This window comes from Amycolatopsis sp. NPDC059235 (assembly GCF_042754125.1).
GTDB classification, from domain to species: domain Bacteria; phylum Actinomycetota; class Actinomycetes; order Mycobacteriales; family Pseudonocardiaceae; genus Amycolatopsis; species Amycolatopsis albidoflava.
The window spans coordinates 1-53,754 of record NZ_JBHZAG010000025.1 but is presented as its reverse complement, the minus strand read 5'-3'; the positions used below and the strand labels follow the sequence as shown (position 1 = coordinate 53,754).

60 protein-coding genes and 1 tRNA gene (1 of these 61 only partly in view) are annotated in these 53,754 nt (G+C 67.7%); 35 read left to right on the top strand and 26 right to left on the bottom strand.

Features of this window, described 5'->3' with window-relative positions; translation table 11 throughout:
* A protein-coding gene (locus tag ACFXI3_RS18675) for a helix-turn-helix domain-containing protein (RefSeq protein WP_378400730.1) crosses the window boundary here: on the top strand, positions 1 to 115 show its final stretch. Its footprint begins 425 nt before the window's first position; only the last 115 of its 540 coding nucleotides appear in the window; its start codon lies beyond the left edge, outside the window; its stop codon occupies positions 113 to 115.
* 189 nt (positions 116 to 304) lie between these two features.
* Entirely contained in the window at positions 305 to 1,192 is an 888-nt protein-coding gene (locus ACFXI3_RS18670) for a carbohydrate-binding protein (protein ID WP_378400728.1), read from the top strand.
* On the opposite strand, the gene ACFXI3_RS18665 is transcribed toward ACFXI3_RS18670, so the two are convergent.
* Positions 1,189 to 2,145 carry a LysR family transcriptional regulator gene (locus tag ACFXI3_RS18665; RefSeq protein WP_378400726.1) on the bottom strand — a complete coding sequence of 319 codons (957 nt, stop codon included), beginning with the start codon at positions 2,143 to 2,145 and terminating at the stop codon, positions 1,189 to 1,191. The two genes, ACFXI3_RS18670 and ACFXI3_RS18665, sit on opposite strands and share 4 nt — an antisense overlap.
* A 177-nt stretch (positions 2,146 to 2,322) precedes the next feature.
* Here ACFXI3_RS18665 and ACFXI3_RS18660 point away from each other — a divergent pair, with 177 nt between their 5' ends.
* From ACFXI3_RS18660 to ACFXI3_RS18650, 3 genes are all read left to right on the top strand, one after another.
* Positions 2,323 to 2,874, top strand: coding sequence for a hypothetical protein (locus ACFXI3_RS18660; protein WP_378400724.1), 552 nt, complete (start codon positions 2,323 to 2,325; stop codon positions 2,872 to 2,874).
* A gap of 59 nt (positions 2,875 to 2,933) precedes the next feature.
* On the top strand, positions 2,934 to 3,329 hold the full coding sequence (locus ACFXI3_RS18655) for a hypothetical protein (RefSeq protein ID WP_378400722.1): 396 nt from the start codon (positions 2,934 to 2,936) through the stop codon (positions 3,327 to 3,329).
* 105 nt (positions 3,330 to 3,434) lie between these two features.
* Positions 3,435 to 5,195 (top strand): chitinase, encoded by a 1,761-nt coding sequence (locus tag ACFXI3_RS18650; RefSeq protein WP_378400720.1) that lies wholly within the window; start codon positions 3,435 to 3,437, stop codon positions 5,193 to 5,195.
* Positions 5,196 to 5,414: 219 nt separating this feature from the next.
* Here ACFXI3_RS18650 and ACFXI3_RS18645 read toward each other — a convergent pair whose 3' ends face one another.
* From ACFXI3_RS18645 to ACFXI3_RS18620, 6 genes are all read right to left on the bottom strand, one after another.
* On the bottom strand, positions 5,415 to 5,699 hold the full coding sequence (locus ACFXI3_RS18645; RefSeq protein WP_378400719.1) for a hypothetical protein: 285 nt from the start codon (positions 5,697 to 5,699) through the stop codon (positions 5,415 to 5,417).
* A gap of 695 nt (positions 5,700 to 6,394) precedes the next feature.
* Positions 6,395 to 6,467: transfer RNA gene (locus tag ACFXI3_RS18640), tRNA-Ala, on the bottom strand.
* A 72-nt stretch (positions 6,468 to 6,539) separates the two neighbouring features.
* Positions 6,540 to 7,355, bottom strand: a complete 816-nt coding sequence (gene glpR / locus ACFXI3_RS18635) for a gephyrin-like molybdotransferase receptor GlpR (RefSeq protein ID WP_344280782.1) — start codon at positions 7,353 to 7,355, stop codon at positions 6,540 to 6,542.
* A 161-nt stretch (positions 7,356 to 7,516) separates the two neighbouring features.
* Positions 7,517 to 8,176, bottom strand: coding sequence for a GNAT family protein (locus tag ACFXI3_RS18630; RefSeq protein ID WP_344280785.1), 660 nt, complete (start codon positions 8,174 to 8,176; stop codon positions 7,517 to 7,519).
* A gap of 3 nt (positions 8,177 to 8,179) precedes the next feature.
* Positions 8,180 to 9,442, bottom strand: a complete 1,263-nt coding sequence (gene glp / locus ACFXI3_RS18625; protein ID WP_378400808.1) for a gephyrin-like molybdotransferase Glp — start codon at positions 9,440 to 9,442, stop codon at positions 8,180 to 8,182.
* 95 nt (positions 9,443 to 9,537) lie between these two features.
* Positions 9,538 to 10,443: a UTP--glucose-1-phosphate uridylyltransferase gene (locus tag ACFXI3_RS18620; protein WP_378400716.1), complete on the bottom strand. Its 906-nt coding sequence runs from the start codon at positions 10,441 to 10,443 to the stop codon at positions 9,538 to 9,540.
* 24 nt (positions 10,444 to 10,467) lie between these two features.
* Here ACFXI3_RS18620 and ACFXI3_RS18615 point away from each other — a divergent pair, with 24 nt between their 5' ends.
* From ACFXI3_RS18615 to mscL, 4 genes are all read left to right on the top strand, one after another.
* Entirely contained in the window at positions 10,468 to 11,067 is a 600-nt protein-coding gene (locus ACFXI3_RS18615; RefSeq protein WP_378400714.1) for a 5-formyltetrahydrofolate cyclo-ligase, read from the top strand.
* Positions 11,068 to 11,663: 596 nt separating this feature from the next.
* Positions 11,664 to 11,993 carry an FmdB family zinc ribbon protein gene (locus ACFXI3_RS18610; RefSeq protein ID WP_344280796.1) on the top strand — a complete coding sequence of 110 codons (330 nt, stop codon included), beginning with the start codon at positions 11,664 to 11,666 and terminating at the stop codon, positions 11,991 to 11,993.
* Between the two features lie 129 nt (positions 11,994 to 12,122).
* Complete coding sequence (locus tag ACFXI3_RS18605) at positions 12,123 to 12,782, top strand: SAF domain-containing protein (RefSeq protein ID WP_378400712.1); 660 nt, start codon at positions 12,123 to 12,125, stop codon at positions 12,780 to 12,782.
* A 74-nt stretch (positions 12,783 to 12,856) separates the two neighbouring features.
* Positions 12,857 to 13,276 carry a large-conductance mechanosensitive channel protein MscL gene (gene mscL / locus ACFXI3_RS18600; RefSeq protein WP_344280802.1) on the top strand — a complete coding sequence of 140 codons (420 nt, stop codon included), beginning with the start codon at positions 12,857 to 12,859 and terminating at the stop codon, positions 13,274 to 13,276.
* Between the two features lie 5 nt (positions 13,277 to 13,281).
* On the opposite strand, the gene ACFXI3_RS18595 is transcribed toward mscL, so the two are convergent.
* The gene (locus ACFXI3_RS18595) at positions 13,282 to 13,455 is read right to left on the bottom strand and encodes a hypothetical protein (protein ID WP_167493483.1); all 174 of its coding nucleotides are present in this window, start codon (positions 13,453 to 13,455) and stop codon (positions 13,282 to 13,284) included.
* Between the two features lie 62 nt (positions 13,456 to 13,517).
* The gene (locus ACFXI3_RS18590) at positions 13,518 to 14,018 is read right to left on the bottom strand and encodes a molybdenum cofactor biosynthesis protein B (RefSeq protein WP_009083558.1); all 501 of its coding nucleotides are present in this window, start codon (positions 14,016 to 14,018) and stop codon (positions 13,518 to 13,520) included.
* A gap of 123 nt (positions 14,019 to 14,141) precedes the next feature.
* Here ACFXI3_RS18590 and ACFXI3_RS18585 point away from each other — a divergent pair, with 123 nt between their 5' ends.
* Positions 14,142 to 15,203, top strand: a complete 1,062-nt coding sequence (locus ACFXI3_RS18585) for an NAD-dependent epimerase/dehydratase family protein (protein ID WP_378400710.1) — start codon at positions 14,142 to 14,144, stop codon at positions 15,201 to 15,203.
* Between the two features lie 53 nt (positions 15,204 to 15,256).
* A complete protein-coding gene (locus ACFXI3_RS18580) occupies positions 15,257 to 16,105 on the top strand; it encodes an MBL fold metallo-hydrolase (protein ID WP_378400708.1) in 849 nt (282 codons plus the stop codon).
* A gap of 18 nt (positions 16,106 to 16,123) precedes the next feature.
* On the opposite strand, the gene ACFXI3_RS18575 is transcribed toward ACFXI3_RS18580, so the two are convergent.
* Genes ACFXI3_RS18575 through ACFXI3_RS18565 form a run of 3 tightly spaced genes read right to left on the bottom strand, consistent with a single transcriptional unit; the run spans position 16,124 to position 19,283 of the window.
* Complete coding sequence (locus tag ACFXI3_RS18575) at positions 16,124 to 17,173, bottom strand: HAMP domain-containing sensor histidine kinase (RefSeq protein WP_344280821.1); 1,050 nt, start codon at positions 17,171 to 17,173, stop codon at positions 16,124 to 16,126.
* Positions 17,170 to 17,871 (bottom strand): response regulator transcription factor, encoded by a 702-nt coding sequence (locus tag ACFXI3_RS18570; protein WP_378400706.1) that lies wholly within the window; start codon positions 17,869 to 17,871, stop codon positions 17,170 to 17,172. Before ACFXI3_RS18570 ends, ACFXI3_RS18575 begins: the two co-directional genes overlap by 4 nt.
* 8 nt (positions 17,872 to 17,879) lie before the next feature.
* Complete coding sequence (locus ACFXI3_RS18565) at positions 17,880 to 19,283, bottom strand: hypothetical protein (RefSeq protein ID WP_378400704.1); 1,404 nt, start codon at positions 19,281 to 19,283, stop codon at positions 17,880 to 17,882.
* A 159-nt stretch (positions 19,284 to 19,442) separates the two neighbouring features.
* Here ACFXI3_RS18565 and ACFXI3_RS18560 point away from each other — a divergent pair, with 159 nt between their 5' ends.
* From ACFXI3_RS18560 to ACFXI3_RS18540, 5 genes are read left to right on the top strand one after another with little or no spacing between them, the layout of a single operon-like run.
* Positions 19,443 to 20,087 carry a glycosyltransferase family 2 protein gene (locus ACFXI3_RS18560; protein ID WP_378400806.1) on the top strand — a complete coding sequence of 215 codons (645 nt, stop codon included), beginning with the start codon at positions 19,443 to 19,445 and terminating at the stop codon, positions 20,085 to 20,087.
* The gene (locus tag ACFXI3_RS18555; RefSeq protein WP_378400702.1) at positions 20,084 to 20,755 is read left to right on the top strand and encodes a DUF2064 domain-containing protein; all 672 of its coding nucleotides are present in this window, start codon (positions 20,084 to 20,086) and stop codon (positions 20,753 to 20,755) included. The genes ACFXI3_RS18560 and ACFXI3_RS18555 overlap by 4 nt, the downstream gene beginning before the upstream one ends.
* A complete protein-coding gene (locus ACFXI3_RS18550; protein ID WP_378400700.1) occupies positions 20,752 to 21,381 on the top strand; it encodes a methyltransferase domain-containing protein in 630 nt (209 codons plus the stop codon). The genes ACFXI3_RS18555 and ACFXI3_RS18550 overlap by 4 nt, the downstream gene beginning before the upstream one ends.
* Positions 21,378 to 22,595, top strand: a complete 1,218-nt coding sequence (locus ACFXI3_RS18545) for a molybdopterin-dependent oxidoreductase (protein ID WP_378400698.1) — start codon at positions 21,378 to 21,380, stop codon at positions 22,593 to 22,595. Before ACFXI3_RS18550 ends, ACFXI3_RS18545 begins: the two co-directional genes overlap by 4 nt.
* Complete coding sequence (locus ACFXI3_RS18540) at positions 22,592 to 23,044, top strand: hypothetical protein (RefSeq protein WP_378400696.1); 453 nt, start codon at positions 22,592 to 22,594, stop codon at positions 23,042 to 23,044. Before ACFXI3_RS18545 ends, ACFXI3_RS18540 begins: the two co-directional genes overlap by 4 nt.
* Before the next feature lie 293 nt (positions 23,045 to 23,337).
* Here the strand turns inward: ACFXI3_RS18540 and ACFXI3_RS18535 are convergent, their stop codons facing one another.
* The 5 genes from ACFXI3_RS18535 to ACFXI3_RS18515 form a co-directional block, all read right to left on the bottom strand.
* Positions 23,338 to 24,978 (bottom strand): trypsin-like peptidase domain-containing protein, encoded by a 1,641-nt coding sequence (locus tag ACFXI3_RS18535; protein ID WP_378400695.1) that lies wholly within the window; start codon positions 24,976 to 24,978, stop codon positions 23,338 to 23,340.
* Positions 24,979 to 25,057: 79 nt separating this feature from the next.
* Positions 25,058 to 26,128: a galactose-1-phosphate uridylyltransferase gene (gene galT, locus ACFXI3_RS18530; protein WP_378400693.1), complete on the bottom strand. Its 1,071-nt coding sequence runs from the start codon at positions 26,126 to 26,128 to the stop codon at positions 25,058 to 25,060.
* Positions 26,125 to 26,925, bottom strand: coding sequence for a DeoR/GlpR family DNA-binding transcription regulator (locus ACFXI3_RS18525; RefSeq protein ID WP_354743004.1), 801 nt, complete (start codon positions 26,923 to 26,925; stop codon positions 26,125 to 26,127). Before ACFXI3_RS18525 ends, galT begins: the two co-directional genes overlap by 4 nt.
* A gap of 118 nt (positions 26,926 to 27,043) precedes the next feature.
* Positions 27,044 to 28,486, bottom strand: a complete 1,443-nt coding sequence (locus ACFXI3_RS18520) for an ATP-binding protein (protein ID WP_378400691.1) — start codon at positions 28,484 to 28,486, stop codon at positions 27,044 to 27,046.
* Positions 28,483 to 29,175: a response regulator transcription factor gene (locus tag ACFXI3_RS18515; protein ID WP_344280848.1), complete on the bottom strand. Its 693-nt coding sequence runs from the start codon at positions 29,173 to 29,175 to the stop codon at positions 28,483 to 28,485. The genes ACFXI3_RS18520 and ACFXI3_RS18515 overlap by 4 nt, the downstream gene beginning before the upstream one ends.
* Positions 29,176 to 29,315: 140 nt before the next feature.
* Between ACFXI3_RS18515 and ACFXI3_RS18510 the strand changes: the two genes are divergently transcribed.
* The gene (locus tag ACFXI3_RS18510; RefSeq protein ID WP_378400689.1) at positions 29,316 to 29,696 is read left to right on the top strand and encodes a hypothetical protein; all 381 of its coding nucleotides are present in this window, start codon (positions 29,316 to 29,318) and stop codon (positions 29,694 to 29,696) included.
* 2 nt (positions 29,697 to 29,698) lie between these two features.
* On the opposite strand, the gene ACFXI3_RS18505 is transcribed toward ACFXI3_RS18510, so the two are convergent.
* Positions 29,699 to 30,319, bottom strand: coding sequence for a trimeric intracellular cation channel family protein (locus ACFXI3_RS18505; RefSeq protein WP_344280854.1), 621 nt, complete (start codon positions 30,317 to 30,319; stop codon positions 29,699 to 29,701).
* A gap of 9 nt (positions 30,320 to 30,328) precedes the next feature.
* On the bottom strand, positions 30,329 to 30,982 hold the full coding sequence (locus tag ACFXI3_RS18500; protein WP_009083595.1) for a response regulator transcription factor: 654 nt from the start codon (positions 30,980 to 30,982) through the stop codon (positions 30,329 to 30,331).
* An 809-nt stretch (positions 30,983 to 31,791) separates the two neighbouring features.
* On the opposite strand from ACFXI3_RS18500, the gene ACFXI3_RS18495 reads away from it, so the two are divergent.
* Together ACFXI3_RS18495 and ACFXI3_RS18490 are read left to right on the top strand one after the other, a co-directional pair.
* Entirely contained in the window at positions 31,792 to 32,592 is an 801-nt protein-coding gene (locus tag ACFXI3_RS18495; protein WP_378400686.1) for a trypsin-like serine peptidase, read from the top strand.
* 72 nt (positions 32,593 to 32,664) lie between these two features.
* Positions 32,665 to 33,009 carry a hypothetical protein gene (locus tag ACFXI3_RS18490; RefSeq protein WP_378400685.1) on the top strand — a complete coding sequence of 115 codons (345 nt, stop codon included), beginning with the start codon at positions 32,665 to 32,667 and terminating at the stop codon, positions 33,007 to 33,009.
* 111 nt (positions 33,010 to 33,120) lie between these two features.
* Here ACFXI3_RS18490 and ACFXI3_RS18485 read toward each other — a convergent pair whose 3' ends face one another.
* On the bottom strand, positions 33,121 to 33,807 hold the full coding sequence (locus tag ACFXI3_RS18485) for a GntR family transcriptional regulator (RefSeq protein WP_378400683.1): 687 nt from the start codon (positions 33,805 to 33,807) through the stop codon (positions 33,121 to 33,123).
* Positions 33,808 to 33,917: 110 nt separating this feature from the next.
* On the opposite strand from ACFXI3_RS18485, the gene ACFXI3_RS18480 reads away from it, so the two are divergent.
* From ACFXI3_RS18480 to ACFXI3_RS18450, 7 genes are read left to right on the top strand one after another with little or no spacing between them, the layout of a single operon-like run.
* Positions 33,918 to 34,751 carry a fumarylacetoacetate hydrolase family protein gene (locus ACFXI3_RS18480; protein ID WP_378400681.1) on the top strand — a complete coding sequence of 278 codons (834 nt, stop codon included), beginning with the start codon at positions 33,918 to 33,920 and terminating at the stop codon, positions 34,749 to 34,751.
* A gap of 13 nt (positions 34,752 to 34,764) precedes the next feature.
* Positions 34,765 to 35,691 carry a VOC family protein gene (locus ACFXI3_RS18475; RefSeq protein ID WP_378400679.1) on the top strand — a complete coding sequence of 309 codons (927 nt, stop codon included), beginning with the start codon at positions 34,765 to 34,767 and terminating at the stop codon, positions 35,689 to 35,691.
* 27 nt (positions 35,692 to 35,718) lie between these two features.
* The gene (locus ACFXI3_RS18470) at positions 35,719 to 36,693 is read left to right on the top strand and encodes an amidohydrolase family protein (protein ID WP_378400677.1); all 975 of its coding nucleotides are present in this window, start codon (positions 35,719 to 35,721) and stop codon (positions 36,691 to 36,693) included.
* 5 nt (positions 36,694 to 36,698) lie between these two features.
* The gene (locus ACFXI3_RS18465; RefSeq protein ID WP_378400675.1) at positions 36,699 to 37,904 is read left to right on the top strand and encodes an MFS transporter; all 1,206 of its coding nucleotides are present in this window, start codon (positions 36,699 to 36,701) and stop codon (positions 37,902 to 37,904) included.
* 14 nt (positions 37,905 to 37,918) lie between these two features.
* A complete protein-coding gene (locus tag ACFXI3_RS18460; RefSeq protein WP_378400674.1) occupies positions 37,919 to 39,370 on the top strand; it encodes a bifunctional 3-(3-hydroxy-phenyl)propionate/3-hydroxycinnamic acid hydroxylase in 1,452 nt (483 codons plus the stop codon).
* Positions 39,367 to 40,173 carry an SMP-30/gluconolactonase/LRE family protein gene (locus ACFXI3_RS18455; RefSeq protein WP_378400672.1) on the top strand — a complete coding sequence of 269 codons (807 nt, stop codon included), beginning with the start codon at positions 39,367 to 39,369 and terminating at the stop codon, positions 40,171 to 40,173. The genes ACFXI3_RS18460 and ACFXI3_RS18455 overlap by 4 nt, the downstream gene beginning before the upstream one ends.
* Complete coding sequence (locus tag ACFXI3_RS18450; RefSeq protein WP_378400670.1) at positions 40,170 to 42,089, top strand: acetoacetate--CoA ligase; 1,920 nt, start codon at positions 40,170 to 40,172, stop codon at positions 42,087 to 42,089. Before ACFXI3_RS18455 ends, ACFXI3_RS18450 begins: the two co-directional genes overlap by 4 nt.
* Here the strand turns inward: ACFXI3_RS18450 and ACFXI3_RS18445 are convergent.
* Positions 42,073 to 43,509, bottom strand: coding sequence for a carboxylesterase/lipase family protein (locus tag ACFXI3_RS18445; protein WP_378400668.1), 1,437 nt, complete (start codon positions 43,507 to 43,509; stop codon positions 42,073 to 42,075). The two genes, ACFXI3_RS18450 and ACFXI3_RS18445, sit on opposite strands and share 17 nt — an antisense overlap.
* A gap of 69 nt (positions 43,510 to 43,578) precedes the next feature.
* Between ACFXI3_RS18445 and ACFXI3_RS18440 the strand changes: the two genes are divergently transcribed.
* Complete coding sequence (locus tag ACFXI3_RS18440) at positions 43,579 to 44,163, top strand: TetR/AcrR family transcriptional regulator (protein ID WP_378400666.1); 585 nt, start codon at positions 43,579 to 43,581, stop codon at positions 44,161 to 44,163.
* Here ACFXI3_RS18440 and ACFXI3_RS18435 read toward each other — a convergent pair.
* Complete coding sequence (locus ACFXI3_RS18435) at positions 44,160 to 44,549, bottom strand: hypothetical protein (RefSeq protein ID WP_378400664.1); 390 nt, start codon at positions 44,547 to 44,549, stop codon at positions 44,160 to 44,162. The genes ACFXI3_RS18440 and ACFXI3_RS18435 overlap by 4 nt on opposite strands.
* Before the next feature lie 12 nt (positions 44,550 to 44,561).
* Here ACFXI3_RS18435 and ACFXI3_RS18430 point away from each other — a divergent pair, with 12 nt between their 5' ends.
* Positions 44,562 to 45,404 carry a hypothetical protein gene (locus tag ACFXI3_RS18430; protein WP_378400662.1) on the top strand — a complete coding sequence of 281 codons (843 nt, stop codon included), beginning with the start codon at positions 44,562 to 44,564 and terminating at the stop codon, positions 45,402 to 45,404.
* Complete coding sequence (locus tag ACFXI3_RS18425) at positions 45,382 to 45,528, top strand: hypothetical protein (RefSeq protein ID WP_378400660.1); 147 nt, start codon at positions 45,382 to 45,384, stop codon at positions 45,526 to 45,528. The genes ACFXI3_RS18430 and ACFXI3_RS18425 overlap by 23 nt, the downstream gene beginning before the upstream one ends.
* 920 nt (positions 45,529 to 46,448) lie before the next feature.
* Here ACFXI3_RS18425 and ACFXI3_RS18420 read toward each other — a convergent pair.
* Entirely contained in the window at positions 46,449 to 47,714 is a 1,266-nt protein-coding gene (locus tag ACFXI3_RS18420; protein WP_378400658.1) for a pentapeptide repeat-containing protein, read from the bottom strand.
* 23 nt (positions 47,715 to 47,737) lie between these two features.
* Here ACFXI3_RS18420 and ACFXI3_RS18415 point away from each other — a divergent pair, with 23 nt between their 5' ends.
* Positions 47,738 to 48,631 (top strand): multiprotein-bridging factor 1 family protein, encoded by an 894-nt coding sequence (locus ACFXI3_RS18415; RefSeq protein WP_378400657.1) that lies wholly within the window; start codon positions 47,738 to 47,740, stop codon positions 48,629 to 48,631.
* A complete protein-coding gene (locus tag ACFXI3_RS18410; RefSeq protein WP_378400655.1) occupies positions 48,616 to 49,053 on the top strand; it encodes a hypothetical protein in 438 nt (145 codons plus the stop codon). The genes ACFXI3_RS18415 and ACFXI3_RS18410 overlap by 16 nt, the downstream gene beginning before the upstream one ends.
* A 277-nt stretch (positions 49,054 to 49,330) precedes the next feature.
* Here the strand turns inward: ACFXI3_RS18410 and ACFXI3_RS18405 are convergent, their stop codons facing one another.
* Positions 49,331 to 49,513 (bottom strand): hypothetical protein, encoded by a 183-nt coding sequence (locus tag ACFXI3_RS18405; protein WP_378400653.1) that lies wholly within the window; start codon positions 49,511 to 49,513, stop codon positions 49,331 to 49,333.
* Between the two features lie 378 nt (positions 49,514 to 49,891).
* Between ACFXI3_RS18405 and ACFXI3_RS18400 the strand changes: the two genes are divergently transcribed.
* Together ACFXI3_RS18400 and ACFXI3_RS18395 are read left to right on the top strand one after the other, a co-directional pair.
* The gene (locus ACFXI3_RS18400) at positions 49,892 to 50,086 is read left to right on the top strand and encodes a hypothetical protein (RefSeq protein WP_378400651.1); all 195 of its coding nucleotides are present in this window, start codon (positions 49,892 to 49,894) and stop codon (positions 50,084 to 50,086) included.
* A gap of 119 nt (positions 50,087 to 50,205) precedes the next feature.
* Entirely contained in the window at positions 50,206 to 51,102 is an 897-nt protein-coding gene (locus ACFXI3_RS18395; RefSeq protein ID WP_378400649.1) for a phosphotransferase enzyme family protein, read from the top strand.
* Here ACFXI3_RS18395 and ACFXI3_RS18390 read toward each other — a convergent pair.
* Entirely contained in the window at positions 51,061 to 52,440 is a 1,380-nt protein-coding gene (locus ACFXI3_RS18390; protein ID WP_378400647.1) for a hypothetical protein, read from the bottom strand. The two genes, ACFXI3_RS18395 and ACFXI3_RS18390, sit on opposite strands and share 42 nt — an antisense overlap.
* A gap of 236 nt (positions 52,441 to 52,676) precedes the next feature.
* Here ACFXI3_RS18390 and ACFXI3_RS18385 point away from each other — a divergent pair, with 236 nt between their 5' ends.
* The gene (locus tag ACFXI3_RS18385; protein ID WP_378400646.1) at positions 52,677 to 52,880 is read left to right on the top strand and encodes a hypothetical protein; all 204 of its coding nucleotides are present in this window, start codon (positions 52,677 to 52,679) and stop codon (positions 52,878 to 52,880) included.
* Here the strand turns inward: ACFXI3_RS18385 and ACFXI3_RS18380 are convergent.
* A complete protein-coding gene (locus ACFXI3_RS18380; RefSeq protein WP_378400644.1) occupies positions 52,877 to 53,197 on the bottom strand; it encodes a GntR family transcriptional regulator in 321 nt (106 codons plus the stop codon). The two genes, ACFXI3_RS18385 and ACFXI3_RS18380, sit on opposite strands and share 4 nt — an antisense overlap.
* Positions 53,198 to 53,312: 115 nt before the next feature.
* Here ACFXI3_RS18380 and ACFXI3_RS18375 point away from each other — a divergent pair, with 115 nt between their 5' ends.
* Entirely contained in the window at positions 53,313 to 53,633 is a 321-nt protein-coding gene (locus tag ACFXI3_RS18375) for a hypothetical protein (protein WP_378400642.1), read from the top strand.
* Positions 53,634 to 53,754 lie beyond the last annotated feature (121 nt).

Genomic DNA, 53,754 nt, shown 5'->3' with positions numbered 1-53,754 from the left:
ATTCGACACCCGGATCCCGCATTGGTTCGGCAGCACCGGCGACGGACCGGTCGAAATCCTCAGCCTGTTCGGCAAGCAGGGCGAGCGCATCCGCGTCCGGGCCAAGCCGCGCTGACTGCTCCGCTTGGCAGCATAACCCCGGGCGCGCGGGAAAACCTATGCCCCCGCTGAGCTGCACTGATCGGAACACACCGTCGAAAGTCGGTGCCTGACAACAAAAATCCCGACTTAACATCCGTGTCCCGCGGACGGACACCCTTTTCCCTCCGCGCGTTTCCTTCGCCTACGACGAGGAGATGCATCGATGCGGAAACTCTTTGCCCTGCTCACTTCCGCCCTGACGGCCGCGGCTGTCGTCGCCGGCAGCCCGCCGGCCTCCGCGGCTCCGGACAGCGGCGTGGTGCCCGGGCTGACCGGTGCCGCCGCGAAGTCCGCCGCCGGAACCGCGGCGGACAAGTTCCTCCAGCTGCGCCGCGAAAAAGCCGGCCGCAGCGTCAAACCGCGGCTCGACGCGCAAGCGCACACCTTCTGGGGCCCCGAACCACAGCTGTCCAGCGGCGCGGACGGAATTCTCGTGACGCACAGTGTCGTCCCCGACCTCCGCCTCTCGAACAGCGCGGACGTCGTCTACGCCCCGACCGTCAAGCCCACCGGCCATTCCTGCATCGAAGTCGTCACCGCGTACGGACTCGACCAGGGCGGTCAGGTCTGGGCTTGGGACTGGTGCGGGACGATCGGACCGGCGAAGGTGGTCCCGCTGGACAGCTCGTTCCTGTCTAACTACACGTCCACAGTGGACGGACACCCGGCGTTCACCGTCCAGGAAGTCCAGACCGACGCGGGCGCCAACAGCTGGACGGCGTCGCTCTACAACGTGAAGACCGGCAAGTGGGACGACCTGTTCACGCAAAGCGGCAGTGACCAGAGCACCCTCAACGAGGGCTGGGACATCTTCGAGCTGTACTCGACCGTCGACCCGTCGACCGGCCAGGCGTACTACTGCTCGGACGCGAAGGGCAAGGTCTTCGAGTCCAGCCAGCTGCAGTTGCGCATCGGCGGCCAGTGGACGCCCGCGACGGAGTCGAACTCGCCGTTGCAGCCGACCGCCAACCCGAACCCCAGCGATTACAGCTGCTCGTCGCTGCAGTTCGAGGTGCCGTCGCCGAACAGCAACTGGCGCGTCACCGTCTAGGCCCCGGCCGGCAGGAGTGCGTGCCACCAGCGGTCGAACGCGGCACTGCACCCCTGCCGGTTGGCGTAGTCACCGGCCACCTTCCGGGATATCGCACCGACCCTCTCGGTGACCGCCGTGCCCGGCCGGTAACACAACCGCAGCTCCTGCCACAGCGGCGCGTCCTCGATCGCCCGCACCACGATCCCGCCCTGCCGATCCTCCCGAGTCGCCAACGCCGGCGCGACCGCCATCCCCTCGCGCACCAGGTCCAGCAAAGTAGCCAAGCACTGCGGCCGATGCGGCTGATCGAGCACAACCCCGCGCTGCCGGCAGACCTCCTGCAAGTACACCGACCACCGAGTCGTCCACGGCGGATCGTCCGCCCACGGATACGCGGCAAGCTCCTCCAGCGGTATCTCCCCGCGAGAGGCCAGCGGATGATCTTCAGCGAGAATCACGAAAACCGGCTCCCGCGCCTGCATCACTACACTCTCGACGCCGTCCGGAAAGATCCGATCCGGAAGCGGCGCAAGATAAACGAGCGCGAGATCAAGTTCGCCGTCCGCGAGCGCCGCCAACGTACGAGCCTCGTCCTGCTCCTCGTGCACCCGCACCGCGGGACACCACGGTTGATCCCGCAACCACCTCGCCAGCGAAAGATGCAAAAACCCGCTGTACCCGCCGATCCGCACCGCCTCGGCCGACTCCCGCCGCACGCCAGCCCGCTCGGTCAACGCGGACATCCCAGCCAGCACCGCGCGTGCGTCCGCGACGACGTCCTCCCCGAGCGCCGTCGGCACACAACCCGTCGGCGATCGCGCGAACAAACTCCCGCCGACCGACCTTTCGACCCGCCGCAGCAACCCGGACAACGCCGGCTGCGAAACGTGCAACGCCTTGGCCGCGCGAACGAGACTGTGCGCGTCGGCGATGGCCACGAGCGCGCGCAGATGGCGCAGTTCCAGCTCCATGACTCCTCCGGCCGCAACCCCTCGCCTGGTCACTGTAACGCCGAAGATCGTGAGGAATTACCGACGCGAGTCGGTACTCCGCCGCCGAATCACTCCCACGGCTGTCCCCCGAGAGAAGGAGAAACCCGAAACTCCAGGGGGAACCGCCGCTCAGCACCGGCGGCGAGGCTGAACGCCATGGACAACACCGCGTTCCGCAGCCTCCCCGGAGTCCCGCGATGGGCGAGGTGGTCGGCACACGCCGTCGCCCTGCTGAACGTCCCGTCCGGGCTCTGGCGGCTCGGCCTGGCCGCGGGAATCCCGTTCGGACTGGCCGAATCAGAGCTGACCGCCATGAAAACCCCCGGCTGGGGATCGCTCTACCTGGTCTTTCTCACCGTGCTGTCCGAAGGGCTCGGCTTGCTGGCCCTCGGCCTGATCCAGCAGTGGGGCGAAACCTGGCCACGCTGGATCCCGTTCGCGGGCGGCAAACCGGTCGACTCCGCCAAGGTCGTCATCGTCTCGTCGATCGGAGCCGTCGGCACCACGATCTACGGCGGGCTCTACGTGTATACGACCTTCAACGCCGAGATGGCCGGCACCGCCTGGGCGAACCCGCTGATCAACGCCGTCTACCTGCCGTTGCTGGCCTGGGGACCGCTGCTGGCCGCCGTGACGTGGCACTACCACCGCCGGACACGCAGGTCAGTACCCGTGCCCGATCAGGCACCCCTGGCCGGACTTGATTGACCTCCCCGCGGCCGAGCCCGGACGCTCGAGGCCCATATCCGCATAACCTAGGGGATTTCGTGACGGCGAAAACGTGGCTCGCAGCACCAGCGATCCTGCTGAGCGTGGCCGCGTGCGGTTCGACCGACGTGACCGGCTCAGCCGTCCCGCCCACCAGCACCGCCCCCAAGCCGTCCGGTCTGCCCGAGGCGCTCAAGGCCGCGGAGTCATTGCACGACGCCTGGGCCAAACCGGGCATCCCCCTGCCTCCGCAAGGAAAAGTCACCGTCGACGAGGTCAGCGCGACAGGAGACCAGGTCACGGTGCCCGACACCGCCGTCAAACTCGACGGCCGCACCCTCCACAGCCTCGAACTCATCGGCTCCACCGGAAACACGGGTTCGTTCAGCCTCACCTTCAAGGTCCAGAAGCACGAGGCGGCCTGGTACGTCCAAGGCTTCGACCTCAACGCCTGATCCCGGACGGAAAGCCGACTTTCGTCGGTCAAATAGGTCTGGACAACTTGATGAGTGGTCTAGACAATAGCTAGCCAGGGGTCGCATCGGACCGGAGGAACCGCAATGAAGCGTGCTCGTTTCCTCGTCGTGCTCCTGCTAGCCGCCGCCGGACTTGTCGTCGGCGCGCCGGCACAGGCGGCGAACCTGCTCGCCAACCCCGGTTTCGAAGCCGGTTCGACGTCCGGCTGGACCTGCCCGGCAGGCGCGGCCGTGAAGACGCCGGTGCACTCGGGAAGCTACGCCCTAGCCGTCACCCCCGGCGCGTCTGACCAGGGACAATGCGCCCAAACCGTGTCCGTGCGCCCGAGCACGACCTACTCGGTTTCCGCCTGGGTCCAAGGCGCACCGGTGTACCTGGGCGTCACCGGCGGCTCCTCCACTTGGACGAACGCTTCGACGTACAGCCAGCTCTCGCTGTCCTTCACCACCACCGCGACCCAGACGTCCGCCGAGCTGTACCTGCACGGCTGGTACGGCGCCGGCACCTACTACGCGGACGACGTAGCCCTAGACGGCCCCGGCGGCGACACCCCTGGTGCACCAGGCGTCCCGGGAACCCCCACCGTCGGCACCGTCACCGACACGTCGATCGCCCTAACCTGGGGCGCAGCCACAGGCACCGTCACCGGCTACCGCGTCTACGAAGACAACACCCTGCGCGCCACCGTGCCCGGAACGTCCACGACGCTTTCCGGCCTCACCGCCTGCACCTCGCACAGTTACTCGGTGACCGCCTACAACGACAAGGCCGAATCCGCCCACACCGCAGCCGTTTCCGCGACCACCAGCGGCTGCACCAGCACTGGCCTGCCCAAACACGCACTGATCGGCTACGTCCACGCAAGCTTCGCGAACGGCTCGGGATACATGAAGCTCGCCGACGTCCCGAACGCCTGGGACATCATCGACCTAGCCTTCGCCGAGCCAACGTCAGTGACCTCAGGCGACGTCCGCTTCAACCGCTGCTCGACCACCGAATGCCCCGGCGTAGAAAGCGACGCGGACTTCATCGCGGCGATCCGCGCGAAGCAGGCGCAAGGCAAGAAGGTCCTGATCTCGATCGGCGGCCAAAACGGCGAAGTCCAGCTGACGAGCACCGCCGCCCGCGACAACTTCGTCAACTCCGTCGCGGCGATCATCGACAAATACGGCTTGGACGGGCTGGACGTCGACTTCGAAAGCCAGTCGCTGTCCCTGAACTCGGGCGACACCGACTTCCACAACCCGACCACGCCGGTGATCGTCAACCTGATCTCGGCTCTGAAGACCCTGAAAGCCCGCTATGGAGCCAAGTTTGTCCTGACAATGGCCCCCGAAACCTTCTTCGTCCAGGTGGGCTACCAGTTCTACGGCGGTGCTGGCGGGGGCGACAGCCGTACCGGTGCCTACCTCCCCGTCATCTACGCGATGCGCGACGACCTGACTGTGCTGCACGTCCAGGACTACAACTCCGGCCCGGTCATGGGATTGGACAACCAGTACCACACCATGGGCGGCGCGGACTTCCTGATCGCGATGACTGACATGCTGAAGTCCGGGTTCAAGGTCGCGAACACCGGCCAGACCTTCCCCGGCCTCCGCGAAGACCAAATCGCAGTCGGCCTACCCGCGGCCGTCAGCGCAGGAAACGGCTACGTCTCGCCGCCCGAAGTCCAAACCGCCGTAACCTGCCTGGCCCACGGAACCAGCTGCGGCTCATACACCCTGCGCGGTGGCCCATCGCCTGCGTTGCGAGGGTTGATGACTTGGTCGGTGAACTGGGATCGGTATTACGGATGGGCGTTCCAGAACGCACACCGGCCATTCCTTGACGGACTCGGTTAAAGCCGACCGCGTCACGAACCAAACCTCCGCGCTCTCGGCGAGCACCAGCTTGCCATCTGTGGAACTGAGGGGGATGGAACCCCCTGACCTTTTCGATGCGAACTGGCGGAGCAAGCTCAGTATCGATGTTGTGCGCGGTCAGAGGGGCCGTTGTGGATCATGGCAGCTGTCCCCAGTCACTCCCGTTGCTGCACCTCGGTGTTGGACAGCTTGTTTGGGTTAGTTTGGCGGCCTGCCGTCCCAGTTGCCGCCAATGAAGTCATCCCGGTTGTCGGAACCGTTCCACTGCTGCTTGGGCAGATTTCCCCTGAAGTCGCATCCTGTACATACGTCTTCCCCCTGGATGTGCCCCTCGTACCAGGCGTGCACGGCTGCGTGAACAACCGCGCCACGAGCGTCAACCTCACCCGCATCATAGGCGGCCATGCTGTTCTCGATGATCATCGCCAGCACCGGGGAGTCGCTCGCGGGAAACGGCGGCGAAGGGAACCGATCAGCGTCCATGCGGACGATCCTACGTGACTCACAACACACCCGGAGCCGATTTCTGCTGATCGCCGATTGCGCGCGCAGTCCCCGCGATCTTTGCCGCGCCTTGACAAGTTCGGACGGTGCCAACCAGGAACCCCGGTCCCCTGCTACGCCAGACCGGGCATGCCACCAACACCACCCACGAGCATTCGGGCGCGAGGCGGGTTTACCGCCGGTCGAAGCCGTAAAAATCATCTCGGCAAGCAGCGAGAGGGCCACATCAGATCGCGCGCCACGTGGTCGCGCCCGATAGCTTCACACGCTATCCACACGACTGTCGGGAGCACGTTCGCCGACGGCCGCGAGAGCCCGCCGACCGTCGGCGGCTACGGCGCGATGACGGTCATCGGCCGGCCGCTGCGGAAGCCGCGGCCGTTAATTCTTCGCGCTGTGGCGCGCCGAGAACCTGGGTCCGGTACCGGTGGTGGTCGACCAGACCCCGCTGCACCTGTCCGATGAGGGCACCGGAGAGCAGACGAAGCGCACTCAGGAACTACTCGCCCGAATCGGGACGGGGGTCGCCGCCGAACTACAAGGTCTCGTCGAGCAGACCCGGGCCGCGCTCAAGAAGCTCAGGACAGCCTTCAGCGAGACTACTGCTGTACTTTGCTGCTGTACGACACGAAAAAGGCCCTTCCCGAATCCCGGGAAGGGCCTTTAATCAACTGTGGAGCTGAGGGGAATCGAACCCCTGACCTTCTCGATGCGAACGAGACGCGCTACCAACTGCGCTACAGCCCCTAGGAGCGTGAGCCCCTGTCGTTCAGTGCTTGGAAAGCTTAGCAGCGCCCTCCAGGCACCGAACAGCGGGGGTCACTCTCCGACTGCCCGGCGGTACGGGCCCGCGGTCGGCTCGGCGAGTTCCTCGAACGCGGGGTCCTCGTCGTCCAGGTCGACCACGACTGCCTGGCGGCGGATGCGGGACATCGGGGACGGCTTGCGCTCCACGATGTCGCGCGGCACCTCGGGGGCGACGACCTCGACGTCTTCCTCTTCCTCCTCGAAAGAGTCGTACGCCTCAGGAGAAGGGGCAGGAGCCGTCGTCGAGTAGCGGGCCATCCGGCGCTGGCGGATCTCGTTCTCGATGCGGACCTGACGGCGGAGGTACACGAGGTAGCCGACGAGGGCGATGTCCACCGCGGCGTGCGCCCACCAGGCGAGCGAGAGCGCGAATCCGGCGATCGCGGCCGTGACGACGGCGGCGATCAGCAGGATGACGACCACTCGCTGACGGAATGCGTACTTGGCCTTGGCCGCGATCTCCGCCGCTTCCGGGTCGAAGCCGCCTCGGCCGGGCCGGTAGCTGCGGCGTTCGCGGCGCGGCGCGGCGGCACGTTCCGCGCGCGCGGGCTGCGGGAGCGGCTCCGGCTCGGGTTCGGGCTCCTCGTCCAGGTCGGCGTCGAGTTCCGCCTCGAGTTCGGCGAGATCATCCTCCACCGAAGGATTCGCATTGTCGGACACGGCGTCGTCCTCCTGTCCCTCGTTGCGAGCACTGCCCCTTCGCACTACCCGGGCGGCCAGCGCGGAGGTTGGCGTCCGCGCGACTTGCTGGCGTTTGCGAGCCACCATGGGCACGAGAACGACGAGCCATGCCGCGGCGAGCGCGACGATGATCACCGAACTGGGCATCTCCCGTCACCTCCCCCGATCCTCTGCTGTAGTCACGCTAGCCACAACAGTCACACAGGAGGCGCAGACTCGCCGGGTTCGATCACGAAAATGCATCACCGCATTAGGTGAATCTCACAGGATGTGGTAACGCGTGATCGGTTTAGAACGCGTAGTCACCATCAGGCCAGGTCGGCGCGTCCTGAGGCCACCAGGCGGGATACCAGGCCATCGCCGGTCTCTTCTTTCGTCACGGCGAAACACAGGTGGTCACGCCATGCGCCGGCCACATCGAGGTACCGTTCGAACAGCCCTTCCTGCCGATATCCGGCCTTCGTCAGCACGCGGATGCTGGCGTTGTTCTCCGGCCGCACGGTCGCTTCCAGCCGGTGCAGGCCGGCGACATCGAAAGCGTGATCTGTCACGAGCGCGACGGCCGCGGTGGCGACGCCTCCCCGGACGATCTCGGACGACACCCAGTACCCGATCCAGGCCGACCGGAGTGCGGCGCGGATCACATTACCGACAGTGATCTGCCCGGCGAACTTTCCGTCCACCGTGATCGTGAAGGGCAGGCACTGGCCCCGGCGCGCCAGCCCGCGCAGCGCCGCCCACTGCGACGGCCACGACCAGAACGCGTTGCGGTCGGCCCACGGCCCGATCCCGGTCGGCTCCCACTCCTCGAGGTGCTCGCGGTCGCGCAGCCGGACGCGGCTCCACTCGCCGGCGTCGCGCAGCCGCACCGGGCGCACGGCGATCACGCCTGCCGGAATCCGCAGCGGGCCGAGTGTGGCGGGCCAGCCCGGGTGCCGGTTTTCGACCGAATCGGCGAGTGCGGCCACGGATCAGGCGCGCTGGGCGAGGAAGGTGACCTTGACCTGGTCGCCCGCGGCCACCTCGGTGAGATCCTCTTCGACGGTGATGAGGCAGTTGGCCTCGGCCAGCGACGCGAGCAGATGCGCGCCCGAGGTGCCGAGCGGCTGCACCAGGTACTCGCCGTTCGCTTCGTCGCGCAGCAGCTGGCCGCGCAGGTAACCGCGACGGCCCTTCGTCGAGGTGATCGACGACAACAGCCGCGCCCCGACCACCCGGCGGTGCGGGTTGCGAGTGCCGCGCGCGGTGCGGATCAGCGGCCGCACCAGCACCTCGAACACCACGAGCGCGCTCATCGGGTTGCCCGGGATGAGGAACGTCGGCACCGAGTCCGGGCCGAGCCTGCCGAAGCCCTGCACCGAACCTGGGTGCATCGCGACCCTGGTCAGGTCGATGTGCCCGAGGTCGGACAGCGCGGCATGCACCTCGTCGCCGGAAGCGCCGCCGGCTCCGCCCGCGACGACCACGATCTCGGACATCAGCAGCCGTCCTTCGACGACCTCGCGCAGCCGCTTCGGGTCGCCCGGCACGATGCCGACCCGGCTCACCTCGGCACCGGCGTCGCGCGCGGCCGCGGCCAGCGCGTACGAGTTGACGTCGTAGACCTGGCCGACCGACGGCGTGCGGTCGATGTCCACCAACTCGTCGCCGACCGACACGATCGACACCCGAGGACGCGGATAGACCAGCACCTTCGCGCGGCCGACCGCGGCCAGTAGCCCGACCTGCGCGGAGCCGATGGTGTCGCCCTTGCGCACCGCGACGTCGCCGATCTGCACGTCCTCGCCGGCCCGGCGCACGTAGCCTGCCGACGGCACGGACCGGTTCACGGTGACCTTGGCCTGGTGGCCGTCGGTGTAAGCGGTCGGGACCACGGCGTCCGCGAGCGTGGGCAGCGGCGCGCCAGTGTCGACCCGCACCGCCTGCCCCGGCTGCAACCGTCGCGGCTGACGCGAGCCAGCCGGGATTTCGCCGACGACCGGCAGCTGGACGGGCTCCTGCCCGGCGGCGCGCACGTCGACGCTCCGGACCGCGTAGCCATCCACCGCGGCCTGATCGAACCCGGGCAGCGCGTGCTCGGCGACCACTTCCTCCGCGCAGAGCAGGCCCTGCGCCTCGGAGATCGCGACACGAACCGGCCGCGGGCGCACGGCGGCGTCGAGGGTCAGCGCGATCTGCTCGTCGACCGAGCGGAAATCTCCGGATTCAGCGGATTCTTCCGTCGGGACAATCATTTCCGCCGTTTCCGCTGCGGCGACGGCCTGAACCGCCGGTTCGGTCGCCGCGACTTCTTCGGCCGGGGTGGCGGGGGTGGAATCGAGAGAGTCCGTCATGGGCGATCGTTTCCGATCCGTTCGGTCAGCCAGGTGCGCAGCGACGGCCCGTAATCCGGGTCCTCGAGCGCGAAATCGACAGCGGCGCGCAGGAATCCGCCCGGGTTGCCCAGGTCGTGCCGCCCGCCGCGGTGGACGACGATGTGCACCGGATGCCCCTCCTGGATCAGGAGCGCGACGGCGTCGGTGAGCTGCAGCTCGCCGCCCGCGCCGGGCTCGATCCGGCGCAGCGCGTCGAAAATCGCCCGGTCGAGCAGGTACCGCCCGGCCGCGGCATAGGTCGACGGCGCGTCCTCCGGCTTGGGCTTCTCGACCATGCCGTGGACCTGCTTGACGTCCGGGTCGTCGGTGTCGGTGACGTCGAAGACGCCGTACGGGGAGATCTGCTCCTTCGGGATGTCGAAGGCGCAAAGCACGCTCCCGCCGTGCTGGGCGCGGACGGCCGACATCCGGTCGAGGACCCCGGCGGGCAACACGAGGTCGTCGGGCAGGAGCACGGCGACGGCGGTGTCCTCGTCGGTCAGGTTCGGCTCGGCCTGCGCGACCGCGTGCCCGAGACCGAGCGCCTGTTCCTGGATCGCGACCTCGACGTCCAGCAGCTCCGGCCCGCGGCGGACCTTCGCCAGCAGCTCGGTCTTGCCCTTGTCCTCGAGCGTCTTCTCCAGGTCCGGCTTCGCCTCGAAATACCGGACGACGGCTTCCTTGCCCGGCGAGGTGACGATCACCAGCCGCTTCGCGCCCGCACTCGCCGCCTCGGCCGCGACGATCTCGATCCCCGGCGTGTCGACCACCGGCAGCAGCTCTTTGGGCACCGCTTTCGTGGTCGGCAGGAATCGCGTGCCGAGGCCTGCGGCAGGCACGATGGCGGTTCTGAAGGTCTGGGTGGTTGAGGCGCCCGTCATGGGCGCAAAGCCTAACCTGGTCTCATGCACGAGCCGGGCAATGAGACCCCGAGCAAGGCGGAGTGGCGGACACGAATCCTTCGAGCCCGCGCCGAACTGCCCCCCGAAGCCCACGCTCGCGAGGCAGCCGCCCTGGCGACCGCCGCATCGTCAATCCACGCGGAAACGGTGTGCGCGTACCTCCCTTTCGGCACCGAGCCCGGCCAAATCTCCCTGGTGAACGCACTGGCCGCGACCGGCGCGCGCGTCCTGCTGCCCGTCATCCCGGACACTCCCGGCCCGCTCGACTGGGCCGAGTACACCGGCCCGGATGCCCTCATCCCCGGACGCCTCCGCGGCGTCCTGGAGCCGTCCGGCCCACGTCTGGGCATCAGCGCGGCAGCCTCGGCGCAGGTGCTGCTGATCCCAGCCCTGGCCGTCGACCGCCGCGGCGCCCGCCTCGGCCGCGGAGCCGGCTACTACGACCGCACCCTGACCGCCTCGGCTGACACCGCCCGCGTGGCTGTGGTGCGCGCAGAGGAGGTCATCGACCGTCTCCCGGCCGAACCCCACGACGTGCCCATGACCGCCGTCCTGACGCCCTCCGGCCTCATCCAGCTGCCGACCGCCGCCGCGGCCTGGTGACGAACGGCCTCTGCGGGACGCCTCGCGACGAAGTGGTCAAGACCACTCGATCGGCCCGCGAGGCGTCGGTGCCGCCGCTCAGGCTGAATGACTGCCGCCCTTGCCCGCCGCCTAGTTCGGGGCCACAGCCGATGACCGCCTTCCGAACCGAGGGCCATCCGAACCGAGGGCCATCCGAACGGAGGGTTCAGCCGGTCGCGCGCCCGCGCGCACGGTCAGCCGGACACGTCGCCAACTCCGCCCAGCTCACCCGCCCCAGCATTCAGCCGCGAACCACACGAACCACCCAAACCACGCAATCGCTCACAATCCGCACCAGCAACCACGCCCGCAGCCGCCCGAAACCGGCTCACCCGAGCCGCCCACAGGCACCGCCAGGCCCCGCCGACCGGCCCGGCAACGGCCCGTCCGACCGGACCAGCCGCAGTCCAGCCACCGAGCCGCACCCGCCCAAAACGCCCTGACCAGCGCTAACCCTCCGCCGCCCCTTCCGCCGCAGCACTGTGAGCAAGGGGTAATTGCGCTGAGGGAATGCCGTCCAGCACAATTGGGTTAGCACTCTTGTAGGTCGAGTGCCAGTGCATGAAGGAGCTTCAGTGCCCACGTACCAGTACGCCTGCAAGGAATGCGACCACCGCTTCGAGGCGGTGCAGTCCTTCTCCGACCCCAGCCTGACCGTCTGCCCGCAGTGCTCCGGTCCACTGCGCAAGGTCTTCAGCTCGGTCGGTGTGGTCTTCAAGGGCAGCGGGTTCTACCGCACGGATTCGCGTGATTCGAGCAAGTCGAGCACTTCCGCGACTCCGGCCAAGACCGAGAGCGCCAAGTCCGACTCGTCGTCCACCACCTCCTCTTCGTCGACGTCTTCTTCGTCCTCGAACACATCCTCCGCCTCGGGTACGACGAAAACGGCTTCCACGCCCTCCTGACCCCCGAGTTATCCACAAGGGGCCAGTTGTCCACAGGTTCGCGAATCGGCCCTTTCGGCCGGTTCGCGACGTCCTTAACGTCGGATTCGTGCGGCATCCCGTCGCATCGGAACCGACGAGGGGACAACCGTGAACACCTTGCTCAGCCGCCTTCCCGCGCTGCCTGACGTGCGTCTGCCGCGCGGTCGGCGAGCCCGGATGCTCCGCCGGTGTCTCGCGGCGGCCTTGCTCTTGGCCGGCCTGCTCGTCCTGCTTCTTCCGCCTTCCGCGCGGGGCGCACCCGCCACCTCGACGGTGGTCTCCGCCCGCGACCTGCCCGCGGGCTCGGTCCTGCGCGCTGCCGACGTGCGGACCGTCGCGCTGCCCGACGACCTCCGCCCGTCCGGTGCACTGTCGGCGTCCGACGCCGCGGTGGGGCGGCTTCTGTCCGGCGCGGCCCGGGCCGGAGAGCCCATCACCGACGTCCGGCTCCTCGGCAACAACCTCCCCGTAACGGGTGAACCCGGTGCGGTCACGGTCGCCGTCCGGCTCGCGGACGCGGCCGTCGCCGAGCTGCTTCAGCCGGGTCAGCGCGTCGACGTCGTCGCGGGCGCGGATACCACAAATTCCGCGTCTGTGCTGGCCAGAGGGGCCACGGTGGTCACCGTCCGGCGTTCCGACGACGCCGGGAACCGCACGCTGGGCCCGCCGCAGAAGGGTCCGCTGGTACTGCTCGCGCTGTCGGCGCAGGTTGCCACGCAGGTCGCTGCTTCCTCGCTCGAACGACCGGTAACGGTTACTCTCCGCTAACCCGACCCTGTTCCGACGGGCGACGGCTGTCTTGCGACGGCCAGACGCCTGTCCCGAATCCCCTGGGAGCAGCAGTGCTGAAAGGTTTCAAGGACTTTCTGATGCGCGGCAACGTCGTCGACCTCGCGGTCGCCGTCGTAATCGGCGCCGCCTTCACCGCGATCGTCACGGCGTTCACCAACGGCCTGATCAAGCCGTTGATCAACGCGCTCGGCGGCTCGGACGCGGCGAAAGGCCTCGGCTTCAACGTCCTGCACGGCAACGACTCGACGTTCATGGACTTCGGCGGCGTGATCAACGCGGCGATCAACTTCGTGATCGTCGCCGCGATCGTCTACTTCCTGATCGTGCTGCCGATGAAGCACGTCCAGGAGCGGCGCAAGCGCGGCGAGGAGAAGGGCCCGGCCGAGCCGACGGACGTCGAGCTGCTCACCGAAATCCGCGACCTGCTGCGCGCGCAGCAGGGCAACGGCTCCTCCTCCAGCAGCAACTGAGGGAGTCAGCGATCGTGATGCGGGGGCCGGTTCTCGAGGTACCACGAATCCGGAGTGGTCTCCGGGCCCCGGCCCCGCTCATCGGACGTGGTCTCCGGCAGCACGTCGCCGAAGATCTCGTCGACCCGGCGGCGGCGCTGGGCCTCGGTCACGCGGGGACGTCGTTCTTCGTGCGGCATGGGTCCATCGTCCCACCTGTTGTTTGACAAGTGCAGAGAGACAGAGGGACGGCCGGCCGGGCTCAGACCTCTTCGAGGCCGGAGAGCTCGTCGATCACGTGCGGGACCAGCGAGGAGAGGGTCGCCATGCCGTCGCGCACAGCCGCGCGCGAACCGGCCAGGTTGACCACCAGCGTGCTGCCTGAGACGCCGGCCAGGCCGCGGGAGATCCCGGCGTCGACCGCGCCCGCGGCCAGCCCCGAGGCGCGCAGGGCTTCGCCGATGCCCGGGATCGGGCGGTCGAGAACGCCGGCGGTGGCGTCCGGCGTGCGGTCGCGCGGCGACACTCCGGTGCCGCCGACCGTGATCACCAGGTCCGCACCGCCGATCACCGCCGTGTTGAGCGCGTTGCGGATGCCCGCGGTCTCGGCCTCGACCACGACGACGCCGTCGACGATGAACCCGGCCTCCTCGAGCAGCTCGGTGACGAGCGGCCCGGAGGTGTCCTCGTGCTCCCCGTGCGCGACCCGGTCGTCCACAATCACCACGAGTGCCCGGCCCAGCCGCTGTGCGCTCCGTTCCATGCCGACACCGTATCCGGTTCCGGGCCCCCTTCGCCGCCGCGGGCCCGGTGATTTCTGACGATTCGGTGACGTGGTCCGCGCAGGCCGCGCGCGCCCCGGGGCGGGCGGCCTAACGTCGGCCAGGTGCGAGTGCTCCTCACCGGCGGCGCCGGGTTCATCGGGTCCCGGATCGCCGACCAGCTGGCCGACGACGGGGACGAGGTCGTTGTGCTGGACAACCTGCTGTCCACCGCGCACGGCTCCGCCACACCGCCCGAATACACCCGACGGCACCGCTTCCTGCGGGGTGACGTCACCGACACCGAGATCGTCGCCGAGCTGCTCGACGGCGTCGACGCGGTCTGCCACCAGGCCGCGGTGGTCGGGCACGGAGTGGATCCCTCCGACGCGCCCTCGTACGCGCTGAACAACGACTACGGCACCGCCGTGCTGCTGGCCGCGATGCACGCTGCGAAGGTGCGCAAGCTCGTGCTCGCCTCGTCGATGGTGGTCTACGGCGAGGGCCGTTACGCGTGCGCGGAACACGGTGTCGTGCCGCCGTCGCCTCGCCGGCAGTCCGATGTGGACGCCGGACGATTCGAACCCACCTGCCCGCAGTGCGATGCCGAGTTGGGCTGGCAACTCGTGCCCGAAAACGCGCCGCTGCTGCCTCGAAGCACCTACGCGGCAACAAAACTGGCGCAAGAGCATCTCGCGGGCGCCTGGGCGCGGCAGACCGGCGGCACGGTCTGGGCGTTGCGCTACCACAACGTCTACGGCCCGCGGATGCCCCAGAACACGCCGTACGCCGGGGTGGCGTCGCTGTTCCGCTCGTCGCTGGAGCGCGGAGAAGCGCCGACCGTGCTGGAGGACGGGCGGCAACAGCGGGATTTCGTGCACGTGGACGACGTAGCCCGCGCGAACGTCCTCGCGCTCCGGAACGACGGTCCGGAGGCAGACCTCACGCCGCTGAACATCTGTTCTGGACAGCCGCACAGCGTCGGGGACCTGGCCCGAGAGCTGGCGCGTGCCTGCGGCGGGCCGGAGCCGCGGATCGTCGGCGGTGCGCGGCCTGCTGACGTCCGGCACGTGGTCGCCGACCCGGCCCGAGCACGGGAGCTGCTCGGATTCCAGGCGGAAACGTCCTTCGCGGACGGCATCGCCGCGTTCGCCACCGCGGAGCTGCGCGCACCCGTCACCCGATGAGGTGAAGATCACTTTCCGGAATGAATCGGCCGTACCGGATCTTGATGCTGGGCATGCGTTCCATCGTGGTGGGGGACATCGAAATCCACGCACTGACCGACGGACGGCTGCAGCTGCCGTCGTCGTTCTTCCCGGGACTCCAGGGCAAGCGCTCGGCACCGAGCACTGTTCCCGTGGTCGTCGGTGCCTTCTTGATCCGGACGGGCAGCCGCACGGTGCTGGTCGACGCCGGTTTCGGTCCGCGTCCGACCGGCGAGCCGCATCTGCCGCAGCACTCCAAAGAGCAACTGCACCCGGTGGCCAGCGCCGTCGAAGCCGAGCACACCGGCGGCTTGCCCGCGGCGCTCGCCGAAGCCGGGGTCGCCCGCGAAGACATCGACACCGTGGTGCTGACTCATCTGCACGCCGACCACATCGGCTGGGTCGCGCCGAACGGCGAGCCGTACTTCCCGAATGCCGAAGTGCGGTACGGCGCGCCAGACTGGGCGGCGTTCGTCGAACCGGCGGGGCGACACGATCGCGGCCGCGTCGCGCTGGAAGCCCTTCGCGCTCAGGGCAAACTGCGTCCGTTGCTTGACGGCGAAACGGTCGCTCCCGGCGTCACCGTTCAGCATGCGCCCGGGCACACGCCGGGGCACTACGTGTTGGAGGTCGCGGACCAGGACCGTCGCGCCGTCCTGATCGGTGACGTCTTCCAGATTCCGGAGCAGATGGCCGATCCGACAATCGGCGCCGCGTCCGATGTCGATCCTCGGCAGGCGGAGCTGACCCGCCGTCGCTGGCTGGGCGAGGTGGTCGGCACCGGCACGATCGTCGCGGCAGCGCATTTCCCGGACGAGCCGTTCTTCCGGATCGCCGCCGATCTCACCGTGGAACCGGTCACGGCCGTCGCCGCGTCCTGACTGTCCAAAGCAGACAGTTCAGGACGCCGCCAGCGGCAACCGCACCTCGAAGCGGCATCCTGGGCCGTGGTTCTGCACGCCGATCCGTCCTCGGTGTGCCTCCACCAGGCCCTTCGCGATCGCCAGCCCCAGCCCGCCGCCGCTGGTGGTGCCGCTGCGGTCGGGGGTGCGGGCTTGTGTGCCGCGGAAGGCGACGTCGAAGACCCGGCTGATCTCGTCGTCCGGAATTCCGCCGCAGCCGTCGTCCACGGCCAGCAGCGCCTGGTCGCCGTCGATGCCGAGCTGCACGGCGACCGTGCCGTCCGGCGGAGTGTGCCGGATGGCGTTGGACACGAGGTTCCGCACGATCCGCGCCAGCTCCGGATCGCTGCCGGACACCACCGGCCACGCCGACGCGTTTTCCAGCACCCGCACGCGTTTGCGGTCCGCCACCGGTGCCTGCGCGGCGACCGCGTCGCTCACCACGTCGCGCAGCGGCACCGCCGACATGCTCAGTTCGAGTGCTCCCGCGGTGATCCGGGACAGCTCGAACAGGTCGCCGACCATGCCGGACAGCCGGGTGGTCTCTCCGCTGATGCGCTGGGCGTAGTCGGCCACCTCGGCGCGTTCGGAAACCACACCGTCAGCCAGCGCCTCCGCCATCGCCTGGATCCCGGCCAGCGGGCTGCGAAGGTCGTGACTGATCCACGCGACCAGTTCGCGACGCGACTTCTCCGCCGCGCGTTCGCGTTCCCGAGCCTCGCGTTCCCACACACTGCGCCGCGCGATGACCCGGCCCAGCACCATCGCCGCGGGCACCGCGACCAGTGCCACGAGCAGGCACACGAGCAGTTCGGTGGTCAGCGCCTCGGTGAACATGAAGCCGCTCACGCCGAGGATTCCGACCAGCATCGCGGCGATCGGAGTCAGCACGAGCGTGGTCATCGTGGTGGCCAGCGATCGGTGCCGCAGCAGGTAAAGCGCGAGCCCGCCCAAGGCCGCCACGGGCAAGGCGAACAGCAAGGCGAGCGGAAGAATGTGCAGGACGTGGACGAACATGTCCCACGCCGACTCGCCCGAGCCGATCATGGCTGGGTCCGGTCGTAGCGGTAGCCGACGCCCCACACCGTGGCGACGCGGATCGGTTTGGCCGGGTCACGTTCGATTTTCTCGCGCAGCCGTCGCACGTGGACGGTCACCGTCGACTGGTCGCCGAAGTCCCAGCCCCACACCTTCTCCAGCAGGTCAGCCCGGCTGAACGCGATACCGGGGTGGGAGAGGAAGAACGCGAGGAGGTCGAACTCGCGCGTGGTCAGCGGCAGCACCGCACCGTCCAGCGTTGCCTGGCGAGCGGTCATCTGGAGCCGGAGGTTTCCGTCCGCCAGCTCCGCCGTGGGCGGCTCGGGCCGGGGCATCCGGGCCCGGCGCAGCACGGACGCGACGCGCAGCGTGAGTTCCTTGGGGCTGAACGGTTTGGTGACGTAATCGTCGGCCCCCAGCTGCAATCCGGCGATGCGGTTTTCCTCCTCGCCCAGCGCGGTGAGCATGACGATCGGCACCTGGCTCGTCTGCCGCAGCCGACGGCACACCTCCAGGCCGTTGAGGCCGGGCATCATCACGTCGAGCACCACCAGGTCCGGCACGCGCTCGGCGAACTGGGCGAGCGCCGCCGTGCCGTCGCCGGCCAGGTCGACGGTGAAACCGGCGGTTTCGAGGTAGCGGCGGACGACGTCGCGCACCGTCTCGTCGTCGTCGACCACGAGCACGCGACCCGCTTGGTCTTCCATGCCTCACCTCACCAGTTCGTCAGCAGCAGGTGGTTGACCGCGAGCGCGACCACCGCCTGTCCGGCCAGCCACCAGCGGCGGTGGCCCGCCGGAAGCAGCGCCGTGGCCGGGATCAGCCACGCGCCGAACGGTAGCCAGATCCGTTCTACCTCAGCCTTCGACAGGCCGGACGAATCGGCGAACACGATCGTGAGCACAGCGGCGACCACGATCAGCAGCACCGGATCGCGCAGGAGCGTCCGGCGAGATGGCAGGAAGACCGCCGAAGCCACCCCGCGGCGGGCCGCCGCGACCACCGCTGGCCCGCACGCGACCGCCACCGCGGCCAGATCCGCCCACACCCAGTAGGAATAGGGCCGCACCACCGCGACGCCCTGGTAGTAGCGCTCGACTACGAGGTGGTAGCCGTCGAACCACCAGAATCCGGCGAGCGCGAACACAGCGACCACGGCCAACGCGCCGACGACAGCGCCTGCCGCAGCACGCCATTGCCTGCCGAGCACGGCAACGGCCAGCGCGACCAAGCCGAGCAGGACGAGGCCGTAGGAGAGGAAGATGCCGAATCCGACGAGAATCCCGGCGGCCAACGCGGTGGGCCAGGCGTAACCACGGCGTTCGCGGAAGCCCACCGACGCGAGGGCGAGCAGTGCGATGCCGGTGGCGGTGACGCCGGCGAAGAGACCGTCCGCGGACACGCCCAGCCAGATCGCGCCTGGGCTGAGCACGGCGAAAGGCAGCGCCGCGCGGGCTGCGTCGGGACGGCCGAGCAGGGCGATCGTCGCTGGCACTGCGACCGCGATCAGCGCGGCCACCAGCACCACCGCGGTCGACGCCCACGCACCGCTGTGGAGGCCGAGCCGGTCGAGCCAGACGAAGACGAGCGTCGCGCCTGGCGGGTGGCCGGACACGTGGGTGGTCCACGAGTTCGGCTGGAAATCGAGGATGCGCGAGGAGAATTCGCGGAGGAATCGCGGGATGTCCGTGATGCCCGGGACTTCGTGCAGGTACTCCTGCGGAGTGGTGAGCCGGCCGGTGAAGCCGCGGGTCCAGCCGTCCACCATGGCGAGCGAGAGGATCCAGGCGAGGGACGTCAGGTAGCCGGCGACCAGGGCGCGTCGCCATCGCAGCCGGGCGGCCAAGGCCGGGCCGTACAGCACGACGCCGGCGGCGATCAGGACGGCGAACACCGAGCCGGGGCCGACGTGCGGCATCCAATGCGCGAACAGCGGCGGCGCGAACGCGTAGATCACCACGCCCGAACCTGGCCGGTTGTAGTACACGCCGACCGCGGTCGCGGCGGCGATCACCACGAGGGTGACGCCGACCGTCACGAGATCAGCGCGGAACCGGGGACGGACGGGAACCGGGGGCGGCGGCTCGGCGAGCCGGGCAGCCTTCGTCGACTCGCTCATCGCCGGTCACGATAGCCCCGCGGACGGCCGTTCGGCGGATTTCCATCGGATCCGTGAGAACTCGGTAAGATCTTGCCGAACGTCAGGATTTGGTAAGCACAGCAAGGGTTCTGCACTGTCCTTTCCAGACTTACCGTACGCCTCGTGAACGAATTCGGAGTGGACGTCGTCCTCCCCTGCCTCGACGAGGCGGCCGCACTGCCCGGCGTGCTTGCGGGCCTCCCGCCGGGGTATCGCGCGATCGTCGTGGACAACGGGTCGCGCGACGGTTCCCCGGGCGTCGCGGCCGCACACGGCGCGAAAGTCGTCGACGAGCCGCGACGCGGTTACGGTGCCGCCGTCCAGACCGGGTTGGAGAACTCGACCGCTGACATCGTCTGTTTCGCGGATGCTGACGGGTCGCTCGATCTGGCCGAGTTGCCGCGACTCGTTGCCGCGGTGGTGGAGGGTGCTGATCTCGCGGTCGGACGGCGGGTGCCGGTTTCCCGGGCGGCGTGGCCTTGGCATGCCAGAGCCGGGAATGCCGTCCTCTCCCTGCTCTTGCGGTCCCGGGGGCTGCCGGTGCGGGACATCGCGCCGCTGCGGGCCGTGCGCCGCCGGGAGCTGCTGGCTCTCGCAGTCGCCGACCGGGCTTTCGGCTATCCGCTTGAACTGCTGGTGAAGGCTCAGCGAGCGGGCTGGGCGGTCCAGGAGTTCGACGTCACCTACCGGGAACGGGCGCGGGGCACGAAATCGAAGGTGTCCGGTTCGGTGCGCGGCACGCTGCGGGCAGTGCGTGACTTCGGGCGGGTGTTGGTCCGATGACGTTTTGCCTGCTTGTGGTTGCGAAAGCTCCGGTGCCGGGGTTCGCGAAGACTCGGTTGTGTCCGCCCGCGACGGCAGAACAGGCCGCGGAGATCGCCGCGTCCGCGCTGCTGGACACGTTGGACGCCGCGTTCGCCACTGACGATGCGATCACCGTGGTGGCGATGACGGGCGAGCTCGCGGCGGCAGCGCGGGGTACCGAGATCGGTCGTGCGTTGCGGAAGATGACGGTGATCGCGCAGCGGGGCTGGGATTTCGGCACCCGGCTGGCCAACGCGCACTCCGACACCGCTGCGGTGCATGCCGGTTTGCCCGTGCTGCAGATTGGCATGGACACGCCGCAGGTCTCGCCCGCGTTGTTCGCGTCGGCAATCGAGCCGGTCGTCGCCGGAACCAGCCGCGCGGTGCTGGGCGACGCTGAAGACGGCGGCTGGTGGGGGCTGGGACTTGCTGACCCGCGGCAGGCGCAAGTGCTCGCCGGAGTTCCGATGTCGCGTCCGGATACCGGGTTTCGCACCCGAGCGGCGCTGACGGGCGTTGGTCTGCACGTCGGCGAGCTGCCGATCTTGTCCGATGTGGACACCATGGAGGACGCGCTGCGGGTTGCCGCGATTCGGCCCGACGGCAGATTCGCCACCGCAGTGGACGCGGTGGGGGTGGTGGCGTGAAACTCGCGACTGGCCGGGAATTCGACCGCGGGCTTCTTGGCCATCACTGCTGGCTGGAGCTTGCGAACGGTGACCGCATCGAGCTTCCGGTCGGTCGTTGGGCGGACGGTTGCGACGCGGGCGACGCCGTGCTGCTCGACGCGTGCGAGGGGCCGACGCTCGACGTCGGTTGCGGGCCTGGCCGGCTCACTGCCGCGTTGACGCGCCGAGGTGTGGTGACCCTCGGCGTGGACAGTTCGCCGGTCGCCGTGCGGCTGACGCGACGGCGCGGGGCAAGTGCGTTGCAGCGCAACGTTTTCACGCGCTTGCCCGGCGAGGGACGATGGAATCACGTGTTGCTGGCCGACGGCAACATCGGGATCGGTGGCGATCCCGATGCGCTGCTGCGGCGAGTACGGGAGTTGCTCACGCCCGACGGCGACGTGCTGGTGGAGTTGGAGGAACCCGGCCACGGCGTGCGCCGGGATCACGTCCGGCTGCGGCCGGATCCCGCTGCCGGTAGGTGGTTCACGTGGGCGTGGGTCGGCGTCGACGCCATCGCGGAAATCGCGGTACGGACTGGGTTCCGGGTTGTGTGGACGACCAGTCGCGGGCACCGCTGGTTCGCGAAGCTGGCACGCGCATGAAGCGCGGACGGCTGGCGGCCGCGTGGCGCGGGCTCGACACTCGGGTCACCGCGGCGCAAGCCAAGATCGGCGAACAAGCTCGCGCCGTCGATCGCCGGGTCCCGAAGGCGGAGCAGTTCAAGGGCGGCGCGCACGGCGAGCGCGTAACGGCCCGAGTCGGCAGCCTGCTCGGGCTCGCGTTCCTGATCTGCTTCGTCACCGGCTTGTTGAGCCATTTGATCCAGCATCCGCCGGAGTGGTTCTTCTGGCCCAGCCGGCCGGTTTGGTTGTACCGGGTGACGCAGGGCGCGCACGTGCTGTCCGGGATCGCGGCGATTCCGTTGCTGCTGGCCAAACTGTGGAGTGTCTACCCGAAGCTGTTCGAACGGCCGCTGGTGCGTTCGGTGCCGCACGCGGTGGAGCGGTTGTCGATCCTTGTTCTCTCCGGGGCGGCGTTCTTCGAGTTGAGTTCGGGATTGCTGAACGTCGCGCAGAACTACCCGTGGAACTTCTACTTTCCGCAGGTGCACTACGCGGTGGCGTGGGTGGCGATCGGGTCGATCCTCGTGCACGTCGCGGTGAAGCTCCCGGTGATCCGGCGGGCGCTTACCCGGGAGCGTGCGCCGGTCGAGCCCCCTGGCCCGGGGTTGTCGCGGCGAGGATTCCTGACCACCACTGGGATCGCGACGGGAGTCGCCGTGGTGGCCACTGCGGGAGCGACGGTTCCCGCGCTGCGGAACATCTCCGGGTTGTCGTGGCGATCGGACAAGGGCTCGCAGAAGTTGCCGGTCAACCGTACGGCCGTGGCGGCGCAGGTAACGCGAAGCGCGCAGGATCCCGGGTGGCGGCTGTCCGTGGTGACTCCGGCGGGAACGCGGCAGTTCACGCTGGCCGAGTTGCGGGCGTTGCCGCAGACCACTGTGGACCTGCCGATCGCGTGCGTCGAGGGATGGAGCCAGATGGCGACGTGGCGCGGCATCTCGTTCCCGGACCTGCTGCGCGCGAGCGGCAGTGCGCCGGGGGTCGACGTGCGGGTGTCGTCGTTGGAGAAGACCGGCCTGTACGGCGTCAGCGTCCTGCCTGGCGAGCACACGGCCGACCCGCTCACGGTTCTGGCGCTGGAACTCAACGGCGAGGTGCTGAACCTCGACCACGGCTATCCGTGCCGGGTGATCGCCCCCAGCCGGCCGGGCGTGCTGCAGACGAAGTGGGTCGCGAAGCTGGAGGTGCAGTGAAGACCGCGCGGATTGTGCTGGCGCTGCCCGGGTTAGCGGCGCTGGCGTACGGGATCGTGTTGTTCCTCGACTACGCGGCACCGGCGTGGCCGGACAGCTTCACGACGTTGCTGTGGATCGGCGGTGGTCCGATCGTCAACGACGCGGTGTTCGCTCCGATAGCGGGGCTGGTTGGCTTGCTGCTGGCGCGAAACCTGCCGAAGCCGTGGCGGGGGCCGGTGCAAGTCGGCGCGGCGCTGACGGCGGTGCTGGGGTTCGTGGCGTTCCCGCTGCTGTGGCGTGCTTATGGCGTGCCGCCGAAACCTGGGCTGCACGACGGCAACACGTGGCTGGGGCTGGTGGCGACGCTCGCGGTGGTGTGGGGCGCGGTCCTGGTGGCGGCGATCGTCCGGATTGTCCGGGTCCGGTATCGCACGGCACGGAAAATTCGGGCCCGCGACCATAGTTGACCTGGGTTTTCTTCCGGTACCGGAATTTTCCCGCAGATTCGGCGTTTGGGACGTCAGGCGCGTGGGCACCTCACCGCACGCGGAGAGGCTCTCCGTGCCGAGTCGGAGGCGGCACGGAGAGCCTCTTCGTGTTTTCGTGCGGGAGCCGGTTTTCGGGCGCTGGTCAGTAAAACGGCCACGCGCGACCGGCACGGATGCTCCGGTCGCGCGTGGCCTGCAAAGGTTCGGCCCCAAGCGCGGATCGGGGGTCGAGCCGTGGCTGGTCTCGGCCGCGCCACGGCGGCCGAGCGATCTTAGTTGGCCGGTACCGCCTGCCCGCCGAGAGTGACCTGCACCGTGCGTCCGCCGGCGAGGGTGAAGGTCGTCTGGTCGTTCGGGGCGCGCGTGCGGATCGCGGCCACGAGGGTGTTGGCGCTGTCGATGACCCGGTCGTCGATCTTGGTCACCACGTCGCCGGACTTCAGGCCCGCCTTCTCGGCCGGGCTGCCCGGCGTGATGTCGCCGAGCTGGGCGCCGCCCTGGGGCGCGTCAGTCACCTTCGCGCCGATGAACGTCTGGGTCGCGTGCCCGGTCTTGATGATGTCCTGCGCGGTGCGGCGGGCCTGGTCGATCGGGATGGCGAAGCCGATGCCGACGTTGCCGCCCTCGCCGCCGCTGCCCTGGCCGCGGCCCGAGTTCGGGCTGTAGATGGCCGAGTTGATGCCGATGACCTGGCCGCTCATGTTCGACAGCGGGCCGCCCGAGTTGCCGGGGTTGATCGCGGCGTCGGTCTGGATCGCGTCCATCACCGTGGTCTGGTCGGTCTCGTCGCCGCCCGCCTGCACGGGACGGTGCAGCGAGCTGACGATGCCCGAGGTGACCGTGCCGGTCAGCTCGTACGGCGAGCCGATGGCCACCACCTGCTGCCCGACCCGCAGGTCGTCGGACCGGCCGAGCTCGACCGGCGTGAGGTTGCCGACGCCGGACACCTTGACCACGGCGATGTCCGTGGTCGGGTCCCGGCCGACGACCTTCGCCGCGGCCTTCTTGCCGTCCTGGAACACGGCCTGGATCTGGCCGCCGTTCGCGGCGACCTGGACGACGTGGTTGTTGGTGAGGATGTAGCCGTCGCTGCTGAGCACGAAGCCGGAGCCCTCGCCCGCCGCGGTGCGGCCGGACACCTGCAGTTCGACCACGCTCGGCGACAGCTTCTGCGCCACCGATTCGACCGAGCCGGCGGGCACGTTGCCGGTCTGCTGCGCGGGTTTCGGCGCGTCGAGCGCGCTCACCGACGAACCGGATCCGCCGGTGAGGTAGCCGACGGTCCCGCCAGCCACGCCGCCGATCACGAGCGAGATCGCGGCGACGCTCGCGAGGAGCTTGCCCGCCGAACCCTTCTTCTCGCGCTGCGCGGGAACGCCGTACACCGCGGTTCCCGGTGCGCCGTAAGGGTTGGCCGGGGATCCGGCGGGCGGAGTCTGCGTCCCGCCGGGGTACTGGCTGCCGTACGGCTGACCCGCCGCGGGCTGCTGCTGCGCGCCGGGGAACTGCCCGCTCTGGGGTGCGCCCGCTGCGCCTTGGGCCGACCACGGGTTCGGCATGCCGCCGGCCGGAGCGGCACCGGTCCCGTACGCCGTGCCGCCAGCCGGGGCGGCACCGTACTGCCCCGCGGGCGCTCCGTACGCGCCGGAAGCGTCGCCGCTCGCCGTGCCGGAGCCGGACGTCCCCGCCGAGCCCTCAGCGGCCGAACCGTACGCGGCAGTCGTGCCGGGCGTACCGGTCGCTCCCGGGGCCTGCTGACCCGCGTCGCCGCTCGCCGGATCGGCTGACGGGGAGTGGCTCGCTGGCTGAGCCGGGGGCTGCTGCCAAGTCGCCTGGCCTTCGGCGCCCGGCTGGGCACCCGGGTCCTGGCGACCCGCCGCGGAGTCGGGCGCGTGGGGGTCGTTCTCGGTCATATCCTCACCTAAGCGGCTGGGCCTGAGAGGTTCCTGAGTCGAACCTGTGTTTCGTAGATGAGTATGCCGCGAGTTCCGGTCAGCCTGCCGCGCGAAGCCGTTCCGCGATCTGTTCCGGCGTGGCGTCGTTGATCCAGACCGCCATGCCCGACTCGGATCCGGCCAGGTACTTCAGCTTGTCCTTGGCCCGCAGCACGGAGAACAGCTCCAAATGCAGCCACGACAGTTCCCGGTCCCGCCGCACCGGCGCCTGATGCCAGCCCGCGATGTAGGGCAGCGGCCGGTCGTACAGCGCGTCGCAGCGGCGCAGCACGTCGAGGTACACGCGGGAAAAGTCGTCGCGCTCGGCGTCGGTGAGCGACGGGAGGTCCGGCACCTGCCGGTGCGGCACGATCTGGATGTGCACCGGCCAGCGCGCGGCGGGCGGCACGAAAGCCGTCCAGTGCCCGCCCGCGGCGATCACGCGTTCGCCGGATTTCTGTTCCGCGGCCAGCACCTCGCCGAGCACCGGCCCGCCGTGTTCCCGCGCGACCGCCAGCATTCGCTCGGTCTTCGGCGTGACGAACGGATAGCCGTAGATCTGGCCGTGCGGATGCGAGAGCGTGACGCCGATTTCCTCGCCGCGGTTCTCGAACGGGAAGACCTGTTCCACACCAGGCGTCTGCGCGAGCGCGGCGGTGCGGTCGGCCCAGGCGTCCACCACGAGGCGCACCTGTTCCGGAGTCAGCCGGGAGAACGCGCCGTCGTGGTCGCTGGTGAAGCACACGACTTCGCAGCGGCCGAGGCCCGGCGCGGTCGGCACCAGCCCCAATCCGTCCACAGTGGACGGATCGCCGGTCGCCTGTTGCGAGAACGACGGGAACCGGTTCTCGAACACGACCACGTCGTAGTCGGCTTCGGGGATCTCGCTCGGTTTGCCCGGCCGGGTCGGGCAGAGCGGGCAAAGATCGGCAGGCGGCTTGTACGTGCGCGTCTGCCGGTGCGCCGCCATCGCGACCCACTCGCCGGTCAGCGGGTCGCGGCGGATCTCCGAGGCCGCCGCGACCGGCGGGAGGTCCCGGGTATCGGCGGCGAGCCGCTCGTGGGCGTCGGTGTGGTCGAAATAGATGATCTCCCGGCCGTCGGCCAGGTGCGCCACAGTGCGTTTCACGCTTCTTCTGCCTCGAGGTTCTCCGCCGTTTCGGCGATCATGAGTTCTCCGACCCGCTCCGCGAGGTCTTCCCGCGCGCGGTCGTCCAATCCGTCGTCGGTCACCACGACCTGTGCTTCCTCCAGGTCCGCGATCGTCGAAATGCCGACGGTGCCCCACTTCGTGTGGTCGGCGAGCACCACCAGCCGCCGTCCGGCCTCCACCAGCGCGCGGTCGGTCTCGCTTTCGGTGAGGTTCGGGGTGGTGAACCCTGGCCCCACCGCCATCCCGTGCACGCCGAGGAACACCAGGTCGAGGTGCAGCGTCCGCAGGCTCTGCACGGCGACCGGGCCGACCAGCGCGTCCGACGGAGTGCGCACACCGCCGGTGAGGACCACCGTGCGGTCCGGCTGAGCGGCGCTGCGCAGAACGTCGGCGACCTGGATCGAGTTGGTGACGATGGTGAGGCCCTCGACGCCGTCGAGCGCGTGCGCGAGCGTCCAGGTGGTGGTTCCCGCGGACAGGCCGATCGCGGTGCCCGGCTTGACGAGGGTGGCGGCCAGTTCGGCGATGGCTTCCTTCTGCGCGCGCTGACGCACCGACTTCGCCTCGAACCCGGGTTCGTCGGTGCTCTTGCCGACCAGCGACGTCGCACCGCCGTAGACCTTCTCGACCAGGCCGCGGCCCGCGAGCACGTCGAGGTCGCGGCGGACCGTCATGTCGGAAACGCCGAGCCTCGCGACGAGGTCACTGACCCGGACCGCACCGGTCCGGCGTGCTTCCTCGAGGATCACCGCCTGTCGCTGCCGCGCGAGCACCGCCACTCCCCAAGCACACCATCAACTACACAAAATCCTACACGATTCAACATCAGGTGTGCGCGACATGCAGATCGAGCGTCCCCCTGCCGGGCGACCGCCAAGCGTGGCGGCTTATTCAGGCGACCGGCGCCCCTGGTAGCCGGATGGTGAGCAGAGCCCCGCCCTCCGGCGCCCGGTTGGCGTAAACCGTGCCGCCGTGGCGTTCGGCCGCGTGCTGCACGATCGCCAGCCCGAGGCCGGATCCGGGCAGAGTGCGAGCCTCCGACGAGCGGTAAAAACGGTCGAACACCTTGGGCAAGTCCTCCTCGGCGATGCCGGGACCGGAGTCCGCGACCTCGACCACCGCAGTGCCGTCGCCGAGCGGACGCAGCGTGACCCGCACCCGCGTACCCTGCGGCGAGAATTTCACCGCGTTGTCCAGCAGGTTCAGCACCGCCCGTTCGAGCGAGCTGTTGTCGCCGGTGAGCACCCACGGCTGCAGCGAGACCTCGAACTCGATCTCGCCCGCCCGACGGCGCGCCCGGTCGAGCGCGCGCTCGACCACGTCCATCAGGTCGACGCGTTCGGCCTGCTCGCGCGGTTCGTCCTGGCGCGCCAGCTCCACGAGGTCGCCGATGAGCTGGGTGAGCTCGTCGAGTTGGCCGCGGATGTCGGCCTCGATGTCGGCGCGGTCCTCGTCCGGCAGCGACGGCGCGCCCGGACGGCTCGCCGACAGCAGCAGTTCCAGGTTGGTGCGCATGGAGGTGAGCGGGGTGCGCAACTCGTGCCCGGCGTCGGCGACGAGTTGCCGTTGCCGTCCCTGCGAGTCCGCGACCGTGCCGAGCATGATGTTGAAACTGTGCGTGAGCCGGGCGAGTTCGTCGTCGCCGCTCACCGGGATCGGACGCAGGTCGCCGGTCGCGGCCACCCGTTCCGCGGCCGACGTCAGCCGGTCGACCGGGCGCAAGCCAGCGCGCGCGACCGCCGTGCCCGCGCCCGCGGCCACCACGATTCCGGCGCCGCCGACCAGGAACAGCACCACGGACAGCTGGTTCAGCGCGCGCATCGTCGGTGCCATCGACTGCGCCAGCACGATCGCCTGCCCGTGCCCGAGCGGCACCGCGACCACCCGCATGCCAGTGGTCGCGTCGGTGCGCAGCGACTGGGACAGCACGCCGGTCGCGACGCGCATCTCGGCCGGGCCCACCGGCGGCCGGGTGCCCGGCTGCGGATAGATCAGGTCGCCGGTGAGGCCGTTGAGCTGACCGATCTGCAGGTCCGCGCTGGCCAGCAGCGCACCCGGCACCTCGCGCAGCTGGTCGGTCGGCACCTGCGGCGAGTTCGCCGCGGCCTGCGCGCGAGCGAGCAGGTTGTCGTCGAGCTGGCTCAGGAGGTTGTTGCGCACCACGAGGTACGCGCACAGGGAAACGAGCGCCACCGCACCCGCCACGCACGCGGCGGCCAGCAGCGTGACGCGGCCGCGCAGCGAGAACCGGCGGGTGCTCCACCGGGTGCCCCGCGGATCCGGGACCTCCTCCCCCGCCGGCGCGGCCTGCTCGCCCGCCGGGTTGTCGGTCACGGCGGGGTCTCGCGCAGGACGTACCCCACTCCGCGGACCGTGTGGATCAGCCTCGGTTCGCTGTCCGCCTCCGTCTTGCGGCGCAAATAGCCGACGTAGACCTCCAGCGCGTTGCCCGACGTCGGGAAGTCGTAACCCCATACTTCCTCCAGGATCCTTCCGCGGGTCAGCACGTGCTTGGGGTACGAGAGGAACAGCTCGAGCAGCGCGAACTCGGTGCGGGTGAGACTGATCTCGCGACCGCCGCGGCGGACCTCGCGAGTGCCCGGGTCCAGCGTGAGGTCGGCGAACGACAGCACCTCCGACGTCTCGCCCTGCTGCCCGTCCGGCGCGGCGCGGCGCAGCAGGGCGCGCAACCGGGCGAGCAGTTCCTCCAAGGCGAACGGCTTGGGCAGGTAGTCGTCGGCGCCAGCATCGAGGCCGGAGACCCGGTCGGAGACGGTGTCGCGCGCGGTCAGGACGAGAATCGGCAGGTCGTCGCCGGTGCTCCGGAGCCGGCGGGCCACTTCGAGCCCGTCGAGCCGCGGCATCATGACGTCGAGGACCATCGCGTCCGGCCGGTTGGCGAGGATCGTCTCCAAGGCCTGCGCACCATCGCTCGCGAGCTCCACGGTGTAGCCGTTGAACTCCAAAGACCGCCTGAGCGATTCACGGACGGCACGGTCGTCGTCCACTACGAGGATGCGCATGCCGCCAGTCTTACGCAGAGTGCTGAGACCCGCCTAAGAACACACGCAGAACACACAAAGAGCATTTCTTCGGAGTGCGGCGCGTAACAGGTGGGGCGGCGGCCGCGACCATCAGCTGACCTTGAGAACGAGGAGCGCTGATGGCCCATCGGAAACGCCTCGGCCCCGGCTGGCTGGCCGGGATCTGTGTACTCGGCGTCATCGGGATGATCGGCAACGCGTGCGGCAGCAAGGACGCCGGACCTTCCGCACCCGCCTCCGTGACGGTCCCGCTCACCACGGCTTCGACACCTGCTTACAGCCCAACTCCGTCGTCCGACCTGCCGGCTACCTCGGCCACGCCCACCTCTGCGCCGACGTACTCGCCCTCCTCTGGCGATCCCGTCGACACCGGAACCGGGTCAGGCGTCACCGGCGCACCTCTGCCCGACGACTCAGGCGGCAGCGTGCATGTGCCGCACATTCCGCACCCGCACGTACGCACCTGCGTCGGCGGGAAGCACATCCATCTCTGCAGCTGACCTCACAGCGAACGCTCCTCCGGCGGCCGCGCGACCGGAGCGTTCCAGTGTCGCCAGAGCGTGAGCACCCGGATCGCGACCACGACCACCGCGGAGAAGGTCGTGACCGCGCCGGCCGGGAGGTCGAGCGCGTGCCCCGCCCAGACGCAGACCGCGCCGGTCAGCGCGGCCATCGCGTAGATCTCCTTGCGCAGCACGAGGGGAATCTCCCGCAGCAGCAGGTCGCGGACCGCGCCGCCGCCGATGCCGCTGGTCATGCCGATCAGGCAGGCGGCGTACCCGGTGGCGCCCGCGTTGAGCGCCAGCGTCGTCCCGGCCGTGGCGAACACGCCGAGCCCGACCGCGTCCGCCAGCAGCACCGCGTGCCGCAGCCGGGCGACCTGCGGATGGAAGGCGAACACGATCAGCGCCGTCGCCGCGCAGACGGCCAGGTACGGCCAGTTGCGCAGGGACGTCGGCGGATGGATGCCGAGCAGCACGTCGCGGATGATGCCGCCGCCGAGCGCCGTGGTCAGCCCGACCACGACGACCCCGAACACGTCCAGCCGCGCCCGGACCGCGGCCAGCGCCCCGGACGCCGCGAACGCCACCAGCCCGAGGAACTCGAGCGCGGTCAGCAGCATGTGCTGGTTCTACTGGTCGAGGAGCCCGCCGCGGTAGGCCAGGAGCGCGGCCTGCACCCGGTTGGCCGCGCCGATCTTCGACAGGACGGCCGAGACGTATCCCTTCACCGTCGCCTCGGACAGATGCAGCCGCCCGCCGATCTCGGCGTTCGACAACCCCTGCCCGATCAACGCGACGACCTCTCGTTCGCGCTCGGACAGCGAGGCCAGCAGCTTGCGCGCCGGCTGCGCGGCCCGCTGCTCGTCGCGGTGGCTCTGCACCATGCGCACGGCCACGCCCGGGTCGAGGACAGCCCCGCCCTTGGCCAGGTCGCGCACCGCGCGCAGCAGCGCCGCCGGGTCGATGTCCTTCAGCAGGAAGCCGTTGGCACCGAGCCGCAGCGCGAGGCTGACGTACTCGTCGATGTCGAAGGTGGTGAGCATGGCGACGGTCGGCGGATCGGGCAGCGCGAGAATGGCCCGAAGCGCGCGAATGCCGTCGTCAGGGGCGCGCATCTTGATGTCGAGCAGCGCGACGTCAGGGTGATAGCGACGGGCGACCTCGACCGCCGATCTGCCGTCGCTTGCCTCGCCCACGATCTCGATGTCCGACGCCCCGGACATCATGGCGCGCAGCCCCGACCGAACTAGTTCCTCGTCGTCGGCGAACATGAGCTTGATCAACGAAGCCCTCCGGCAAACCGTGGGTTGGAGGCGGCTCCCCGCACCCGTTACGGAAGATTACCTACTGTTGTTCACGGTTTCGAAACCAGACACGACCAGGTGACTCGACTGGTCCACCGGAGCGGCCGAGACCAGGAGTCAGCCCCGTTGCAGCTCACCCATCTGAGTGAGTTCATGAGGTGGGTCTCACCGGGTTGCGTAACCGATCCAGAAGGAACGGATGTTCATCGGCCGCACACCCGCGGCCGGTACGCCGCGCCTGCGGCCGCCACCGTTGATGGCCCCCGAGGCCGTACTACAGCCGGAAGGGCTCGTTGGCTCAGTGCCGACAAATCGCCGTGCCGGTTGCGGAGAGTGTCGCTGAGATGAAGAAAATGCGCCCAGAGTGACAACACGCGGGGTGCGCACCGGACGCCTGAGGGCCGGGGTTCATTCCTCCCCGTCATGAGCCGGGCACTCCGCCTCGCCGACAGAGCCGCCTACGACTCCTTCGCGTGAAACCGATCTTCGCCCGCAGAAATCCCCGACGATCCAGCGTCACCCCGATGGATCACGCCGAGGCTCAGACTTGAGTGCTAGCGTGAAATCGCGCGAATGCTTTCATTTGGGGAGGAATGATGCAGAAAATCTCGCAAGCAATAATAACTGCCGGAATATCATCATTACTATTGAGCGGATTTTCAACGCCAGCACACGCGGGCACTCAAGATGTATCCGGTCGGTATACTCAGGCAATAATCTCCAACCCTGCCGGAGGACCGCTAGCCGAGCACGAACAGGAGACCAGATCCTACTGGACTCCTGACAGAATGAGACACGCCGCACCGGCCGACCAGAACGAACACCAGCGGACACCCGTCGATCCAGCTCCAGCGATTGAACCGTCGCTCGACGTCGCGGCACCTCTGTCACCCAACGAACATAGTTCCGAAATTCGGAACATCTATATCACGCGCACAGCAGGAAAAGTTTTCTTCCACAACCCCGGAGACGGAAAGGACTACGTCTGCTCCGGGAGCATCGTCAACAGTCCGGCCAAGAACATGGTGGTCACCGCCGGACACTGTGCGTACGAAGACAAGAAGTGGATGGAAAAGTTCACCTTTGTGCCGGGTTACCACAACGGAGACAGCCCGTACGGCCGGTTTGTCTCCTACAATCTCGGCACCCTCAAAGGATGGTCCGACGGAAACTCCTGGGGATACGACACCGCCATCGCCGTCGTAGGGAAAAATTCCGAAGGACGCACCCTCGTCGACGCAGTCGGGAATTTCGCGAACGGGCTGCAGGTCGGCGGCCCCTACGAACGCGATGTGACGATCATCGGCTACCCGGCCGACAAGGACGGCGGGCGAGAGCAGTACAACTGCCAGGGGAAAACCGCCAAGGCAAGCGTTTTCTTCCCTAACCAAGTGACGATCGGGTGCGCCCTCGGCGGAGGTTCGTCCGGCGGCCCGTGGCTTGTCGACTACCAGGACAAGCCGGACGGCACCGGCGTTGGCCTGGTGCACGGCGACACCAGCAACGGAGATATTTTCCATAACCTCCGTTCGCCCTATTTCACCGACGCCGGTCAAGGAAACCTTTACCGAAAGTTGGCCAACGGGTAGCGTCCAGGCGCGGAGGCGGACGGCTTCTCTGCAGTGTCCGTCTTCGCGGTTGCCCGGCCAGAGGGAGCTCGCATGCGCCGTCCACGCCAGATTCTTGTGTGCTCGACGGCTTTGGCGCTGTTGTCGGGCTGTTCCAGCACACAGCCGCAACCCAGCAAAACGGTGACTCAGCCTGCGTCAGCGACTGGCACGGTTCCCGAAAGCCCGTCGTTCACCGACCCGCAGCCCGCCGGGCCGGCGATGGCGTTTCCGCCGGCATTGCTCATTCTCGGAGCGGTTGCGCTTGCACTCGGCGCAGTCGGGCTTTTCCTTGTACTCACCGAAAACGGGACCCCTCGCATGGTCGGCGCCATACTGCTCGGCGGCTGCGGCGGGATCATTCTCGCCGCGGCCGTCGCGCTGATCGTCCCGAGCTGATCGTCAGCGCACCGCGGGCGAAGTGCGCAGCAACCATGCCGCCAGGTTATCGACGGATAGCGAACCAGTCTTGGACGCCGGTTACGCGACGTGGCAACACTTGAGGCATGGTCACCCCACCTCTTCGCCTCCCCGGTTCCGATAGTCGTCGAGCAGCAGCTTCGTAGTCAGCTCGATATGGTCCCGCAGGGCCTCGACCGTGCCGGGAGCGTCTCGTTCGATCGCGCGTTCGCAGATCAGCCGGTGTTCCGCGACGACGTCCCGGTGACTGTCCTCGCTCGAGGTGCGGGCCCAGCATCGGTAGACCTCGGCGGATTCGCGCAGTTGCGTCGCCACCGCGCGCAGGTGCTGGTTGGGGCAGCCTTCCAGCAGGACCTGATGAAACCGGGCGTGCGCGGTCAGCCATCGCTCGTTGATCGCGTCTGACTCGTCGGCGAACGTGGTGCGGGCGAGATTGTGGTGCGCCGCGAGCAGGTCCGATTCCCATTCGATGCTGCCCTGCGCGAGGGATTCGCGGACCACGTGCGTCTCGACGACCACGCGCGCCTCGGTCAGGTCTTGCAGGGTGTCCGGGGAGACGTCGATGACCCGGAAACCTTGCTGTGGCGCGAAAGTCGCGAGTCCCTGGCCCACGAGACGCGGAAGTGCTTCACGCAGGACGCCGCTGCTGGCGTCGTAGTCCCCTTTGAGCGCTTCCACGCGCAGCCGCGATCCCGGCGCATGCCGGCCGTTGAGGATGTCGGCGCGAAGACGCAGGTAGACGTCCTCGACGCGGGTCGTGCTGCGAGCGCCAGTCATGTCGAAGATCGTACCCGATTCCGCATTCACCCAAGAATCTCGAGATTTAGTTGACTTATCGAGATTCCCAGGTGTTCACTGGCCGGGACGCAGGCGGAAGGACGCGGAGCATGAAGACGACGACACGGGCGGGCCGGATGTGCCTGGTGCTCGACGACAAGGTGATCGACGTCGAGGGCGCGAGCGGCGGGCGGTTTCCGGCCGATCCGCTCGCGGTTTTCGAGCGCTGGACCGAGTTCGCGGAGTGGGGGCGAGCGACGACGGACGGGCCGGCCGCGTCCGAGGGCCGCGCGGGGAGTCCCTCGCCGAAGCCGCGGCAGATCTTCGCGATCGGGTTGAACTACCGCGAGCACGCGCGGGAAGCGGGGCTCGCGCTGCCGGAGTCACCCGCGACTTTCACGAAGTTCGCCACCTCCCTCACCGGGCCGGACACCCAGCTGCGGCTGCCCAGCGAGTTCGTCGACTGGGAAGCGGAGCTCGTGGTGGTGATCGGCCGCCGGGCCGAGAAAACCGCGGCCGAGGACGCCTGGCTGCACGTGGCCGGATTGACTGTGGGGCAAGACTTTTCCGAGCGGGTCGTGCAGGCGGCGGGGCCGGTACCGCAGTTTTCGCTCGGCAAGTCTTTCCCGGGATTCGCGCCGACGGGGCCGGCGCTGGTGACCGCGGACGAGTTCGCCGACCCCGACGACCTCGCGATCGAATGCCTGGTCAACGGCGAGACCGTGCAGAAGGCGCGCACGTCGTCGATGGTCTTCTCGGTCGCCGAGCTGATTGCCCGGCTGTCGGCGTTATGCCCGCTGCTGCCCGGGGACCTGATCTTCACTGGCACGCCCTCGGGCGTCGGGCATTCCCGGTCCCCGCAGCGCTACCTGCGGGCTGGCGACGAAGTGGTCACGCGGATCGAGGGCATCGGACAGCTCCGGCAAATCTGCGTCGCCGGGTGAAAGGGGTAATTCCATGGCACTGCACAGATTGAAGTCGCTGACCATCGGTGTCCCCGACGTCGCGGGCACCGCCGGCTATTACGACGACTTCGGGCTCACGCAGCTCGCACCAGGCCGGTTCGCCACGGTCGAGGGCGGGGAGCAGTTCGTCCTCAAGCACTCGCGAGTCCGCCGTCTGCTCGGGATGACCGTCGCGGTCGACGATGCTGACGACCTCGGCCGGATCGCCGCGAACCTAGACCGGCTGGGCATCCCGGTACAGCGCGACGCGAACACGCTGCGCGCGCGGGAACCCATCGCGGACATCGCCGTCGAAGCGGTCATCGCGCCTCGGCTGGTGCGCGTATCCGTACCGGCGACCCTGTACAACGGGCCGGGCCGGCTGGACCGTGCCGACACCCGGGCACCGGTTCTGTCCCGGACCGAGGCGGTGCGGCCGCTCGCACTGGGGCACGTCGTGATCGGCACTGTCGAGCAGGAATCGACCCAGCGGTTCTTCACCGAGGGAATCGGGTTCAAGGTCAGCGACGTGGTCCCCGGCCGCGCGGCATTCCTGCGGTGCTCCACCGACCACCACAACCTATTGGTACAGCAGGCTCCGCTCAATTTCTTGCACCACACCTCCTGGCAGGTGTCCGATGTGGACGATGTCGGGCGTGGTGCGATGAGCATGCTCGCCGAGCATCCGGAACGCCACGTCTGGGGACTGGGCCGCCACCACATCGGGTCGAATTTCTTCTGGTATCTCAAGGATCCCGCCGGGAACTTCGCCGAGTACTACTCCGACATGGACGCCATCGTCGACGACCAGCTCTGGACGCCGCGTTCGTTCGAGGGCCTCCAGTCGCTCTACGAATGGGGTCCGCCGCCTCCGCCGTCGTTCATCAATCCGGAAGATCTCGCGGCGCACATGACCGGCGCGCACGCAGAAGGCAGTTGAGCACATCGCCGAAGGAAGGCAAAGACCTTGCGTTACATCGCTATGGAGGAAGCGTTCGCGCTCCCCGAACTGCAGGCCGGTTACCCCGTGCCCAAGACGGAAACCGCCACGAGGTGGGTCGAGGACTGGGGAAAACGGTTGTGCGACTACACGACCTACCGGCTGCCGGAAATGGACGAGCACGGCATCGACGTCCAGGTGCTTTCCCTGACCGCACCCGGCATCCAGGGCCTGACCGACGCCGCACAGGCAGTCAACGACGCCCGGATCGCCAATGACCACCTAGCCGAGGTGATCGCCGCCCATCCGGATCGGTTCCGCGGGCTGGCGGCCTTGCCGCTCCAGGATCCCGAGGCGGCGGTGGCGGAACTCCGCCGAGCCGTCGGCACGCTGGGGCTCAGCGGCGTACTCGTCAACGACCACACCAACGGCGTCTACCTCGACGACCAGCGCTACGAGCCAGTGTGGGCGGCGCTCGAAGAGTCGCGGGTGCCCCTCTACCTCCACCCAGGCGCTCCCCCGGCCGAGCCGTGGCAGGTGCTCGAGGGACGGCCGGAACTGCGGGGTCCATTGTGGAGCTGGGCGGCGGAGACCAGCGGGCACGCGCTCCGGCTGATTTTCGGCGGCGTCTTCGATCGGCATCCCGGGGCCACGCTCATTCTCGGCCACCTCGGCGAGTTCCTGCCGTTTCAGCTCGCGCGGCTTGACTCGCGCTACGACCGGCAGGAACACCGGACCCTCGCGCGGAAACCGTCGGAATACTTCGGCGACAACATCCTGATCACCACCAGCGGTGTGTGTTCCCCGGCCGCGCTCGCCGGCGCGATTCTGGCCGTCGGCGCGGACGCGATCCTGTTCGCCGTCGACTATCCCTTCGAGGACACCGCCGAGGCCGTCCAGTTCCTTGAACAAGCGCCGATCAGCAACCGGGATCGCGAGAAGATCAGCCACGGCAACGCCGAGCGAGTGCTGCGCCTGCCGACAGCGACGGCACGCACGTGAGGACGATGCCGTGGCGAGCCATCGCGATCGGGCTGGCCGTCATGACGCTGGAAGGGTACGACCTCGTCGCTTTCGGTGCGACGACGCCACTGTTGCTCCGGCACCAGCCGTGGCATCTTTCCCTCCCCGAATTGGGCACGTTGGGCAGCCTCACCCCGGTGGGCATGCTTTTCGGCGCTCTGCTGGTCGGTCCGCTCACCGACCGGTACGGACGCCGCCGGACGACCTTGCTCAGCATCGCGGTCGTGTCGCTGGGCATGTTCGCCTGCGCGTTCGCGCCCAATCCGGAACTGTTCGGCGCCAGCAGGCTTGTCGTCGGGCTCGGGGTCGGCGCGGTCTACCCCGCGATGGGGCCGCTGATCTTCGAACTGGCGCCGCCGAAGCGGAAGAACCTCAGCTCGGCGATCGTCCAATGTGGAGTCACGGTGGGCGGATCGCTGGCGGCCGTCGTGGCCGGGTCTTTCCTGCAGGGAGACAACTTCCGGCCGGAGTACGTGGTCGGCGGCGCGGTCGGGCTGCTGTTGCTGCCGATGACTTACCGCTGGCTTCCCGAATCGCCGGTATATCGGCGAGAGCCGACCGGGGCACGCGGCTTGCGCGTTGTGCTGCGGCAGCCGTACACGGGAACGACAGCGCTGTTCTGCGTGATGGTGATCTGTTCGTTCTTGCTCATCTTCGGGATCAACACCTGGCTGCCGCAATTGATGCAAGCCGCACGGTATCCGCTGGATTCCTCGCTGATGTTCCTTACCCTGCTCAATGTCGGCGCGACCGTGGGAGGTCTCGCGATCGCGGTGCTGGCCGACCGGGCGGGGTCGAGAATTCCCATCATCGCTTGTTTCGTCGTCGCCGCGGGTGCGATGGCCGCCTTGAGCATCCGGTCGCCGTTGGTGGTGCTCGCCGTGATCGTGTTGATCGGCGGCGCGGGCGCGTTCGGCGTGCAGGGATTGATCAACGTCTACATCGCCCGCACTTATCCGGCGCACGCCAGGGCCAGCGCGATCGGTGTCGCGTTGGGAATCGGCCGGATCGGCGCGATCGCCGGTCCGGTGCTTGGCGGCTGGGTTCTTGCCGCCGGCCTCGCTCCACAGTGGAATTTCCTTCTTTTCGCGGTGCCGGCGATCCTCGGGGCGCTCCTCACCGTCGCCCTTGGAGGTTTCCGCCGCACCGCGGAAGCCCGCACATCTCAGCCGGTCGAAGAACCGGCTTGAGCGGAGGAACAGTCATGGACACGTACGACATCGCCGTCGTGGGCTGCGGTCCGGTCGGCTTGACCCTCGCGCGATTGCTCAGCGCGAAAGGGCTCCGGGTCGCCGCGATCGATCCGAACCGGATCGTCTGCCACCATCCGCGAGCGACCCATCTCGACGACGAATCGATGCGCACCCTGCAAACGCTCGACGCGGCCGATCTGGAGCGACGATTCCTGCGGCAGGCCGGATGGACGCTGCAACTGCCGGACGGAACGCCCTTCCTCGAATTCGCCCACGCGCGAGACGAATCCGGACAAGGCTGGCGTACGGATTACCAGTTCCACCAACCCGATTTCGAATCCCGGCTGCGCGGTTTGCTCGCGAGCGACCCGAACGTCGACCTGTGGTTCGGCTGGTCCGTCACCGAGATCTCCCAGGACGCCGACGCGGTGCACCTCACGGTGACCGACCGGAACCAGGTCAAGACGGTGAAAGCGGCCTACGCCGTCGGATCGGACGGAGCCAATTCGTTCGTCCGGCGCCTGATGGGTTCCGAAGTCGAAGATCTGGAGGGGACGCAACGCTCCCTCATCGTCGACATCCATCCGTTCGAGCATCCTCCGGCACTGCCCGCGGACTCCGGATTCATTCTGTGCCAGGGAAAGCGGCCGATTACCTACGTGCCGATCTTTCCCCCGATGCTGCGGTTCGAATTCATGCTCCTCGACGGAGACGACGCCGCCGCGCTCGAACGCCCGCAAGCGGTATACGACGCGCTCAGCCGTTGGATCGAACCGGGCAGTTATCGCATCATGCGAGCCGACACGTACGAATGGCACGCGCGGCTCGTGCACGGCTGGCGTTCGGGAAGGCTGTTCCTCGCCGGCGATGCTGCGCACGAGATGCCGCCGATGCTCGGGCAGGGCATGTGTTCCGGGCTCCGCGACGCGGCGAACCTCGCCTGGAAGCTCGCCGCGGTCGTCCAGGGCGTCGGCCCCGACAGCCTGCTCGACACCTACGAAAGCGAGCGCGCCCCGCACGTTCGCCCCTATATCGCCGAATCCGCCCGGCAGGCCAACCTGATCGAGTCCTTCGGCATCGGCGACACCCATCCGGAGCTGGGAGAACCCCAGACTCTCGAACCGCTCAGGCCGCCGCTCGGTCCTGGGCTGAGCGGGGAGCCCGGTCGGCTCAGCCCGCAGCCCCGAGCCGCCGACGGCACGCGACTCGACGACGTCACCGGATACAACTTCGTCGTCGTGGGCAAGCAGGCCGTGTCGGCGGAGATCGCGGAGTTGTGGCGGCAGCTTGACGTCGCGGTGGTCGCTGACGCTGGTCCGGCGGTCGAGGCGTGGTTGGCCGCGAATTCGGCCGCTGCGGCCATCATCCGCCCGGACCGGTACGCCTTCGCGCTCGCCGCCGACACGGCGGAACTGGAGACGGCGACTAAGGAACTCGCGCGGCAAATGGCGGTGCGCGCATGAAGCCGTACGGAACCGGGATGATCTGGGGCGAGGGACCTCGCTGGCACCAAGGCGCGCTGTGGCTGTCGGACACCCAGGGCAGTCAACTGTGGACGGACCACGGCGGAAGCTGGAGTGCCACGAAGCTCGACTCGCCGTCCAACGGGCTGTGGTTCTTGCCCGACGGCAGGCTCGTCGCGGCGATGATGCACGAGAAGCGCATCGGCGTCTGGGACGGCGGGCAGTTCGCCACCTACGCGGACCTCGGCGCGGTGGCCACCGGTCCGCTCGGCGATCTTGTCGGTGACGAACAGGGCAATCTCTACGTCGACGACGTCGGTGAACCACCACGGCCAGGCCGCCTGGTCCGGGTCGCCATCGACGGCTCGGCCACCGTTGCCGCCGAGAACCTCGACTTCCCCAACGGCCTCGCCTTCCTCGACGGCGGACGCACCCTGATCGTCGCCGAAACCGCTGCCCAACGGCTGACCGCCTTCACCGTCAGCGCGGACGGCACACTGACCGATCGGCGTCCTTATGCCGACCTTGCCGAATTGGTCGATCCCGACGCTCGTCCGGACGGAATCTGGCCGGGGCCGGAGGGAATCTGGGTCGCGACCACCACCGGCCACGCGGTCGTGTTGGTCCGGGACAACACAGTGCGCGAGACGATCAAAACCGGCGCGGCGTTCCCGATCGCGTGCTGCACCGACGGCGGGAACCGGCTGTTCGTCACCCTCGCCGACACCGGCGGACGGCCGCTGTTCGAAGCCCTCGCGGCCAAGGCAGTGCAGACTACGGCCGCGGAATGGGAGATTGAATGAGCGGCTGGGTCCCGGTGGAGGAAGCGCAGATCACCGATTTCGCCCGGTACGCCTCGGCCCGCGCCGGCCGCGACCTGACCGGCGAATACCGGACGTTGTGGGAATGGTCGGTGCGGGATCTCGACGGTTTCTGGTCCGCGGTGTGGGACTACTTTGGACTCCCGGCGCGTCCGGAGGGACAACCGGCGCTGGCGACCGAGGCGATGCCGGGCAGCGTCTGGTTTCCGGGGAGCACGCTGAACTATGCGGCCGAGGTGTTCCGGGGCCGCGACGAGGCCGCCACTGCCGTGCTCGCGGTGACCGAGGACGGCGCTCCGGTTGAGCTGAGCTGGGGTGAATTGCGTCGGCAAGTCGGGTCGGTCGCGGCTGCGCTGGCCGAACTGGGCGTGTCGTCCGGCGACCGGGTCGTGGGGTATCTGCCTAATTCGGCGGAGGCGATCGTGGCGTTTCTGGCCACCGCGAGCCTCGGGGCGGTCTGGGCTGCCTGCGGGCTGGACTACGTCGGATCGGCCGCGGAGGCGCGCTTCGCCCAACTCTCGCCGACTGTGTTGATCACCGCGACCCGGTCGCGACACGGCGGCCGGGTGGTCGAGCGCGCTGCCGATGTGGCAGCTCTACGAGCCGGACTGTCCACGTTGGTCGCTACCGTGGTGATCGACCCGGAATCGTTACCCGGAGCGATTCCCTGGTCCTCGATCATTGATGGCGATGCCGCGCTGGCACCCATTCCGGTTCCCTTCGAGCATCCACTGTGGATCTTGTTCTCCTCGGGGACCACTGGCCGTCCTAAAGGGATAGTGCATGGACACGGCGGTGTTGTCCTTGAGCAGTTGAAGCATTCCGCGTTCCACCAAGACCTGCGTGCCGGTGATCGAATCCTCTGGTACACCACGCCCAGCTGGATGCTGTGGAACTCGCTTGTCGGCGCTCTGCTGGTCGGAGCGACCGCGGTTTGTTACGACGGCAGTCCCGCGTCCGGCCGCCCGGATGCGTTGTGGGAGTTGGCCGCCCGCTTGCGAGTCACGACGTTGGGAACCAGCCCCGGTTATCTGGCGTCCTGCCGCAAGGCCGGTGTCCGGATTGACGAGCACGACCTCAGTGCGTTGGTTCGGCTAGGCGTCACCGGATCGACATTCCCGGCCGACCTGCACCGCTGGGTCGAGCACGAACTCGGGTCGCGGGTCCAGGTCGTTTCGAGCAGCGGCGGGACGGACGTCGTCACGGCCTTCGCGAGCGCAGCGCCCACCACTCCGGTCTGGGCGGGTGAGCTGTCGGCTCCCTGCCTTGGTGTCGCGCTCGATTCTTTGGGGTACAACGGGGAATCTGTACGCGAGACAGTCGGCGAGCTGGTGGTGAGACGTCCGATGCCGTCCATGCCAGTCTGTTTCTGGAATGACCCCGACGGTGTCCGTTACCGAGCCGCGTATTTCGGCACGTTCCCGGGCGTGTGGCGGCACGGCGATTGGACGACTATCACCGACCGCGGCTCGGTCATCATTCACGGCCGTTCAGATGCGACGCTGAACCGGCATGGCGTACGGATGGGAAGTAGCGATATCTACGGTCCGGTGGAGGAGCTTCTGGAGATCGCGGAGGCTCTTGTCATCGGCGTTGAACAGAGCGACGGCGGGTACTGGATGCCGTTGTTCGTCACCTTGATCGATGGGGTGAGCCTCGACGACGCGCTTCGGCAGCGGATCGCCGCCGCAATTCGCCAAGGTGCTTCAGCACGGCATGTTCCCGACGAAATCATTGCGGCACCGGGGATTCCGCATACTCGCACCGGGAAGAAGCTGGAAGTCCCCGTGAAACGGTTGCTGCGAGGGGAGGATCCAGAGATCGATCCAGGCAGCGTCGACCAGCCTGATCTTCTTGACTGGTACCGGCAGATCGGACCGCCTATACGGGAAGATTAAACGGGACCGGCGAGTGGTGCTCCCAGATTTTCCGCGAAGCCTCTTCCGGATACGGAACTGTCTTCGACTCGACGTCCAGCACACGGGTCAGCCGCTCATCGGGACGATAGGCAGCCCATCCAGGATCGCCATTGGTCGCGAAGTCAACCCAGGCCCGTTGTAGCTCCTCAGACACCCGAAGCGTTGCGGCATCAGGTTTCTCGCCGAACACCTGCCGGCCGGTCGGACTGTCCACGGTTCCGAATGCGAGAGGTACGTCGAGGCTGTGGCACGCGCCCAGGCCAGGCGCGGACAGGCACAGTTCGAAGAGATACGACCTGCCACCCGCCAAGGCGTTCGCTTCGGCGAGTTGCTGGCTCGGCATCCGGAAGAGCGCGTCCGAATAGACGATCTCCATCAGCTCCTCCGGGCTGGCTCCCGCGTAGGCGGCGCGATAGCCATCCGGTTCGGGAGCAAGGAGATCGAGGGCCAGCTGGGCGTCCTCGGCGGTGAATGTGCCGAGCCGCCCGGCCATGACGGAGAACAGCCGGAACTCGTCGCGGGTGTGGCCGACGAGCAGCTCGACCCCGTCCTCGAGAGCGGACCAGGGTGTCTTCGGAAGGGAAGCGTCCAGCACAGGGCAAACCCCGGCCCCGACCTGAGCCATCGGACCCCAGCGATCGCGCTGGCCAGACAGGTTGGCGTTGAACGCGGTGAGTCTGTCGGCCAACTGCCACGGGTCGATGTTCCGGAGGTCTTCCCCGTTCGCGAGCGCCGCGGTGACCTTCTTCGCGAGCGAGGGAAGAGCGAAAATTCCGGGCACGGAATGGGTAATGGCACGCTGGAACAGGCCCTGCGCCATCACGAGCAACGCCGCGATCGATCCGGCGCCCGCTGATTGACCGGCGACGCACACTCGGGCGGAGTCGCCGCCGAAACGGGAGATGTTGCGCCGGACCCAGTTCAGGGCGGCGATCTGGTCCAGGAACCCCCGGTTGGCCGGCGCGCCGTCGATGAGCGCGAATCCCTCGACGCCGACCCGGTAGTTGACGCTCACCACGACCAACCCCGCCCCGCACAACAAGGTCGGATCGTAAGTCGGGTCGCTGCTCACCGAGATGACGTATCCGCCGCCCGGCAGCCACACCAGCACCGGCAGCCCCGCCGCGCCCGGATCCGGCGTCGAGACATTGAGCGTCAACCAGTCCGTCTCGTGCGCCGACTCCATCCGGACCGGCCCGGATTGCGGAGGCAGCGGACCGAACTCGGTCGCCTGCCGCGTGCCGTCCCAGCGCGAAACCGGGACAGGCGCGGCGAACCGGAGATCGCCCACCGGCGGCCGGGCGTACGGGATTCCGCGGAACTCCGCCATCCCCGCTCGCCAGCGGCCCGCCACGGCCCCCTCGACCGTCCGGACCACTGGCTGCGTCTTGTCACCCATTCTCATCCCCCTCAGGTTTCAAGTCAAGTGTATTATGTCAGCTGTATTGGAACGAGGGAAAGGGCCGACGTGCCGAAGAAGGTCGACCACCGCGAGCGGCGGGAAGCGATCGCGCGCGCGTTGTGGCGGGTGGTGGCGCAGCAGGGCTGGAACCGGGCGACCATGCGCGAGGTCGCGCACGAGGCGGAGGCGTCTCTCGGCCAGGTGCAGCACTATTTTTCGACGCGGACCGCGATGCTCGCGTTCGCGATGGAGTTCGCCGCGGAGCAGGCCTCGCACCGGGTCGCCGAGAGCCTCGCCGGCGCCACGCACCCTCGGGACGTGCTGCGGGTGACGCTCACCGAAATGCTGCCGCTGCATCCCGACGCCCGCGCCACCAGCCGGATGAACGCCGCGTACGTCCTCGAAGCACTGCACGATCCGGAGTTGCACACGAAGCTGCGCGACGACCTTCGCGAGAAGCGAGCCCTCGTCGAACACCTGATCCGGCAAGCCATCGCCGACGGACACATCGCCGCCGATCGCGACCCGGCTGTCGAGACGAACCTCGTCCTGGCTTTGACCGGACTGACTCCGCTGCTTGAGCTGGACGTGATCGAATCCCGCGCCGCACTGATGGCTGTCGACCAGTATCTGGACCGGCTTTTTGCCTAGCCGCCCTCGGTCAAACACTGCTGCACGAGCGGCCCGAACCGGCTGACCAGCTCGTCCGCCGGCGCTGACGCGATCGGCTCGATCCGCACGACGTACCTCGCCACGGCAAGGCCCAGGAGCTGGACATTGACCATGCCGGCCCGGAACGCGGCGTCCGGGGTGTCGAGCAGGTCCGCCAGCCGCCCGGTGACTTCGCGGTCGACGTACTCGCGAATCAGGGCATCGGCTTGGTCGTCGGCACGGGTGAGCATCGCGTCGCGCAGCTGACCGCTGGCATCTCCGAGGCCTTCGCCAAGCTGCCGTTCCAGCAGCACGAACGGCAGGTAGTACCCGCCGGTCGCGCTGTCGTCACGCGCGAAGCGCCGGTCTACAGTATGAACGGACACGGCCCGTCCCTGGTGAAGGACTCGTGGAGCGCACACAAGAACTTCGACAGCGAGGCGCGGGACCGCCTGCTGCAGTTCGAGGCGCAGACCAAGGGCATCGCGAACCAGGTCTCGAACGCGATGTTCGCGGCGAATGCCACCAACGCCGCGGCCGTCGTCCCCCTGGGCTACCGACCGGACCTCTACGTCGCGCAGCTGATGAAGGGCCGCCCGCTAGCCGGCGGGATCTCGCACGGTTCGCTCGCGGACACGTCTCTGTTCACCATCCCGAGCTTCACCAGCTCTGACGGCATGACCAGCCAGCACACCGAGGGAACGAACCCGGCTGGCGGCACGCTCACGCTGGGCACGGTGACCGTGAAGCCGAAGGCGATCAGCGGCACGTTCCAGGTGACCCGCGAGGCCGTCGGCAGCTCGAACCCCGCCATCGCACGCCATACCGCGCAGGCGATGGGCGAGTCTTATAGCCGGCAGACCGAGGAGATGGTCTTCACCGAGCTGAACAGAGCCGATGGTCAGGGCGACACCGTCACCAACAGGTTCGTGCCGTCGGGTGCGCAGGCGTCCACCAGCACCAGCACCGACAGCTGGGCCGCGTCGGGGCGCGTTCGGTGGCAGGGAACTGATTGCCGGCGTCCAGCTCGCCGAGGCGCAGCACCCGTTCCGCCGGTTCGTCGAGCCGTCGCAGGCTACCTGTCGCAGGAGGGCACCCCGGCGTTCGTGACCGCGGTCGACTCCGACGGCTTCGCCATCTCGACGCGCCTAACCGGTCAGGACGAGCGCCTTCGCTCTCCAAGGGGTGAGGGCCATCAATCTGACGAAGGAGACGCAGATGCTGGACAAGGAACTAGTTGAGGCCACGCGGCGGTACATCCGTCGCGCAGGACTGGACGCGGAGCAGGCTTCGCAGATCTGGCAATGGCTCGACGGGCTCAATACCCGATTACGCGAGCTGTGGGACACACAGCCCAAACGCTGATGTAGCGGATAAATGCGGCTGGTCGGGCAAGTACGGTCCGACCGGTCGTTCCTCCGCCGTCAGCGGCTAGGGCACGCGCAAAAACTGGATCCACAGGCATAGAGCGCGGTTTTCCGTCACACCGGCCGCATCTACGCTCCAGGGCTCGGCGTGCAGATTCGCGGCGGCCGGGTCGCCCGGGTCGTAGTTGTGGCAGCAGGCAGCACACTCGACGGTACCCAGGCTCGAAACCTCCTCAGGATGAGCCGCGAACGCCTTTTCAGCTTCCTGCGGCGAGTTCCGGCCCCGCTTGACACCGTTGCAGGAGCAGCCGGTCATCAGAACTGGACCGTTGTCTGCGTGTCCCCACCCCGGGATCATCTGGTGGCCTGAACCTCGCCTCTGTGCAGGCATGGATTCAGTGTGAAGCATGCCTGCGACAGGTTACGGCCACTCGCAGTCCGCAGCCCCGTTTCGGCGGGCAGAGGATGGGCCGCGAGATGACGTGAAATTTCCCCTAGCTGTTCTTTCCTGCCGTCACTAAACCCCGCGCCACCGCGTCGCGTTCAGATCCGCGGCGTCCCGCTGCGCCTCCGGCGCATGTCGCAACGGCCCTGCCTTCGGGCCATCTGTCGAGCACAACGGCCGTCCCGGGTGCTGAACTGCCTGCCACGTACCGCTCGCTCGGCAATGCCATAAGCTGCGGTTTCAGCATCTCGTACATCCCTGTCGGATCGGCGGCGAACATGTCGCACCGCTGCTCAGCACTGCCCTTAAGGGTTTCGAGGTAGATGCACCCGGCCTGTTCGCCGTTCACAGTAACGAGGGACAGGTCGCGCGGGAATTCGGTTAGTTCAAGGCTAAATCCTGGCACCGGGCTCCCATTGCCCGCGGCGGATACCTCCGATTCGCAGCGGAGGGGTGCGCCTCACTGCTCCCGCTCATACGTTGCCACCGTCATCGGTATCTCTCTCCGACGTGCCCTCGCGTTTGACGAACTCGAAAGGAGAACCTTTCAACGTCGCCTCGTCGAACTTGAATCTGCGAGCGAAGGTCACCCCGCCGAACTTGGCGCTGTTAGTGAACGTCGTCCCGTTGAACCAGGCGTCGCCTTCGAACGTCACGCCACCGAACTTCGCGTCGCCGTGGAACGTCGCCCCGCCAAACTTGGCTTCACCGGCGAAGATTGCCCCGCCAAACTTGGCATCACTTTCGAAAACAGCCCTGCCGAACCAAGCGTTCCGGGCGAAGACCGCACCACCGAACCAGGCGTTCCGAGTGAAAGTCGCGTAGCCGAACTTGGCATCACCGCTGAAAGTCGCGTTGCTGAACCATGCGGTCCGGGTGAAAGTCGCGTCGCCGAACTTGGCGGTGCGGGTGAAGTTCGCGTCGCCGAACTTGGCGTCACCGGCAAAGGTTGCCCCGTCGAATCGGACTTCTCCAACGCGAATGGAGGTCAGGGCAACGTTATAGAGATATGCGCCAGCAAGATCGAGATCACGTTCACCCCAGTAGGCCTCGTCGCGGGCAGGCTTGACGTGCTCCTCAAGAATCCGCTGCGCGGTAATTCGGACTTCGCGTTCCTGAAGTTGTTCGCGGTATTGCTGAAGCAGGTTCGCGTCTACGGCATCGTGGTCGTCATTGGGCGGTGCCGCCAACGGCTGATAAGGCATGCGCAGGTAGGCACACAGGACGTTGACTATGGTCTGGCGCTGTTCTGCATTGTCCTGGGCGAGACGCTCCAGTGCGTATAGCCCGCCAAGGCGGACCGGGCCCTTGTCAGAGCCGAGTTGCTCAACAGCTTTCGTATACAACTCGGTAATCCGTCGTGCGGTCGCGTCAGCACGGACATCGTTGGAGACGTCCCGTTGGTGGGCGAGGGCGCGTTCGCGGTTGTCGAGGTCGGCTTCGGTGGAGCGTTGTCGGCGCCAGGCCAGGTACAGAGCGACGATGCCGCCGCTCCCAACTCCAATGCTCAGGCCAATCTTGAGTGCGTCAAATCGGGCGGTGACTAGCGCGGCACCAGTAAGGCCTCTGGTGGCCGCCCACCACAAGCTCACGACAGCGCCCGCAGTCAGCACGGTAATCGCGGCGACAGTCGCCCACATCGCTTTAGGCGTTAGCTCCTGCAGCCGCGGTCGCCGACCGACTCCGGTCAGAGTTTCGATCGGTCGTTGCCCACGTGGCTCTGAGCTGTCCTCATCCATGCAATAACTGTGGCGGATCGCCCATGCAGAAACTGAACCGGGATCGGCGATCAGCTACGTTACGTGGTGAGCGGGTTATGAGTGGCCGTCGCACGATTGGCCTACGCATGACGGTGGGGCAGCCGGGAATGCGGCGGGCGCGCGAAGCGAAGAGCATCACGCAAGAGCAGCTAGCGGAGCGCGTCCGCGTATCCGAACGGACCGTCCGCTACTGGGAAAGCGGAGAGTCTGCTCCGGCGCTGTATGTGCGATCGCGGCTCGCACGGGAACTGGGGATCTCACGCACAGAGCTTGAGGCGCACATCAACGGCGACACCGACCCGGATTCGCTCGAGCTGTTGCCGAGCGCTTCCGCGCTGCGACCGGTCGGCAGCTCCGCCGAGGATGACGAAGCCGCCGCGCTGGAGCTGTCCCAACGCGTCGCGGCGAGCGACGTAGGCGACGCGACGCTGTGCCAGCTAGAGGCCATCGTGGACGACTTGGCGATCGACTACGCAACCACTGCGCCGTCGACGCTGGCACCCCGGATCCGGGGATATCTCGCGTACGTCTCCCGGCTGATGGACGCCCGGATGACGCTGTCCGAACACCGGCGGCTGTTCGTCGTCGGCGGCTGGTTCTCGCTGCTGTCCGCAACGGTGCACATCGATCTCGACAACACCTCGACGGCGCGCGCGGGGCTCCGCAATGCGCACGATTTCGCCAGGGACGCGGGACACGACGAGATCCGCGCGTGGGATACGAAACCGAAGCGTGGCAACTCCTCACGAACAAGGACTACGTCGGCGCCCTCGACCTGTCGCGCCGAGCGCAGGCCTTCGCGCCCCGCGGAAGCTCGATCGAGATTCAGTCGTCGGCGCAGGAGGGGCGCGCGCTGGCGCGGCTCGGCGACCGGCGAGAGATGTACGCCGCGCTGAGCCGGGTCGCCACCCTCGTGTCGCCGCTGAAAGTGCCGGACCGGCCGGAGCACCACTACCGATACGACCCGAACAAGTCGGTCGCCTACATGGCTACGACGCTGGCGTGGGCTGGCGATCCGGCCGCCGAGACCTTCGCGCGGGAGATAATCAAACGGCTTGAGCGTCAGACCCCTGACGGGAAATGGCCGCGGCGCGTTGCCTCGGCGAACCTCGATCTGGCGCTCGCGCTGATCTCTACCGACCGGCTAGACGAAGCGGTCGGCGCGACGCACTCGGCGCTAGCCTCGGGGCGCGTGGTCCCCTCGAACTACTGGCGCGCCGCCGAGGTGGTCGAGTCCGTCGAGGCACGGAAGATGAGTGAGGCGCGCGGCCTGCGCGACGCGTACGAAGAGATGCAGCGCTCCGGAACGTCGCGCTGAGCTAACGCGACCGTCCCAACCGTCACTCAATGAATTCTGACCGTTTTCTGGCTCTCAGGCCTTCCCGGTTCGAACATCCCTGCTCGAAAACGGTCCTGACCTGCAAAGATGTGCCCCCGGCAGGATTCGAACCTGCGACACCGGCTTTAGGAGAGCGCCGCGCCAGCACCGGCGTATAGCGCTACTACCTGCACGAACGTTCCTGGCCATATCGCGGTCTAAGCGCCTTCGGCACACCCTCGGCACGGTCGGAACCGCGGCCAGCCAGGACAGAGGGTTAGAACCACCCTTCCTCACGCTTCAGGTCGGCGGTCGAAACCTCTTCCGTATAGCCGTTCTCGAACTGCACGGTGGCGTAGTCGCCGCCGAAGAGCCCGCTTCGCGTGCCGGTGACTCGTCCTTCAGTGCCCGCCGGGACGTGGCAGAACACGCTCCCGCCGGTTGCGGAGCGGCTCCGCACTCGGTCGCCACGTTCAAACCGTGTCGGCTGCTCTTCAGTCCACCAACGTCCCCGCGCCTGCTGAGCGTTCTGGCCAGTTGATTCACCCTCCCGAGCCTGCCTGTTCCGATCCCCTGCGTCGGCTGCTTGCGGCCAGCTCAGGCCAGTTCCCTCGAAGCCTGCGGCGTAGCTGGCCGGCGCTTCGCCCTGGGTGCTTGGATCCCCCGGCCGCCATGGTGTGAACTCTTGCCACGCATCTCGGTCGTAATCCTCTGGGGTCCCATCGTTGTAACCACCGGCGGTGCCCTCGGGTCGTCCTGTCATCACGCAATCCCTCCCGAATTCGTCAAGACTCATCTACGGTGCAGTGGAGGGTTGCACTCGCGCAAGAGGGGAAACATGCTGATGTTCCGTCGTCCTAAAGAATACGTGGTCTTAGAACAAGTTCGTCGTCGCCGCCGATGGATACTGCCGCTCGTGTGCGCGTTAGGTGCATTTTTCGTCGGCATGAGCGTCAACTGTGGGTTCGGCGTGAGTATTTTGCTGGCGCTTGGAATTGCGCTTCTTGTAAATGCGCTACGCCTTCGGCGCTAGCGAACGCATTGCCGGTGGCGCGTTCAGGCGGTCTGCGTAGATTGTCGAGGTGCTTGCCGAGCGGGCACCGTGCTGGCTGCCCCTGTAATCTGAAGCCGTCGTCTACGGGAGTTGGGTGTATGACTTCGACGCGCGCCGCGCTCACACCGTCCTCGGCACATGGTGCCCTGCGTCAAGCTTGTCAAGACGTCGGGCTTGATCCGCAGGGTGCCACGTTGCTGCGTATGGGTGAAAACGCGATCTATCGCACGGCGGACGATATTGTTGTGCGAATTGGGAGGTCTCAAGACGCAAGCGAAAAAGAGGTTCGAGTTGCCAACTGGCTCGCGGATGCCAAGTTTCCGTCCGTTAGGCTCGCGCGATTGCCGCAGGCTGTTGTTGCACACGGATTCACTGTGACTTTCTGGGAAACTATTCACGAAAGCGCTCCGGAGCCAAGTTCGGCCGATCTTGCTTTTATCCTGCGAAAGCTTCACGAGCTACCCTCGGCTGAAACCCTACGCCTACCTTCTTTTCGTCCGCTGCCCAAGGTTCGCCAACGGCTTAGAGAGCTTCCTGAAGGTGCACTGCCTGTCGGAGATATGGATTTTCTGCTGAGCCGATGCGAGGGACTTGAGGAGGATTTTCGCGAGTTGAGCTTCGACCTACCCCTCGGCGTGATTCATGGTGACGCACATCCGGGCAACCTTATGCGACGTCAAGATTCGTCGGTCTGCTTGATTGATTTCGAGGACTTTTCTTGGGGACCTCGCGAGTGGGACTTGGCGGTCACGGCAACCCGCTACCAGGGATTCGGGTGGGTTAGCCGGAGCGAATATGACGAGTTTGTCGAGGTCTACGGATTTGACGCCCTGAAATGGACAGGATATCCCACTATTCGCGCTATCCGCGAACTCAATATGGCGACTTGGCTAATGCAGCAGAATGGACAGTCCCGCCGGGTTGATGCCGAGATTCGAAAGCGCATAGCGGACCTACGCAACAATCAATTTCCCCGAAGCTGGCAAGTCTTTTGATGGAAACGCGCTGGCGAAGTAGTCGCCAAACTCGATGACCGCAGATTCTTTTGACCGTTCAGAGAGTCGCTGCCGAAAGTCTTTCAGATAGGAAACTACGCGAAACGATTTAAGGTCCGCCGCGGTGTCGACCACGCCCCGGGCGATTTCCAGCGCCTGGTCAAGCTCGTTGGCTTGCAGGTGGGCTGTCGCGAGCACGGTGCGGCAGAACGACAGGCTGCGAACGTAGATGTTCTTCGAGGTTGCAATGGATGCCGCCGCGTGTTCGGCAGCGCGGTCCGCGTCGCCGAGATCACGGAAACAATGTGCGAACTCGGCATGCAGCTCAGCCTGGTCAAAGTACCGGATCCACTCGGGATCGTTGTCAGGTTCACTCCGGCAAAGCCAGGTTTCTGCCGCAGACAGTGCCACGGCCGCCTCGACCTGATTGTTCTGCGACGCGAGTGCTCGTGCCTCCATTGCGTGAAACAGCGCCATCGTGGTGGGGGTGGCATGGCCGGTGGCCCCGTGGATCGCAGCACGGGCGAGGTGTACCGCGCGCTCGTAGTCGCCAATGAAGTTGGCTTGGTGACTCATGCCAGCCAAAATGCGACCACAGAGCGCCTTGTCCCCTCCGGCTCGTGCAAGGCGGAACGCCTGGTAGAGGTAGCGCTGCGCGAGAGCATGCTGGCCGATGTCATAAGCGGTCCAGCCCGCTAGGCGGGTGAGTGCGGCGACTTCGCGGAAGTACTCGCGCCCCAGAGGCGTGTGCGGCGAGACGTGCGGGATCAGCGGCAGCACTTCGGTTTCGAGAAAGCGCGCGACCAGCGGCTTTGGTCGCCCACCGCCATACCGGTAGTCGAAATTCGAGAACATTCCCGTCGCGTCGCGTACAGCGTGGACATCCATCTCGTGAAGCTGCCGCGGCTCGACCGGCATCGACCGCTCGGTGTCGCCGCCGAACATCCATTTCGCCAGCAGGCCGTCCCATGCTTCCGGGACGACCTGCAGCTTTCGCGCGGCATCGTCGGGCCGAAGCTCGTAGTTGGCCAGCTGGGTCAAAGCGACGGCCGATGCGGTCAGCGTCTCCGGGTACTCAAGGGTGCTATCCGCCCCCTCCGCTGCGACTGCAGCTGTGTCGCCATATCCGACCTCGTCGAGGCGCACCGGGCGTCCGAGCAGCTGACTCAGCACCTTGACCAGCACTTGGCAGGTCCGGGGCTGCGGTTGCTTTGTCTCCCCGCTGAGCCACTTGTCGACGTTGGTGTGACTTGGCGAGATCTCCGGGCCGCGGTCTGCCTTGCTGAGGTCTCGCATGCGTTTTGCCAGACCCTTGTTGCTGACGCCGGCCTCGCGCATCACCGCAGCTAAACGGTGGTTTGGCGACTTCCCTCGAACACTCACATTGCCCTCCCGTCACCAGTAAAACACGCGCAGTAGGCACGGGGGGCACATCCGCGCAAACTCATGTGCCCCCGCCCTGCGTCGTGCGCCCTTCGCTGTGCACTGCTGCTGGGTTCGTCGATCGACGATTCTGGAATCACAGCGCCACCGAGGGGGTGGCGGATCGACCAAGACCCAATGGAGCGAGTGACATGGCGAAGAACAACTTCCCGGGCTTGAAGATGAGCGGCGGCATTCTGCCGAAGGTAATCGGCACTGCTGTGCTGATCGCGGCAATCGTCCTGGTGGTGAAGTATCCGGGCGATGCTGCTGCGGGTGTCCACAATGCCCTCGCTTTCGGTGGGGATGCGATCGACGGGATCGTCAACTTCTTTCGGGGCGTAGGCGGACGCTAGCGACCCTCCAGCTTGTTGACCCGCGAGCGCAGATCCGCTACTTCCTGCGCCAGTTGCTCGAGGGTCACAGGCTTGACGTAACCCTCGGGAATCCCGTTGACGAACACTCCGACAGTAGGACGCGACGTGACCCAGCCTTGTTTCTCCAGCTCTCCGAGAGCGCGCTGCAAGGTTCCGACCGCGACTCCAAGTTCATCGGCCAGTACGCGGTGCGTCGGCAGCTTGTCTCCCGGACCGAGTCGGCCACTGCGGATCCTGCGGAGGATCTCGTCCGCAGCCTTCTCGTACTGCGCAACACGGGAACTGTTTGTGCTCATGAGGCAAGTCTAGCCGGATAAACCATATTGACTTAGTTCACCCGATTGGCCGATTCCGCGTTGAACTAAGTTGAACTAACTTAAATCAGGTCAACGAACGAAGGGAAAGACCCCAATGAGGTCCGCACACATCACCCGCCACCTGGCTGAGGCTCAGCTGGACGGCACCGATTTCGACGATGTTTCCGCTGTTCAGGAGGCTTCCGCGTTGGCGTGGGAGCGGGATGAGTTGGCGTGGGACGCGGCGCTGGACCACGCGGCGGAGGACGTGGAGCTGGTGCTGACGCTGGCCGAGCAGGCCGAGGTCGCGGCGTATCTGGCGAGCGAGTCGAACCAGTCGCGGGCTGCGCGGTCGCGTCGGCGCTCGACGCGGCGGGTGCTGCGCCCGGTGTCGGTGCTGCGCCCGGTTCCGGCCGAGGTCGGGGAGGCGGCGTGACGGGGCTGGAGATGTCGCCGTTCGGGGAGCGCTGGCAGCCGACGGAGCCGGTGGGGGAGTTCGGGTTGTGGGTCAAGCCGGCCGAGTCGGTGTCGGTGACGCAGGTGGTGATCACCAGTTT

Excerpts from the sequence above, each read along its gene's own strand:
- ACFXI3_RS18565 (WP_378400704.1), bottom strand. The coding sequence starts at position 19,283 with ATGAGCGAGTCGACGAAGGCTGCCCGGCTCGCCGAGCCGCCGCCCCCG.
- ACFXI3_RS18465 (WP_378400675.1), top strand. The coding sequence starts at position 36,699 with ATGCCGTGGCGAGCCATCGCGATCGGGCTGGCCGTCATGACGCTGGAA.
- ACFXI3_RS18455 (WP_378400672.1), top strand. The coding sequence starts at position 39,367 with ATGAAGCCGTACGGAACCGGGATGATCTGGGGCGAGGGACCTCGCTGG.
- ACFXI3_RS18580 (WP_378400708.1), top strand. The coding sequence starts at position 15,257 with ATGCGTTCCATCGTGGTGGGGGACATCGAAATCCACGCACTGACCGAC.
- ACFXI3_RS18515 (WP_344280848.1), bottom strand. The coding sequence starts at position 29,175 with ATGCGCATCCTCGTAGTGGACGACGACCGTGCCGTCCGTGAATCGCTC.
- ACFXI3_RS18650 (WP_378400720.1), top strand. The coding sequence starts at position 3,435 with ATGAAGCGTGCTCGTTTCCTCGTCGTGCTCCTGCTAGCCGCCGCCGGA.
- ACFXI3_RS18460 (WP_378400674.1), top strand. The coding sequence starts at position 37,919 with ATGGACACGTACGACATCGCCGTCGTGGGCTGCGGTCCGGTCGGCTTG.
- ACFXI3_RS18590 (WP_009083558.1), bottom strand. The coding sequence starts at position 14,018 with ATGGAACGGAGCGCACAGCGGCTGGGCCGGGCACTCGTGGTGATTGTG.
- ACFXI3_RS18415 (WP_378400657.1), top strand. The coding sequence starts at position 47,738 with ATGCAGAAACTGAACCGGGATCGGCGATCAGCTACGTTACGTGGTGAG.
- ACFXI3_RS18535 (WP_378400695.1), bottom strand. The coding sequence starts at position 24,978 with ATGACCGAGAACGACCCCCACGCGCCCGACTCCGCGGCGGGTCGCCAG.
- ACFXI3_RS18425 (WP_378400660.1), top strand. The coding sequence starts at position 45,382 with ATGCTGGACAAGGAACTAGTTGAGGCCACGCGGCGGTACATCCGTCGC.
- ACFXI3_RS18505 (WP_344280854.1), bottom strand. The coding sequence starts at position 30,319 with ATGCTGCTGACCGCGCTCGAGTTCCTCGGGCTGGTGGCGTTCGCGGCG.
- ACFXI3_RS18545 (WP_378400698.1), top strand. The coding sequence starts at position 21,378 with ATGAAGCGCGGACGGCTGGCGGCCGCGTGGCGCGGGCTCGACACTCGG.
- ACFXI3_RS18660 (WP_378400724.1), top strand. The coding sequence starts at position 2,323 with ATGGACAACACCGCGTTCCGCAGCCTCCCCGGAGTCCCGCGATGGGCG.
- ACFXI3_RS18395 (WP_378400649.1), top strand. The coding sequence starts at position 50,206 with ATGACTTCGACGCGCGCCGCGCTCACACCGTCCTCGGCACATGGTGCC.
- ACFXI3_RS18485 (WP_378400683.1), bottom strand. The coding sequence starts at position 33,807 with ATGACTGGCGCTCGCAGCACGACCCGCGTCGAGGACGTCTACCTGCGT.
- ACFXI3_RS18555 (WP_378400702.1), top strand. The coding sequence starts at position 20,084 with ATGACGTTTTGCCTGCTTGTGGTTGCGAAAGCTCCGGTGCCGGGGTTC.
- ACFXI3_RS18490 (WP_378400685.1), top strand. The coding sequence starts at position 32,665 with ATGCGCCGTCCACGCCAGATTCTTGTGTGCTCGACGGCTTTGGCGCTG.
- ACFXI3_RS18420 (WP_378400658.1), bottom strand. The coding sequence starts at position 47,714 with ATGGATGAGGACAGCTCAGAGCCACGTGGGCAACGACCGATCGAAACT.
- ACFXI3_RS18450 (WP_378400670.1), top strand. The coding sequence starts at position 40,170 with ATGAGCGGCTGGGTCCCGGTGGAGGAAGCGCAGATCACCGATTTCGCC.
- ACFXI3_RS18645 (WP_378400719.1), bottom strand. The coding sequence starts at position 5,699 with ATGGACGCTGATCGGTTCCCTTCGCCGCCGTTTCCCGCGAGCGACTCC.
- ACFXI3_RS18595 (WP_167493483.1), bottom strand. The coding sequence starts at position 13,455 with ATGCCGCACGAAGAACGACGTCCCCGCGTGACCGAGGCCCAGCGCCGC.
- ACFXI3_RS18480 (WP_378400681.1), top strand. The coding sequence starts at position 33,918 with ATGAAGACGACGACACGGGCGGGCCGGATGTGCCTGGTGCTCGACGAC.
- ACFXI3_RS18510 (WP_378400689.1), top strand. The coding sequence starts at position 29,316 with ATGGCCCATCGGAAACGCCTCGGCCCCGGCTGGCTGGCCGGGATCTGT.
- ACFXI3_RS18410 (WP_378400655.1), top strand. The coding sequence starts at position 48,616 with ATGTACGCCGCGCTGAGCCGGGTCGCCACCCTCGTGTCGCCGCTGAAA.
- ACFXI3_RS18475 (WP_378400679.1), top strand. The coding sequence starts at position 34,765 with ATGGCACTGCACAGATTGAAGTCGCTGACCATCGGTGTCCCCGACGTC.
- ACFXI3_RS18575 (WP_344280821.1), bottom strand. The coding sequence starts at position 17,173 with ATGATCGGCTCGGGCGAGTCGGCGTGGGACATGTTCGTCCACGTCCTG.
- ACFXI3_RS18570 (WP_378400706.1), bottom strand. The coding sequence starts at position 17,871 with ATGGAAGACCAAGCGGGTCGCGTGCTCGTGGTCGACGACGACGAGACG.
- ACFXI3_RS18615 (WP_378400714.1), top strand. The coding sequence starts at position 10,468 with ATGCACGAGCCGGGCAATGAGACCCCGAGCAAGGCGGAGTGGCGGACA.
- glp (WP_378400808.1), bottom strand. The coding sequence starts at position 9,442 with ATGATTGTCCCGACGGAAGAATCCGCTGAATCCGGAGATTTCCGCTCG.
- ACFXI3_RS18620 (WP_378400716.1), bottom strand. The coding sequence starts at position 10,443 with ATGACGGGCGCCTCAACCACCCAGACCTTCAGAACCGCCATCGTGCCT.
- ACFXI3_RS18400 (WP_378400651.1), top strand. The coding sequence starts at position 49,892 with ATGCTGATGTTCCGTCGTCCTAAAGAATACGTGGTCTTAGAACAAGTT.
- ACFXI3_RS18445 (WP_378400668.1), bottom strand. The coding sequence starts at position 43,509 with ATGGGTGACAAGACGCAGCCAGTGGTCCGGACGGTCGAGGGGGCCGTG.
- ACFXI3_RS18670 (WP_378400728.1), top strand. The coding sequence starts at position 305 with ATGCGGAAACTCTTTGCCCTGCTCACTTCCGCCCTGACGGCCGCGGCT.
- glpR (WP_344280782.1), bottom strand. The coding sequence starts at position 7,355 with ATGCCCAGTTCGGTGATCATCGTCGCGCTCGCCGCGGCATGGCTCGTC.
- ACFXI3_RS18390 (WP_378400647.1), bottom strand. The coding sequence starts at position 52,440 with ATGCGCGAGGCCGGCGTCAGCAACAAGGGTCTGGCAAAACGCATGCGA.
- ACFXI3_RS18385 (WP_378400646.1), top strand. The coding sequence starts at position 52,677 with ATGGCGAAGAACAACTTCCCGGGCTTGAAGATGAGCGGCGGCATTCTG.
- ACFXI3_RS18375 (WP_378400642.1), top strand. The coding sequence starts at position 53,313 with ATGAGGTCCGCACACATCACCCGCCACCTGGCTGAGGCTCAGCTGGAC.
- ACFXI3_RS18665 (WP_378400726.1), bottom strand. The coding sequence starts at position 2,145 with ATGGAGCTGGAACTGCGCCATCTGCGCGCGCTCGTGGCCATCGCCGAC.
- ACFXI3_RS18380 (WP_378400644.1), bottom strand. The coding sequence starts at position 53,197 with ATGAGCACAAACAGTTCCCGTGTTGCGCAGTACGAGAAGGCTGCGGAC.
- ACFXI3_RS18495 (WP_378400686.1), top strand. The coding sequence starts at position 31,792 with ATGAGACACGCCGCACCGGCCGACCAGAACGAACACCAGCGGACACCC.